Raw genomic sequence first — 57671 nt, forward strand, 5'->3', positions numbered from 1 at the left:
CTCAAATAGAAACGATTTTTAGTGGCTCACTTTCGTCCGGCAAGCTATGCTCAATTTAGACCGGCAAGGGTGGCTCACTTTGCTCCGAAGTTAGTGGTATACTTTGTCCGAATTTTGCATATAATTAACCATATTTGGAACTAAACAAGTATTTCGAAACATTACCATATCGCATATCGCAATATGAAATATAATTAAGTAAAACATTGTTTATTAATTATTTAATATGTAATATTGCATATCGCAATATGAAATACATGCAACAATCCAGAAATAATTTGAAGCCTCAAGACATCGTAATACTCCTGAAAATAATAGCTTTAGGTAAACAATCATGGTTCCATCACACGATTGCCCAAGAATTGGGAATAAGCCAGTCGGAAGTAAGCCAATCCTTAAACCGTTCTAAATATGCGGGCTTAATTGATACTACAAGAAAAAAAGTAAACAAATTAGCATTTAAAGAATTCTTGATGCATGGTATAGCCTATGCTTTTCCACAACACCCAGGCCCCATTGTAAGAGGTATGTTAACGGCACATTCAGCGGAACCTTTAAATAACATAATCCATGCCAATGATAAATATGTTTGGCCCTATGCCAAAGGACAAGAACGAGGTCAAGCCATAGAACCATTATACAATACTGTTGTAGAAGCCTCATTGAAGGATAAAGAGCTGTATGAGTTACTAGCATTGGTTGATGCCATAAGAGTGGGAAGAGCTAGAGAAAAAGAAATAGCAAAAAAAGAACTGGAAAAAAGAATACAAAATGCATAACAAAGCCATCAACCTTGCATTAGTTGCCCAAGTTGCGAAAGGGTTAAAAGAGCTGAACGAAAAAATGGTTTTTATTGGTGGTGCCGTAATCAGTTTATATACTGATGACCCAGCAGCTGAGGAAATTCGTCCAACTACTGACATTGACATGACCATCAATTTGGCAAATTATTCTGAATGGGCTCAAATGCAAGAAAGACTGGCAGAACTTGGGTTTTCTCCTGACCCGCAAGGTCAATCCATATGCTCCTATAAATTCCAAGGTATTGCTATTGACATCATGCCAGCAGAAGACAGTAGTATTGGTGTTTCAAATGTATGGTACAAACCGGGGTTCAAATTCATACAACAAATAGAACTACCTGAAGGTATAACCATAAATCTATTGCCTTCCCCCTATTTCCTGGCAACCAAATTAGAAGCCTTTAAAGACCGGGGTAAAAATGATTTTTATGGCAGTCACGATTTCGAAGATATAATCTATTTATTGGACAATAGAACAACAATAGTGGAGGAAATACTAGCAAACGAAGAAAACGTAAAACTGTACATTAAACAGGAATTGAAAACTATAAAAAACCACCCACAGGCAGATGAAATTTTAGCCATGCACATACATCCATTAATTCGCGAAGAACGTTTTAAAATGTTGATGGAGAAAATAGAGCTCATAATAAATTAAATATATTATGGTCTATCGAGCAAATCTTTTAAGAAAACCAAAAACCATTATAGACTCGGGGTTTTAATGTCTAGAACCATTAATAGCATATATATATATGAAGAATCGGGGACTATCAGAAAGTGAAACTAAATGTAAGAATGGAATTCTGATGAAGTGGACTTAAGTTCAGGCTTCTCAATTAAAGTTGCCATGAGTAAATTTTACATCTTTTTATTAAACGAAGGTAATTTTTAATAATATTTACCCTTGTAGAAACAGCACATGTAATCATTACCCTTATCTAAAATGAACATATTTAATATAAGTACTCCCTATAACTAATTACCTTTATTATCTGGCTCATTACCCCATTTTTGAGTCTATTTTTACTGTTTTTATTACAAATGCTTATTTAACTAGTAAAACGTTATAAGCAAAACAGGAATTTATATTCGGTCATTTTACAAATGATTTCAGTTTGCTTTCTTTAAAGATGACTGTTATTTGTTACCATTAATGTTGTTAACAACAAGAAATATTTCTACCAGAAAAAACGCACACATATTGGAATATTTTTTATTACTTTATTGTTTTTAAGTTTTAAATATTCTAACAAACATGGAAAGTCTTTTCAAAGAAACTATTAGCATTGACCTGAAAATATCTTTAAAAAAGCATGGAAATAAAATCATACACAAATTAGGTGTAAAAACTGGAGAGATTTCTAAATATGAGGATTTAGGATATTTATTTAGAATAAGCCAAAATGAAAAATATTTTTTCACTTTCAATCACAACAAATTTCCTAAAGAAGACTTTAATGCCATTTTTTATTTTAATATCAATAAATGCAAGGGGGATATTTATACTTATTTAAAAACCTGTCCAAAAGAATGCATGTCATACCAATTCCCAAATGATACAAGCGTAATTGATTCTTGGAGGGGAAATTTTAATTATAAGCAAGAAGTTTTGGATAAGAACAAAGAACCAATAATTAAAGGACTGAGACCCCCTCAAATAGGTTCATTGCACTCTATTTTGGCACATTGGAGCATCTCCATTGAGCCAGCAATTGTCGTAATGCCAACTGGAACTGGAAAAACAGAAACGATGCTATCACTAGCTGTAGCGAATCTTTGTAACAAAATCTTAGTTATTGTTCCATCCAATTCATTAAGAACACAGATATCAAATAAATTTATAGAATTAGGAATTTTAAAAAATAAGGATTTTGGAGTAATAAATGAAATTGTTATAAACCCTATCGTTGGTTTAATAAACACATCTTTTCAAGAAAAAAAGGAGGCTGTAGATTTCTATTCTAAATGCAATGTCATAGTCGCCACTACTGATGTAATTACTGCGTGTAGAAAAAAAGATGTAGGGATATTTCTTGAAATTATAAATAATTCAAACTACCTTATTGTAGATGAAGCTCATCATTGTGCGGCAAATACGTGGAACAATATAGCAGTTGAATTTATAAAGAATAAAAAACCAGTATTAAAGTTTACTGCTACTCCTTTTAGAAATGATGACAAGAGATTAAAAGGTAAAATCATATATAACTACCCATTATCATTAGCACAACGTGATGGGTCATTTAGAGAAATAAACTTTATGCCAATTGTCGAATTTGATGACAATAAAGTTCACCATATAATTGCTAAAAAAGCCATTCTACAACTTGAACAAGATATAGAAAATGGGCTAGAGCATCTCTTAATGGCTAGAGTTGATAAGATTGAAGAAGCGAAAAAGGTTTTTGAAATATATAAAAGCTATCAAAAATATAACCCAGTATTAATCACTAGCGAAACTAAAGACAAGGAAAAAAGAGAAATATTATCTAGGTTAAGAAGTGAAAGCAATCCTCATAAGGTAATTGTCTGTGTTAATATGCTAGGAGAAGGATACGATTTGCCTGAATTAAAAATATGTGCTTTACACATAATGCATAAAAACATTACGACTTCAATCCAATTCTTTGGTCGTTTTACAAGAAGCTCTACGAAAAATGTTGGGAATGCAACCATCATAGCAAATATTGGGGATAATAAACTCAAAGATAACTTGCTAAAAAAATTATATGCCAAAGACGCTGATTGGAACAGGATTCTTAAAACTTCAAACGAAAGTATTTTATCCGATTTGAATAAAGAAGAAGCATTTTTTCAAAAATTTGATGAGGATGAAATACCATATAAAATCCCTTTAAGAAATATAGCTCCTGCATTAAGCACCGTTGTTTATCAAATAAATAGTTTATCTCCTAAATGGAAACCTGAAAACCATAAAGATTTTTTTGAAAGCAGGAAACAGCAATCCGTTTTTGCTACTCATCAAGAGAAGAATTTGATTGTAATTATAACCAAATCTGATTCTACTGTTAGATGGGGGAAAATAGATGATTTAATAAATATCAATTATGACCTGTTTATTATTTATTATAATGAAGAGCAAAAGCTACTGTTCATTAATAGTTCCAATAACGGAAGCCTATACGGACAATTAGCAAACGATTTAATAGGAGATGAAATAAATTTAATTAATGAAGCTGACATATATAAATCTTTACATGAAGTCGAAGAATTAGAGCTTTTTAATTTGGGGGTTAAACCCATTTCAGAAGAATCAATTAGTTACACTCAACTTTTCGGAAAAAATGTAGGAGAGGCTTTAGATGAAATTACAAAGCAAACTAAATCTAGTGCTAATTTATTTGGTAAGGGATTTAGTGAAGGGGAAAGAATGACAATTGGTTGCTCTTCTAAAGGAAGGGTTTGGTCAAGAATGGTCAAGACAATTCCTGAATTTTGTGACTGGTGTGATGTTATTGGAGGAAAATTAATTAATACAGATATTGATGTTAAAAATATTTTCGATTTTATCGCTAAACCTGAAAGAGTTCCTCCTTTTCCTGATGATTTTTTATTCACTCCTATATCTATAATATGGAATGATGATATATATTATAGGGAGTCAGAATTATTCATTAATAATGAGTCGTTTTATGACTATAGGATAGATTTAGATATTGATAACTCAAATAAAAGCAAGATAGTTTTTAGTGTTTCTGATTCTTATGATAGAAAAACCCTATATGAATTAACACTAGATTCTAATAAAAAATCAAGAGGGTTTAGTTATCAAAAAATATCTGGAGCAGATTTAGTCTTCAAATATGGAAAAAATGAGTACCAAAGTATTCAAGAGTTTTTTACTGCATACCCACCAATTATACGATTTGCTGATTCTTCTAAAATGTATAATGATATTTTTTTCAAGTTCAAGTATAAACCTAAAGGATATGATGTTTCAAAAATTAAAACAAAAGATTGGAAAGCTTATGGAGTTAACATAACAATTGAATCTCAATATGATAAGACCAAAACAATATTGCGAAAAGATTCAATCCAATATGTAATGATAAATGAATTGAAAAATGATTCTAATTATCAAGTAGTATTTGATGATGATGACAAAAATGAGGTAAGTGATATTATTGCTATCAAATACTATGATGATTATAGTAAACTAGTTGTTGATTTATATCATTGTAAATTTTCTTTGAAGGATAAAGCAGGTGCAAGATTAAAAGACTTGTATGAGGTATGTGGACAAGCGCAAAGAAGCTTTCATTGGAAGCATAATATGCGTAATCTTATTGAACATATAAAGAAGAGAGAAGCTCATAGGCTTAAAAATTCCAAACCATCACGCTTTGAAAAAGGAGGAAATGAAGAGTTGCAAACAATAATTAATATGGTGGAATCAGGTATGTCCAAAATTGTTTTCAATGTTATTATAGTTCAACCTGGTATTTCAAAAAAAATAATTAGTGATGAACAGTTAAGTCTTTTAGGGGCTACAGATATGCTTCTTAAAAATACAGGAAACAATTTTGAAGTATTAATTGATAACTAAATTAAGTTATGAGCAATGCGAAAAAATGGATTGATATTGCTATCAATGATTTAAAAGCTTCCGAAATACTCTATAATAATGAACATTTCAGCCAATCATACTTTTATTTTCAACAAGCGACTGAAAAGGCAAATAAAGCTTACTGGCTTCTAAATGGGGTGTTAAAAGAGGGTGATTTTAAAAAGATAAGTCATAATCAACTTAAACCTTTAAGAAAGAGCATATCTAATCAGATTAGTGATTTTGACCTTTTAGATTCTTTGGATGAGAAATTTAGTTTTATTACTGAAAACCCTCTTTTTGAAAACATAAATTTATTAGAACAAAAGCAAAATTTACAATTTACTTTAAGCCACATAGATAAAATCCATAATCAAAAAGACATGGATTTTGATGAATCAGAAATAAAAGAATTCTTAAATGTACTTGGTGAATTAGAAAGTTTTCGTTTGGAGTTTCCTGAAAACTTCTCTAGTATATTTAGGAAAAACTTAAACCTTTTAATTAAATGGTTCGAGAATTTTGATACTCCTAAAGCTAAAGAATCTATTGAAGCTTTAAATGAAGTTTTAAATGATGATTTTGATAGTTTTATCCTTGTCGTAAAAGATATATGTATTAATATGATTGAATTGGCTTATGCAACATTCGTATTAATTATATGTTCATTTCTAACAAATAAACATAGTAACTCTACAAGATACCCTGAAGAATTAAATGGTCAAAGTCCTTTAGATTTTTATAATAATAACTTGTCAATAGTTAGGTATCAATCTTATTTTATTAAGCATTTAGAAACAGCTTTGAGTAAATTAAAAAGTTTAAAAATCAATGAAAATAATGAAGAGAGCAATTATATAGATTTAAACTCTAAATTAAGAGAGGAATTTAATACGCCAGATACTAGATGGGATATTTTTGGATGCAAAACTAAAAGTGATTTTACGAGTTATTTTATTGTAAAGAAAAATACTCATTCCAAAGTTCCAGAGAACATCATTCAAGAATTAGAAATAGCTGAACAATTACAGTCTTTTAGCTACTATTATTATCCCATATATGGAGATGCATTTTCCAGACTTACTAGGATTTTTGAGATAGCTATAAAGACAAAAGCAAAACAAGAATCAATAAATTTTAGAAAGAATACACCATTAGTGAGATTAATTAAAGATATTTCTAATGAGTATGATGAAGAATTTAAAAATGGGTTAGACTGGGCAAGAAAAATGAGAAATATGAATGCTCATCCAGATTTTAATACATTTTATGGCAATATTCTCGTAATTCCATTAATAAGGATGACAAATATTATCAATGACATTTTTAGGACAAAAAATTATTTTGACATCCAAACTAATAAATTTAATCAAATAAAAAACAGTTACCAATCTTATGAAAATGGTGTTTGGAAATTTGACAAATATTTAATTCATAAAATAGAGATTTTAGCATTTAAAAATGGATTAACATTATGGGCTTTTTACCCTGTAATGAAAACCTACCCCCAAAAAAGAGATGACGTTTATATTTTAGAACCTTTTTATTCAATTCTAAATTCTCACAAAAAAAGTGGAGAAGATTTCATAGGGACATCTTTTGACAACAAAAAATTAGAGTTGAAAAAATCAGATAAATTAGAAGATATTAATTCTATGGAATCGTATTTAAAGCAAATGAATGAAGCTCCAGAAGATGTTGTACAGATTATGAATATGACTGCAAATCAAAAAGTCTTTTTTCAGATTGAAAACTTTAAACATTATGCGAATCTATCAGATGTGTCTTGACAGATACTACCATCAGTTATAAGTACCCATCAGTCTTGATTTTTTTGGGTACACCCTACTGATAAGTCCAGATTTAATGAAACTATTGATTGAATTAAGCTTCACATGGAAGTAAACCAGTTTGAACAAAAATAATGTAGATGCTGACACTAAACAGTTGTTACTAAGGGATTAACTTTGAGAGTTTTTGGCTAGTTAAGTTTTATTTACCTAAATTGTAAGACTTTATTATCGGACTACACAAGAATATTACATGAAACAAGCATTAACTCTATTAATATTTCTAGCATTTCATTTTCAAATAATAAGTCAAGAGTATATCCCAGCAGATAATTTTAAATTTAAACTCATTAAAGCTAAAAAAGCCGTTGGGGGAAATTATTATTACACTATAAAGACAACAAAGGACGTTGAAAAAGTACAGGTCAGATTTAAAATGAAATCAATTTCAGGCGATCATGCCGATTTTGACCCAAATAAATTCTATTTAGTTACAGACCAATATAAAAAACGTGTGAAACCTATAGATGTAAGGCATAACTATGCTGCTGGTTGGATTTTTATTGGATTTGAACATTTAGTTAACTTTCAACCTACTGATAAAAAATTAAAGGAATGGTTATCTTATAAACCACACATAAAAAACACGTTTAATGATTATAAAATTGAGGGATATGAAGATATCTGTCATAATATAAACTTTGGAACTAAGAAAAAACCAAGGGTAGCCTCTCCGTATTTAGGTCATAAAGATTTAAAATCTTGTAAAATCGATTTATACTTTTCTCTTCCAAAGGATTTAAAAGTTTTCAAAATTTATTATGGTAAAGAGATAATTGCAGATACTAGAATTAAATAAAATGTTAAAACCAAATTAACAATGAAAAGAACAACATTTTTACTATTAACAATTTTTCCCATTTTAAATTTCGGGCAAAGTGAATTTTGCAATAAGAGTTTTGGAGAAAGTTATTTTCCTCTTTCAATTGGATTTGAAAAACATATCACTTGGGGAGATGCCTTTTATGTTGAAAAAGTAACTAAAAAAATTGAAATCGATGGTAAAGAATATTACAAATATGAGCAAGATTTTGGAAAAGGAACTATTTATGATTTGCTATTAAGAAACCAAAATGATACTATTTACATGTACAATGAGGTAAAGAAAAAAGATAATATTTTGCTTATAGCAATACCTAAAAAAGGAGCTAGTTGGGATACTGGAAAGATTGCCGAAATCAATGGCTCTTTTGAAACTCCATATTGTAATTATGAAAATCTCATAGTTGTAGAAAATAAATATTCAAACGGAACCAAAGAAAAACGCTATTATAAAAAAGGATTGGGGCTTGTAGCAATAACTAGCAAAAAAGGAATTAAAGGTATTTGTCTACCTAATAAAGAAGAAGCCGAATCACTAGTCCAACCATTATCATTTGTTGGCTGTGAAAATGAATCAGATAAATCGAAAGTTACTGAATGTACAATGAAGTCCATTCATTCATTTATTACAGATAAATTGAAAAACTTAAAAATTAAACCGCCTAAAGAAGTAGGTATATTAAAGTTCAAAGTAAGTATATCAAAGACCGGATATGTTTCAAATGTAGAAACTTTAAATTCTATCTCTGGTGGGAATCAAGCAAGAAAGGAAATTAAAAAAATCATCGAGTCATTACCCAAATTTATTCCTACCAAAACAGCAGACAAAAAAGCCGTTGGGACAAATATCGAATTATCGATTCCAATTAAAACAAATAACTAATAGTTAAACGAAACGTTTCGATGCATCTGAGTATTTTTAATTGTATTAAACTTTTAAGATTAATTTTAATAATATCCTGTTTCATGTCTTATGCACAGAATTCAGAATCCAATAGCAGTAAATTAAAGAATATGGAATTAAATAGTGAATACGGAATTTTGATTGATAAATCAGATGATAAAAAGTTTATCATGAATTTTAAAGAAGTATTTGGACGTTCGTTATCTAAATCTGAAAGTGAATCAATGTTGGAAGCAAGACTTCCTTTTGTATTTAAGTACTTTTATTTCGACTTTGAAAAAGCAAACGGATTATATATTGAACTAGAACCTAATGAGGATGAAAATGGAATTCTGCAATATCCTAAAAGACCTGATTATGGCTGGATTTTAAGGACTAAGATTAGAGATGACTTCAATCACGTGGACAAAGAAAAAGTTATAAATCAGACCAGAACTAATCTAGAATCTCTAAGTTTCAAAATTGAATTCATTAAGCATCAGGAATAAAAAATATTTTTAGATAAAATAGAAGAAATGAAACTTAACTTGATTGATGTAATTGATAGCCCCTTAAGTTATATGAGACAAGCTATTTGGGTGTCCGTAGAACGAGAATCTTTTTTGCTAACAGATATTTTCAAAGTCGCTGAAATTACCTTTAAGCGGAAGACTAATGTTGATATTTTATCTGAAGCAGCCTCTAAAGACGAGGCTTATAAAATGAAGAAAGTATATGAAGACAGATTTGCTTCAGACCTTTATGAAGAAATAAGCCTTACAGGTAAAAGCGGGTTCAAATACCTTTCTGTAAATGATTATAATAAATTAAATGGATTGAGTGCAGGCTCTGACACTTATTTTGACTTAATCAATGTCTTTGGAATTCACAAATATGAACTCCCTGTAAAAACTAACAAAGGTTTAATAATGCAATTTCAAGAAAAACAAATTAATGTTCTTAATCCTGCTGACGAAGCCTTATCAATATTATATTCTTTACCCTTTAAAGCAAAAGAAGTAACAGCAATCCATTCATTCCACAATCACAATTTATTAGTTTATGGAACGAATGATGGTAAAATATACTTACAAAGTCTTTCTGATCAAAATATTAGGCCTATTAAAGTCGATGATTGCAAAACTACTTGTCAAGATATCTATTTGGACGCTAATGATGAGTATGGTTATATCTGCGGAATGGGTTATTTGAAGATTTATAAATTTATTAATTATGAACTCAAATTAGTATCTGAGTTTAAAACATCAGCTCGTTCCGTTAATGTGTTTAACAATTTAATTATTTTAAATAAAGGAATGCACGGTATTGAGTTGCTTAAGTTCTATGGAGATAAAATTGAGAAATTAGATAGCCTTGATATTGGGTTCACAGTGGACTTAATGAGATTTAATAAAGCAAATAAAACTATTCTAATATCTAGTAAACCAATTGGCAAATTAGCCCTTTTAAAGGTTTCTGAACCTGAAAAAAGAACTCTATCATTGAGTAAATTGTTTAAATTCGGCAATTAAAAATGATTCAAAAAATAAAATATAATTTAACCGATTTAAAAAGAGCAACAAATGAAAAGCTAGTTACATTGATTTACAATAAATCAGTAGAATTAGAACTTGGTACATTTGGAGAAAGCCTTAGAAAAGCTGATCCAGCAATGGCGGATTTTCTATCTATGTGGATTTTAGAGGGAGACGTTAATAATGGTGGATTCGACCAATTCTTTAATAATTACGGAATTGAAAAAGGAAGAATTGCAATAAGAGGATTTAGAAGAATAGGTGCAGATGCATTTGCAATTGTTACAGAAAAAGCTATTGATATATTTATAAATCAAGATTCAAAATTTGAAAATAAGCGTAATCCTGATTTTAATGAATTGGACGACGAATTTTATGATTTAGAAGGTTTAGAAATACTTCAAATTCAGTATATTAAAAATAACTATGAGAGGTTTATCGTTGAATGAAAACTAAATTAATAAAACCAGTACACTATAAAAAATAAAAAAGCCCTAGCATCTGCTATGGCTTATTATTACTAGTGTAGAAATGAGATAGGCTACATCATAATTTTTGACAGGCTCTATCTGACTCCTTTTTTGTGTTTAAAAATTGGTTCCTTAACTTTTTCATATCATCGCTGACCTTTCGCTCTATGACCTTGGCATAGATTTGGGTCGTGGATATTTTAGAGTGACCTAACAGCTTTGAAACCGTTTCAATGGGGATACCATTACTAAGTGTCACCGTCGTGGCAAAGGTATGTCTGGCTATATGAAAGGTTAGATTTTTTTTGATGCCACATACATCGGCAATTTCCTTTAAATAGGAATTCAATTTCTGATTCGATATTTTAGGGAATATACTTCCTTGAGCTTTCGATTTATGATTATTTTTATACATTTCAATAATTTGTAAAGCTTTCGGCAATAAGGGAATTCTAATAACCTTGGTTGTTTTTTCTCTTCTATAGTGAATCCACAATTCGCCGTCAATCCCAATATTTATGTTATCTTCTGTTAAGTTAATCACATCGATATAGCTTAAACTAGTATAGCAACTAAACACAAACAGATCCTTTACTAGTTGCAATCGCTCAATTGTAAATTGTTTCCCTTCTATCGCATATAATTCATCAGCACTCAAAAACCCTCTTTCTGTTTTTATAATATGAGCTTTAAAGTTTATAAAAGGGTCTTTTTCAATCCATCCCAATTTGAGTGCTAGATTAATAAGTTTTCGAAAGCGTTCTATATGTTTCATCACAGTATTATTACCCATTTTCCTTTGGTGATCCGTTGGAACATAACCTCTCAGGTATTTTTCAAACTTGAGTATAAAATTATAATCGAGTTCTCGCAAATACATATCGGTGGTTTTATAACGCTTCAACAGAAACTTTGATATATACTTTTCGGTAGTGTAGTAGTTCTTTTGAGTGCCCCACCTCAATTTACCCTCCATGTCCTCATAATGGTAGTTGATGATATCTTTTATGGAATGGTTCTCCTCATCCTCACCTAGGTATCTTGCCTTGATGGCATTTGAGGTTATTAGCTTACGCTCTGTCTTCAGATCTTGGTAGCACTTGAAAAGGTCACTGTTCACCTCTTCTAGATAGTTGTTAAGTGTTCTTGCGTTTTGGTTTGTTCCGCGTGCCCTACCCCTATGGGCATCCCAATCCGTTACGTGAACTTTACGCTTTAAACTCAGCGTTGCTCGCTTGCCGTTTACTGTGATTCTTGCATAAATGGAGGCTTGGTTGTCTTTTGCCCTGGCCAAGTCTGCCCAGAGCAAAATACCTAAAGTGCTTGTTGTTTTCATGATTTCGTCTTTTTGTTAATACATTTTATTACCAGACGAAAGCCAAATCACCTTAAAGATACATTTATTATTCTAACCAACAGATGGATTTTAACAATTCGGTCAACACGTTTCTAAAAATTATTTTTGTTATCCGAATTGTTGACTTTTTTAACATAATTTTTTGTTTTCTTTTGAAATCGTTAAAAATACAAAAACCTGTAAATCATACGATTAACAGGTTTTTGATTTAGATTGATATGCTATTTTGTCGGGATGACAGGATTAAAAACAACCCAGACAATCCATTGTTTTCCAGTATATTAAATCCTAATTCCCTAAACAGGACACTAATTAAGACATCAACGAGAGCACTTTAGGCTTTCTATTTTACAAATGTATCCAAAAACCATCAAGTAAAATCAAATTGACAAATTTTTATTCTCATATAATCAAATATGAGTAATACATTTTAAAGTTTTTGAAAATTTTAGTGAGAACAAAAGAGAGATTACAACTATGCTATACTAAATAGTTATTGGGTCTCGGCAGGATTCAAACCTGTCACGCCATATATACATATTTAAAGGCTCTATACTTTTTCACAAAATCTGTTAACCAATTTGTTGACGGTTAGCTTGATAGCAAATAAATTGATTTAGTTTTCATTGTAAAAATAGCAATTTAATTATTGCTAACTGTTTAAATTTATCATTAAACCATTATTTATTTTCTCTAAACACAATTGCTTTTTAACCTGAGTTCGACGTAAGAAAAGCGATTTTTTGGTATAGAAAAAGCAGAATATTTAGTATATTAAAGTGTTGAAATTAAATATATTAACAAATATTCTGCTTATGATTTCTAAAGATAAAATTACTGAAATTTTTTGTTCTATTGATGATTTTTGCCTTGTTTTTGAGCCCGCTTTAGTAAAACGACAACTTTCCACAGGGAAAAAGACAAGAAAGCGCAAATTTACAATGTCCATTAGTGAGATAGTGACCATTACTGTTCTGTTTCATTTAAGCGGAATAAGAACTTTTAAACACTTCTATATCAACTATGTTCAACAACAGCTCCATGAAGAGTTTCCAAATACGGTTTCCTACAATCGTTTTGTTGAATTGATGCAATCCAATATACTCCCATTGACCCTATATATGAAGACCTGTTGTTTAGGGAAATGCACAGGAATATCTTTTGTGGATTCTACGCCGATACGTGCGTGCAATAAAAAGCGGATAAAGCAAAATAAAGTCTTTAAAGGTATTGCCAATATTGGTAAATCCACCATGGGCTGGTTTTATGGATTTAAGCTTCATATCATTATAAACGATAAAGGGGAACTACTTGATTTCATTATCACTCAAGCTAATGTAGATGACAGGTCTCCTTTAAAACAAGAAAACTTTTTGAAAAAAATATTCGGTAGCCTATATGCCGATAAAGGCTATATATCAAAGCAACTCTCCGCATTATTGTTCGATCAAGGATTGCACCTAATAACAGGCATTAGAAACAATATGAAAAATGTAATGATGACTATGAGAGATAAAATACTCCTTAGAAAACGATCCGTTATAGAAACTATAAATAACCAATTGAAAAACATTGCCCAAGCGGAACATTCTAGACATAGAAGTTTTGGTAACTTTATTACCAATTTAGTAGCTAGCCTTATTGCTTATTCCTTTCAAGAAAAGAAACCAAGCATTAAATTTGAAACAGAAAACACACCGCAACTAGCTCTTTTTTATTAAATCCTTACGTCGAACTCAGGTTTTTAATTACTTAGAGGATGATTCGAGCACAATTTTGATATCTCTTATTTGATCAAAATCTATTTGTAAATTAAAAAGCCCACTAACAGTGGGCTCTTCTTTTTTGGTGTCTACAAAAACTTAATTAAAATCATAATCTTCCAAATTATTACTAAACTTAAATGGATAACTATAACCAATAACACCATCTCGATTTATTGCATAAAACCTAGCATAATAAATAGTATCCAGAACGGTCAACGCTCCTATTTCTGCATATGCAATATTATTACTGAAAGAACCAATAGAGGTGTCGTCAATGTCTTTTTCTGGAAATTGCACTTCACCTTCATCAGAAGTCTTCTTGATTGTCCAACATACACCAACCTCTTCGATGGATGCTCCTCCATCAAGCCATACCCTAGTAGATAGCTTAGCAAAGCTTTCACCAATAATTGGATTATCATTTTCATCCATTTGAAAACCTGGAACAGCCAATTTAGGTGCTTCTGCATCCGTAGAACAACTGCCTAAACAAAAAGAAATAATCATTGTTAACAGTACTGCTTTAAAAATATTTATAGTGAAATTTTTCATATACTTAATGTTTTATTTATAATAATATATTTAATACAAATCTTCTACTTCCTCTGGAGTAAGAACATAATCAAATATCATTGTATTAGCTACTTTGCCTGTAAATGGAACACCATAAGTACCTGTTCCATCTTGACCAATCCTAATAGGCAGGCCACTATTCATGTCGCCAATGCCGGACATATCAACACTAGCAAAGAATTGGGCATCCTGATAGACCGAACAGTTCCCGCTTCTATCAAATGTAATTGTTAACATATGCCAATCACCATCATTAACTACATCTCCGCTGATATCTATACGATTAGATCCATCTCCTGCATTTAATTTCCAGTTACTTCCAAGGAAAGCTAAAACAAATCCTTTATTTGATCCTCCGTTCCAATCTTTATCAGACAGGAAACTTGGATCGCTATTAGTTGCAGAGGTATTAATCCATGTAGAGATAGTAAAGTTGCCATTATGCCTAAAATCTAAATCTGAATCCATCTCTAAACTTGCATAGTTAGATCCGTCGAACTCATAAGTAAAACGTCCTGCTTCACTTGTAGCCAAAGCACCATTATTAGTGACGCTAATATTTTTTGTAAGACCTGATTGTGTTTTTAATACAGCACCACTATATTGTCTAGCAGCTATAGCTGCCTCTGAACCTGTAAGTGCATAGTCATAGAAAGTTACATCACCTACCATGCCGCTATACCAACTACCATAACTTCCTGTGCCGTCTTGACCTATTCTTACAGGCATTCCACTTGACATATCTGCTCCATTCAAAGCAGAAATATCTGCACTAGAAATGGCAACGCCATCTTGGTAAATAGTTACATCGCCTGCCCTATCGATAGTAGCCATTAAATAATGCCATTCACCATCATTAATAGCTGTTCCATTAAGGTCTGCACGATTTGAACCGTCTCCTATATTTAGCTTCCAATTACTGCCCAAATAAGCAAAAACAAATCCCTTGTTTGATCCTCCATTCCAATCCTTATCACCAATGATTGATGGATCACTATTGGTTGCCGTAGTATTTACCCAGATTCCTACTGAGAAATTTCCAGTACCTCTAAAACCTAAATTATTATCATTTATTTCAACTTGATCGTCCACGCCATCAAATTCCAGTATACTACCAACATAAGGATCTTTTACTTTAGAAGTAACCGCATCTGCAGTGTTAATCCTTAATGTTCCTTGGTTTTTTCTTACCAAGAAAACGAACTCGTTACCTGGAACGGAAGGTGCCCTTCCTTCAAGTCTTTGGATAACTATAGACGTTTTGCCCATAGATGGATTTGTGAAACCAGACTGGCCAGAATCCGCATAAGTAACATTAAAAACTATGACTACTTTTTCAAACTCCTCTAACCCCAATTGAGTAACATCAGTAGTAAAAAAACTAGATTTATAGCCTCCTTCAATTTCTGAAAAATTATTAATTTCCATAAGCACTGAATTATCTGCTCCTGAAACTACTTCTATTTTTTGTGGCATTGATTGTGTAATCACAGCCAATTCTATAGGTTGACTTTCTGAGTAAGACTCATAATGCCTTGGATCATATTCTAATTCCGCAAGTTCAGCATTTGTATATTCAAGTCCTGTTTTTGGATTAACATGATAAACGTAAAGTTCTGACTTACCTTCCAGTCTTTCATCTCCATTAAAATCCTCATCACTACACCCTATAATGGCAATTAACATAAGAGCCAAAAGAGGTAGAATTTTATTTATATATATTTTTTTCATTTGTCTTTTCTGATTAGTTAATTATTATATCTCATTTAATATGACCTATTAGCCCTATTAACAATGAAATATTTCTAATTGTACCCAGGGTTTTGATTAATGTTTGGGTTTGAATTTATCTCGCTTTGAGGTATTGGCCATAAATAATCTCTTTGTGGATTAAACGATCTAAAATCAATCACCCTAGTAACGTATTGCCAATCTTCCGTTGTTCCCATACCATCACCAGGATAAGCCATATTCCCCAAATATTCGGGATCATATCCCAAAGCATCGACCATTACGTCTTCCATAATTCTCCAACGGCGAATATCACTTAGTCTATGGCCTTCAAAAACTAACTCAATCCTACGTTCATTTCTAATTACTTCCCTCATTTCAGACTGGCTTAAAGCAGGCATTGCAGCACTTAATGTGGTCATTCCTACTCTGTTTCGTAATTCATCAATAGCTGCATATACCGTAGCATCTGGACCAGAGGCCTCATTTTTAGCCTCGGCATAGTTTAACAATACTTCGGCATAACGAATAAACAGTTTATTGTTCCCTTCTCCGTTATTCCTATCCATTTGCTTACCATCATTTATCCATTTTTTAGGTTTAAACCCAGAACCTCCCAGTATCCAATTTTCTTCAAACCTACCACCAATTCTTCCCCAAAATTCTACAGTCCAGGGAGCACCAGGATAATAAATAGACATCGATAATCGTGGATCACGATTCATATATGGATTGTCAGGATCATAACCAGAACTTGGGTCAGTAATTGGAAGACCATTAGCCATGTAATAAGATTCTGCTAGTTGTAATGTGGGCAGATAAGATGGCCACCATTCCATAAGTGGCATCTGAAAAAATGAAGGGTTGGTTTGTGGCGTGTAAAAAACCTCCAATATAGCTTCAGAATTTGTTACGGCACTTTCATTTTCTTCTAAAAATAGGCCTTCATAATCAGGGAACAGGCTATACACACCTAGATCCATACACTCTTTTGCTGCATCAGCCGCTTCAGCCCACATTTCGTTATATAACAACACTCGTGATTTAAGTGCCAGTGCAGCTCCTTTTGTTATCCGACCTATATTTTTAGCATCTGAATACTTTAAAGGAAGTTCCGGAATAGCTTCGTTTAAATCTTTTATAATTTGAGCAACTGTTTCCGCTTTTGGTGTGTTTTCAGGCTGTCCGTTCTCTAAATCAGCTGTAACAATAATTAACGGTACATTTCCAAAAAAGTTAATCAAATCAGCATAATACCAGGCTCTTAAAAATTTTGCTTCGGCGGTATATCGAGGAATATTATCAGAAGCAAAATTAGGGTTTTCCATAGCATCTAAAAACGAATTGGCTCTAGCAATCCCTAAATAGTTTCTATCCCATTTCCATGCTACCCTAGTTGCTTCTGCGGTTACCGTTCCTCTTGCAAAATCGGTAGCGCCTTCCCAGGGCGAACGGTTAAAGGCATTGTCCGACATCACGTCCAAATAGAAAGATTGCACTTTAGCATATGATGCGTCTGTTTCAAAATAATCTAATTTTTTATATACACCATTTAACATGATTTCCGCTGTTGCCTCTGATTCTATATAGGCATTTGGAGTAGCAAAATCTTTTGGAGAAGTTTCCAAATAGTCACTACATGAAAATATTAACAGGGATGTTAATATAATAGTTGTAATTTTATTTTTTACTTTCATAGCTTAAAAGTTTAAGTTTAATCCTATTGAATAAATCCTTGATTGTGGGTGCTGCAAAGTATTGGTAGTAGTACTTGGCTTTTCTGGGTCAAATCCGTAACGCATTTTTGTCCATGTAAATGCATTCTGTATATTACCATAAACTCTAGCATGAGATAAAGACAATACGTCTAATATTTTTTTGGGTATTTTATAACCTACGGTTATATTCTTTAACCTTAAATAAGAGGCATCTTCCAAATAATAATCAGATACAATATCGAATCTATTAGGTTCACTATATAATCTTTGCACGTTGGTATTTGGATTTTCTGGAGTCCAAGCATTTCTATACCACACCCCAGTCCCTGCAGAACCTCCGTGAAATGGAGCAGTTACCATACCTTGATTTAAGGAATTAACCCCAGAAACACCTTGGAAAAAGAAACTCAGATCAAAGTTTTTCCATTCAAATCCTAAATTTGCAGAGTATATCCAATCTGGATAAGGTTTTCCTATCAAAGTTTTATCATCTGCATTTATTAAACCATCTCCATTTAAATCAGAAAACTTAATATCTCCTGGTTGAGCAACCAATCCTGCGTAGGCATTACCAGCAGTTGATGTTAAATGACTATCGATATCTGCCTGAGATTGATATAAGCCTTCTGTTTTATAGGCGAAAAATGAATTAAATGCTTCTCCTTCCTTCCATATCAAATCACCAAAAATAATAGGGTCTTGTCCTGCTAAATCAGTAATTTTATTTGTTGTATGCGAAGCTGTAATATTGGCATTAATTTTAACATCCTTTATTTGCCCCTTATAGTTTATTAAAACTTCTAATCCTTTATTCTCCATTGCTGCAGCATTTTGAAATGGCAGTGTTGATAGCCCTAATGTGCTTGACAGAGGAAGTTGCATCAGGATATCTGAATTCTTCTTAACAAAATATTCAATAGTACCACTAATTTTATTTTTAAGAATCCCGAAATCAAGACCAAAATTTAATTGCTCCGAGGTTTCCCAAGTGGTTCCTCTATTAGCAAGTTTGGTTACAGCACCAGCAGGATATAATGTATTATTAAAATTGTGCGAAATATTTAAGCTAAGTTCATCCGAGGCGGCATAATATTGCCCGATACTTTCATTTCCAAGTTTACCCCATGACGCTCTTAGTTTTAAATTATTAAAAAGCCCATTACCGTCCTTTATAAAAGGTTCTTCTGAAATTCTCCATCCAATGGATGCAGATGGGAAAGACCCCCACTTGTCTAAAAATCTTGAACTTCCATCTCTTCTTAAAACACCTTCAATTAAATATTTGTCCTTGAAATTAAGCCCAACTCTTCCAAAATAAGATAACCAAGCGCCATCGTATGCCCTTCCGCTATTCTTCTGTGTACTAGCATCTCCAACACTTAAGTTTGGTAGATTAGCCGAAAAATTTTCTCTACTAGCCGATTTCCAGTCATATACATAATCCCTAGCTTCATAAGCAACCATTACATCCATATTAAGGCCCTTAACCAACTCTTTGGAATAGTTTAATTGTGCATTGAACAATCTGGTTAAAGATGTTTCATTTTGAGTTAGCAAACTTGATACAGAAGGAGTTTGTGGATTTAACTCTCCATTTGGCAGAAATCCAAAAAGAGTAACTGAAGGATTCCATGATTCGAATAATCTAGAGGTTCTATATAAATTATAAGAAGCTTTGGCACTAAGTCCTTCCATAATATCTAATGTTGCAGCCATTCTTACATTAACAGGCGATGTATTCGTATTCGTATAACCTCCTATCTCTGCTTTTGCCCATTTATCTCCATATGCATTATAACCTACACCTGGTAAATATCTTCTAGATGTTGAAGGAGCAACATAGATAAAATACATGGCAGAATCGATTCCGCCATCTGGTAAATCTCCCGTACGCTGGTCATATCCAGAGAAATTCAGATCGACCTTCAACCTATCGTTTAAAAAACTAGACGTAAAATTTGTTCGGAAGGTAAGTTTCTTCGTTTTACTGCCATCGGCAATACCATCTTGATCTAAATACCCAATGGCAGCAGAATACTGAAATTTTTCTGAACCACCAGAAACATTAATATGATTATCTATAATGGTTGCCGTCCCAAAGACATCAGAAACCCAATCATAGTCAGTAGGATATAATATTGGATCTACATTATTCCTGAATAAATCCATATATTCATCCGTATACCAGGATGGAAATATTCCACCATTGGAATTCGCTTGGGCTTGTGCCATTAACTCCAAATATTCCACTCCCCTTAAAAGCTCTGGTATTTTGGTAACCTCTTGCACTCCATAATAGCCTTTATAATTCACTTTCATTTGTCCAGTTTTCCCCTTCTTGGTTGTAATAACAATTACCCCATTGGCTGCTCGGTTTCCATAAATAGCAGATGAAGCTGCGTCCTTCAATACCGAAACAGATTCCAGATCGTTAGGATTAACATCATCTAGAGACCCTATCATACCATCAATAATTATTAGGGGATCACTATTACCAAAAGTACTTACCCCTCTAATTAAAATTTTTGCGTCATCACTTCCAGGCTGCCCTGAAGTTTGTGAAATAAATGCACCCGCAACAAGTCCTTGTAATGCCGCACTAGTATTAGTAAGAGGCCTACTTTCGATACTTTCTAATTCTACCGACTCTACAGCTCCTGTTAAGTTTATTTTCTTTTGTGTACCATATCCAACAACCACTACTTCGTCTAGCTCAGCAGCATCATCTTCAAGTTGAATTGAGAAACTGGTTTGGTTTCCAACTGCTACCTCAGTCGTTGCAAAACCAACATAAGAGATCACTAAAACAGCATCCGAACCAGAAACTTTAAGGGAAAATTTCCCATCAAAATCCGATTGTGTTCCATTCGTTGTTCCCTTTTCCAATATGTTCGCCCCTAGTAAAGGAAGTCCAGAACTATCAGTTATTGTTCCATTAATTTCAATTTGTTGTAAACTTTCGTCACCTATATCTGGTGAATTATTTTTTATTAAACCCCCTTCCTTTAGAGGAGTTAGAATTATTTGCTTTTCAATAACCTGAAAAGCTGTCTTACCCTTGCTAAACATTAAATTAAGTACTTTATTAATGTTTCTCTTCTTAACATGGATAGAAATCTTCCTTTCCAATTCCAATTCCTGCTGACTATAAAAGAATTTAAACTCTGTACTTGATTCAATATAGTCTATAACTTCTGAAATAGTTATGTTATCCTCACTTAAACTAATTTTTGTATTCTGGGCATATCCTGAATCAGCCTGTACTTTGATGAGCGTAAGAATAAAAAACAGAATGGAAAACTTCATCTTAAGATTAAAATTTGGATAGTTAATACAAATACATCCTACCCCATTTAATGGTTTTTTCATATTTTTGTTTGATTTTGGTTAATTAAGTTACGTTAGTTAAAATCGATTTTTTGAGTCGGGCGTGTAGCCGCACGCTCGACTTTCATTGTATTATGTTATCATATTTTTGGTTTTAGAATCTCCAAAATAGAGATGGTTAATATTGGTTTTTACTGATAATTATTTCTTTATTATTAATGGTGTATGTAAAACCTGTATGAGCCTTACAAACTTCCAATATTTCTTCTACGGTTTCATCGATAAATGTACCTGTAAAACGCTTTTGGTTCAAGGCTTTATATTCATTGATTATCTTTACATTAAAGTGTCGCTCTAACTTCTTTAAAATAGTTTCGAAGTTATCCTCTATAAAATAAAGCTTATTCTCTGTCCAAGCTATATACTTCTCAATAAACACCTTCTGTACTTTTATGGCATTCTCGTTTAACACTGCGCGTTGTCCAGGAATTACCTTTATGGGCTTTAGTTCGATTGAATCATTTGATTTATATACGCCAACACTTCCTTCCACCAAAACCGTCGCATAAATACCATCGTCCTTATAGCTCGAAACATTGAACTTGGTTCCATATACCTGTGTATTCATTTGATCTGTTATCACCGTAAACAAACGTTCTTTGTCTTCCTCCACGGAAAAAAAAGCCTCACCATCTAGAAACACATCTCTGGGCATCTCTTTGATAAAGGTAGTAGGATATCTAAGTTTGGAACCAGAATTTAAATATACATGTGTCCCATCTGATAAAACCAACTGAAATTTTCTACCCAATGGCACATTTAAAGTATTATATACTAGCTTCGTCGAAGAAGATGCATTGTCAGAATGATACTTTATAACATTCTGTTCTTTTTTTATAAGTTCTTTTCCTGCCAATTCTAAAATGGTTTCAGAAGAACTTTCATCCAGATACTTTATAGTTCCATCATGCAGTTCAAGGGTTATCTGATCAGTATCAATAATTTCTCCTTCTAATTTATTTTGATTAAAAATAGCTATGGAAACCAATAGTCCTACTAAAAATATTGCAGCAACACCAACCAACTTAATATATACCTTATGAAATTCTCTCTTGCTCCTACTTAGTTCACCATATGATGTTCTTCTTTTATGAATAATATCTTGCCACAACGTATCAAATTCATCCAATTCAGTTGCCTCTCCCTCCTTAGACAAAAGCTTAACAAATGCTACTGCGCTTTCAACAGTGTCTTTTTTCTCCGGATTATCTTTCATCCATTCTATCCAAAATTTATTAGACATAGTATCTGGTCTTAGCACCCAATTTTGGAAATACTCATCCATTATAAAATCCTGTTCAGTATAATCCTGATAACCCATGATTAAGTAAAATCTTTTAACCTTTATTATATAGAGAGAGAGTAAACAGAAATTACCCCAAAAAAAAATAAAAAATTTTAATTTAATCAGTAAACTTACATGAAGTAGAGGATAAGTAAGTAAAGTAAGAACTGCAGGTAAGGTTTGTATAATAATCAAGAAAAATATAAATCTATTTAGTATCACCTACAATACAGGAAAAATATGTGCTAATCGAGACGTGATCCTTAGATATTACTTATAAAAATGTCTAAGAGCACCAATGGCTCTACCCATCAATTTGTAAGTCGCTTTAGTAGAAAGGTCCATGATTTCTGCGATCTCTTTATAATTCAATCCTACATAAAACTTTAGATGAATCATCTCTCGCTGTTTCGTAGTAAGCCGATTTACGCACACTTTTAATTTACTAAGTTTATAATCGAACTTTTGTTTTTCTATGAGTCTATGTTCAACCGATTCTGAAAAAACAAGTGTATCACTTTGTTGTATTGAGCTTGTATTAACTAACTTTAATCCTTTCTTCCTTTCATTTAAAACCCTTCTTCTTAATGCCTTGCACAAATACATCCTGATATTAGCAACTTCACCTAATTTATGTTTTCTATCCCAAATGTGAACAAATAAATCTTGAATACTATCTCTAACTAAGGCTTTATCATAGACCAATTTCAAACCATAGGAATATAAAAAATGAAAGTTAGATTTATAAATTAACGCAAATGCATATTCATCCCCCTCCTTTAATCGATGCCATACTTGATGGTCGGATATACCCTCTTGATGTTTGATATATGTGGAGTCGTCACAATTAGGCACATTGTCATTTACAAAAGTATTATTACGTAAATGTTTAGTCCCTTCTATCATGAATCTATTAAGATTAAATACTTTAACAAATATTAAAAAAATTATTCATATATGAAAATTTAATTTATATTCGCAAGCTTTTAACAAAGTGATTTTCATCAAAATAATGGATTTCTTGAAGCGAACTATCCCTAGGCAGAGCCTCGAGGGATTCTTTTCGATTAAATTATCATAAAGGAACAATACCATATAATTATAAAAAGAGATCAAAATTATAAGCAATTAGAAATTAAATTAATTTGTACTGAAGTCATTCGATTTAAAAAATATAGATTCCTTTCTTATTTAATTCAAAAGTCCTTGTTTTATCATTTATTTTCAATTTACCTTTCGCAAGCGGACTACCCTTTATTTGGCCTTTAATTATTTTTCCTTGCTTCCAGATTATGTCAACTTCAAACCCTCCTCGCGTCTTTAATCCTTTTATTTCACCGCTTTGCCATGCGTCTGGTAGAGCCGGTAATAATTCTATAATTCCAGAATGTGATTGTAAAAGCATTTCTACGATACCCGAAACACCTCCCATATTTCCATCTAATTGAATTGGTGGATGCGCACATAACAAATTAGCATACGTTCCTCCTGAATTATCCATAGAGACCGTTTTAGTTTCTACTGCAGTTAAAAGTTGGTTAAGCATTTTATGAGCCCTGTTCCCATCATTAAGCCGTGCCCAAAAGTTAATTTTCCAAGCCCTAGACCAACCACTGCCACCATCTCCACGAGCATTTAAAGATACTCTTGCCGCTTCTGCTAATTTTGGAGTTTCAATAGTTGATATTTGGTTTCCTGGGTGTAAGGCAAAAAGGTGGGATACATGTCTGTGCTTATTATTTGGATCATCTACATCTTCTTTCCACTCTTGTAACTGTCCCCAGCTTCCAATTTGAGGGGGCAATATATTATCTCTTGTCTGTAAAGCCCTTTTAGTAAAGTCATCATCAATCCCTAATACCGCAGCGGCTTTTACGCAATTGTTCAACACATCCCAAGCGATTTGATGATCCATGGAAGCTCCGCTTGAAATTCCTCCGTGTTCTGGAGAATATGATGGCACAGAAACTAGCTTCCCATTTTCATCCTCGGTTAAATAACTTATCCAAAACCGAGCCGATTCTTTCATAATGGGATATGCCTTATCTTGTAAAAACTGTTTGTCATTTGTAAAGTCGTAATGATCCCACAAATGTTGAGAGAACCATCCTGCTCCACCCGGGAAAAAGCCCCAGGGAATCCCCCAACCTGGTGAGGTGTATCCAAAGGCATTACACATAGTATTGACCATCCAGCCATCGGCATTAAAAAATTCCTTTGCTGCCAATTTTCCAGGTTCCACTAAGCTTTCTATATAATCTAAAAAAGGTTCATGACATTCGGAAAGGTTTGTCAACTCAGCAGGCCAGTATATCATTTGTAAATTAATATTACTATGGTAATCTGCTGCCCAAGCTGGATTTGTTGCATTGTTCCATTTCCCTTGTAAATGCATAGACATGGTATTAGGTCTACTTCCAGAAATCATTAAATATCTGCCATATTGAAAATAGAGACTTTCCAACCCTCTATCTTGATTCCCTTTAACATAATTCTTTAAACGCGTATTAGTAGGTACATCACTAAAAGATTGCCCTTTCAAACTAAAAGAAACCCTATTAAATAGGTTGCTATAATCTAAAACATGTTCTTCGATTAAATCATCATAAGATAATTTTGAAACTCCTTCTAGCGCTTCAGTATTTTTTAATTTAAATCTTGGATTCTTGTATTTTGGATAGGATAACTTGAATGATGTAGCTGCTGTATGCTCAAGTGTTATATCCTTAGCTCCTTCAACATAAACTACTCCATTTTTATAAGATACGTTCCCGTCTGTTTTTTTAAGGGAAACTCTTGTTTCAAATGCCATTCCATTATCGGCCACTTTTCCTTGAAAAATATAAACACTATCCTCTAACACTTCTTTAACCGTTGCATGAGGTGTTACAAAACGAATTTCATAATTAGTTGCTACAGAGCTTTCAAAATGATACACCATAACCTTACTCGGATAATTACCAAAATAGGTTCTCTTATAGTCTACACCGCTCACGGTATAGCTTACTTCTGCCAGTCCTGTTTTTAAATCTAGACTTCTTTTATAATTAGAAGCTTCACCAAGGTGATTCACTTTTATATAAAAATCCCCCATGGTTTGTTGTGCTCCATAATCTCCAAATTCACTATTATATCGTGATCCTGTTTCTATGGCTCCCGTAAACTTTGTTTTTACCAATTGGTCTGCTTCTCTGGTTTTCCCCTCTTTCAACAACGCTCTTGCCTCTGGCAAATATTTATATGTCCCTTCCTTTATTCCAAAATTGTAATTGGGGTTGGAATCTGGACCACCAGACCACAAGGTGCCTTCTGAAAACTGGATGTGTTCCTCATTTATTCCACCAAAAACCATCGCTCCTATATAGCCATTACCAATAGGTAAGGCTTCAGTCATCCAATCTGTTGCTGGTTTATTGTACCATAATTTTAAATCATCTTTTTCTTGTGAAAACGCACAAATACTAATTAAAAATACGAAAGCTCTTAATTTCATCTTATTTAATTGTTGTTTTTTATAATAGTTAAAAAATCGATTAACAATTCAAATTCTGTATCTACAAACTTGGTATCATACACCTGAACTTCTGTGCCTGCTGCCATTATTTCTTGCATTACTTTTTCAGGGTTTTTATTTTTGTATTTTGCTTCAACCCATTTTAAATACTGGTTATTCTTTTCGTGTTGCAAGGCCTTATTTAAAAGTTGTTCTGCGTCTTTGGTCATACCAATTTTTCCAAGTGCTATAAGCTGCAAGTACAATTTAGTGCTTTCGTTTAGGTATTTGGGTGTGCGATGCCCTGCAATGGTTTTATAAACCTGTTCTGCTTTAGATTTTTTGTGCATTTGCTCTAAGCCATAGGCAATTATAAAATTATCCAACCGCTCATCAACATCGTAATGTTTACCTACTCCCAAATTTTTTGGCCACAACTTGGCCTGTTTTGCATAGTCTATGGCTTTCTTGTAGTTACCTTTTTGTAAGGCATCGAAGGCTGCTTTAATACAGGCATCGTGATACATCGTTCTTCCTATGGTTGCACCTTCGTATGGCAATACGTTAAACGCATTTAAAAAATCGATACAGGTGTCATATTGCTTGAGTCCCATTACAGCTTTGGCATAATGCATACCGAATAAGGATTTTTCGGGATATAACTTTAAAAATGTTTTAGCTTTTTTAGCTGCCTCCCCAAACTTGTGTTTTGCTAAATAGTCTTCTATAAGCGCCATATTCACTCGCCAATCATTAGGATCAATACTGTAGGCCCTTTGTAAGGCTTCTTCAGCAGCATTTTCTTCATCAACAAATAATTTGGTCTTGGCTAAATAAAATAGGGATGTACCTGGTTCGTCTCCACATTTAGCAAACATACTTTTGGCTTCTTCAATCAATCCTTTGTTCCAGTAAATAAGTGCTACAAAGTACTTTAATTTCCAATGGGAATTTTTGTCTATTAATTCATTTAACATGGTCACGCTTTCCACACGATGCGGAAACACCAAATCTACAGGTAATTTGAGCGCTTCCTGTAAATGGGCTGTGGTGTTTTCAGTATCTAAATGGGCTAACCATAATGCTACGATGGGCTGTTTTGGTGCTAATTTTAATAGCGTAACGGCTTCATCTTGTGCGCCTAATGCCAGATACTTAAGAGCCAATTCGAGATAGGTTTCGTAAGGTAGCTCGTTGGTAATTTGTGCATTAAATTCTGCTTCACTCTTTTGTTTTAAAAACAACAGCTCGGCATCAGCAAATATATTGGTTGCATCTAATTGAGTGATTGTTTCTAACTTGGAGTGTGCAGATACGCTATCTTTTTCTTTCCTATAGATAAAGGCTTGCATTTCAAGGGCGCTCATATTAAAGATGTTAAAATGCAATGCTTTCTCTAGATAGGTTTTGGCTTTATCAAAATTTTTTTCGTTTAAAAACAGTTTCGCCAATTCGGTGTATGCAGACGACCTGTATGCGACATCTTGACTGGCTATAGAAAATCCGCTTTTCGCTTCATTTGTGTTTCCTAAAATAGCATAGATTAAACCGTAATTGTAGTTTGCCAATCCGTCGTAAGTATCAACAGCTAAAGCTTTTTGGGTGTACTCAAGGGCTTTTTGGTACTGCATGATACGGTAATGACTCAATGCCAACCTGTTTATTGTAGGAACAAAACCTGGTTCTTTTTCGTGACTTTTCACATACGCTTGCAGTGCTTCGGGATAACGGCGTTGTTTTTCTAATTCCAAGCCTTCTACATATAAACCATAAGCTGTTTCCATGTTGAAATCTTCGTTTGGTTTTATGGGCCTATCGACGCTATTATTAGGGTTTTTAGAATTGTAGTACAGCTTGTTTTTTCCGAAATTCACTTCAAAAACACTGCCATTATCTATGGTTATTGTTTCTGTAATTAATTGCAATGGGGTCGCTTTCACTTTTTTATTAAAAATGATCTTGCCCTGCGAGGTTACGACCAAATCGTCATCTAAATTCTGTAACGCACTTAAAAATAGGGTGACTTTATTCCCAGATTGTTCTATGTTTAAAACACCATGTTGTGAAGCTGCCACCATCCCTTTTGTTTCTTTTAAAGGAAACCAATATTCGTTCATAACATCGGTATCCTGAGGTGAAAACTCACGGTGCTTAAAAGGTGTATAGGTACTACTGGCTGCTGCTTGGTTGAACAGTTTGCCCGATTGGTATTCTATATATTGTCCGTCGGAATCTGTTAAAAGGTCTTCCCATATCATGCCTTGGTCCGAAAGTCCCCAAATCCATATTTTCTTCCCAGGCTTGTCATCGTAGAGGCTATAATGTCCGAAGCCAAAATCATCATCGTGATAATACCCGCCAAAATAATCGGAATAGGCATTAATAACATGGTAGGATTTATAGACACCAAAATTGTTATTTTCGTAAAAGCTTATTTCCCTTCCGTTGTCTATAGGCCATTCGCCTATTTCTCCCCCATGACCGATACGCTTATTGCCAGGGTATAAAAATTCCAGATTGCCTTTTGCTTTAGCAGCTGCATTCATCCAATGGTAATAGGTAACCGGTACATTGGAATTGTTAAACCATGTTGCTTTGGTTTCAAAATAGGCTTTATCTTTTGGCAATCGTATCTCTACATTCCAATTGGTCCGCGATGGCAAATCTAAGGCGCCCACAATACAGGACACGCTGCCATCTTCATTTTCCTTAATCCTATAATCAACAGGTGTAGCACAGGTTGGAATGTGCCCTATATCGCCAAAATTATACTCCAGCCCACCAGAAGTCCATGCACCCCGCATTGCCACATCCCTAAATTTGACCACGTGGTTATAGTACATAAATTCTTTTCCCGTAGATTTTTCTATGGCACCCCATATTTTACCTCCAATGTCTGGACACACAAATACCTTAATATACTCGTTTTCCAGCACGACCATATTCCATGCTTTATCTTCGCCTTTGGCTGTATAGCCATCGAATCTAAAATAAGGATACAACCGTCCTATTTGTGGCAACGGACTAGGGTCTGAAAACATATAGGTTTTCATAGTGAGCTTTTCTTCTTTTATGGTCGCATTTTGTGAGAATGTAGAAGTGCTCATGGCTATTGAAATTAGTACTACAAAAATTATTCTTTTACTATTCATATATTATGGTTTCTGAATTATAAATCCGAAGGATATGGGATTATTACCGTTTATGGTATATTCTTTATGGGTTCTGGCTCCCCATGAATCGTCACCACCAACACCATGTAGCTTATAGTCTATATTCAAATTAATAAAATCCCTTTGTACGATTTCGTAATCGTGTTTGGTGTTTTCCAAATTATCTTCTGTATATGGCCAAACCCTAAAGGACATTGGTTGCAATCCTTTTATTTTTATCCCATTGCCCAAACCATCACTTAACCTCATCCAACGTACATCGGTTCTGTTCGCATTATCTTGTGGCGATATGTATGGGGTTATAAAGCTACTTAAAAACATTTTATTTTTACCATATAAAGCTCCTGTCTTTCTGTCCGCATAACTTTCATGCGGACCTCTCCCATACCATTCTATCTTTTCAAACGCTTTGGGCAAGGCCATTCTAAATCCGAATTTTGGAATTAATGCTATATTGCCTGCTTTTGGCTTATAATCTGCTTCCACTTTTATCTGGGCATTTCCTGTAATCGTGTATTTTAATTTATATGAAACATCGCCCACGGGTAGTTTAAAATCAAAAGTTAAGGATACTTCATTTTCTTTTGACGATTTTTTGACTTCGGTATCATTAAGCATTCTATTTTTACCGGCCTCTTTCCATGCGCCTAATCGTTTTACATAACCATTTCGTTCTTGGTTATCGTTTGGTGGTTTCCAAAAATAAGGTTCCAATGGGTTAACGATATATTCTTTTCCTTCTGTTTTATAGCTTTCCAATGCCCCGTTAACCTTATTGATTGTAACAGAAAAATCCTTTCCGCTTATCTTATAATGTTCATCTAAAGTTTCAAGAATCAAATTTTCGGAGGAGTTGCTTATGGCGTCTGGATAATGAAAATCCTGTAATATAAATTGTTCCCTAGCGATTGCGAATCCTTTTGGTGCCCAATTAGCGTTATCGTTTACGTGTGCCGATAGGGTTAAAATATATTCTCCCTCTTTTTCTGATAATGGCTGAAATGGAATGCTTACTGTTTTTGATTGATTGGGCGTTACAACCATATCGTTAATGGCACCGCTTTCAATAACATCTCCATTATATTGAATCTCCCATTTGAAACTAAAATCTTTAAGATTTGTAAAACTGTAAAGATTGGTGATTTTAATTGTCCTTTCTTTTAGATTTACGGCTTCAAACCTTATGGATTGATGTACTTTTTGTGCTTCGTAATAATGCGGATTTGGGGTTCTGTCGGGAGCCACTAAACCGTTAATACAAAATTCGCCATCGTTGGGATAATCATTAAAATCGCCTCCAATAGTCCAAAATTCGTCGTCATTGAGTGCTAACTGGTGCGGATTTTCTAAATATTTTAAAGGGCTTCCATCTTTCCTTTTTGCTAGACCTTGATCTACCCAATCCCAAACGGCACCACCAACGGTATAGTTGAAATCATAAAACACATCCCAGTAGTCTTTGAAATTACCTAGCGAGTTCCCCATAGCATGGGCATATTCCCTCATTAGTATGGGACGTAAAGTATCGTTTTCTGCCACTCTTCTTATGGCTTTTGGCGATAGGTAGCCTTTGTCCAGCATATCGGAAACGCTTAAATCACTATCGCAATACACCACAGCTTTAGGTATTATGGTTTTTATGCCTTTGGCCATGGCCATCATATTTTGACCGGCTCCTCCTTCGTTCCCTAATGACCAAATAATTACCGAAGTATGGTTTTTATCGCGTTCTACCATGGAAACCGCCCTATCTACATGTGCTTTTTCCCATATAGGATTATCTCCCAATTCTTTATTTCCAATATTATAACCATGAGATTCTTGATTGGCTTCATCCATAACATATATTCCATAAGCATCACATAGTTTGTACCAATGTGGTGCATCTGGATAGTGGCTTGTACGAACAAAATTAATGTTGCACTGCTTCATTAACTTAATATCCAACAACATGGTTTCTTCATCTACGTACCGCCCTGTTCTTGGGTGATGTTCATGCCTGTTAACGCCTTTTAATTTTACCAACTGGCCATTAATTTTAAACAAATTGCCTTCAATTTCAACTTCCTTAAATCCAAATTTCCAAGGAATGTATTCCAATACATTTTCTTTCGCATCGATAAGCTGTAAGACTAAGGTGTATAAATTAGGGGTTTCTGCGCTCCACAGCAATGGAGAAGATACTTTCATCTTTAAATCGACAGCAGACTCAGTGCCTGCTAAAGTTTTAGATAAATTTGCTAAAAGTACTTCATTGCTTTTTTGTAAAACACCGCCATTACTATCATAAACAACTGCTCGAACCTTATGTTTTTTTACCGTTTTGGTCCCTAGATTTCGAACTTTAACTTTAATGGACAAATCTGCATCTTTATAAGCTTCGTCAAGATCTGTATTTATATGAAAGTCCTTAATGTGGAATTTATTCTTTACCATTAGGGTTACATCCCTAAAAATACCACTAAGGCGCCACATATCTTGGTCTTCTAAATAGCTTCCGTCCGACCATCTATACACCTCAAGGGCTATGGCATTATCGCCTTCTTTTATGTACTTACTTATATTGAACTGGGCAGGGGTCATACTGCCTTGGCTGTAGCCTACTTTTTCACCATTAATCCACAGATAGAAAGCCGATTTAACCCCATCAAATTTCACATATACTGTTTTTTCTAGCCATGAAGCATCTATAGTAAAGTGTCTTTTATAGCTTCCTACCGGATTCCTAAGCTTGTGGCTGGTATATTCCAAAGGCGGCTCCAACATAACATGTGGCTGTTCTTTTTTAAATGGGTAATTAATGTTAGTATAAATTGGAACACCAAATCCTTGCATCTGCCAATTGCCCGGAACAACAATATTTTCCCAAAGTGACACATCAAAATCCGATTTATAAAAATCTACATGTCTTTTATCTGGAGAGGATACCCAATTAAATTTCCATATTCCATTTAAGGATTTTTCAGTTGAAGACACTTCAGACAAGAGCGCTTTATCTTCGGTCGTATAACTTGAGAACGTCGCTACAGCAGGTTCTTTATTTATACCAATAACCTCTGGGTTTTCGTAATCTAATTTAAGTTGTGCCTTTACACCTGTAACCGTAAGCAAAGCCATTAATAACATCTTAAACTTTATGGTGTAAATCCTTGTTTTCATTTTTGGTTTGGTATTACATGAATGATAGATTCCAGCTATTTAAGGTTAAGAACAATCTCTTTTGGCTTGTTTTGAGATAATTTAATTTGCCATTTGTTTTTATATTCCCCTTGAATACGTTCCTCTTCGATTTCGCCTGACTTTACAGTGCTTACCTCATATTTTTCTGGAAGTCGTATAGTGATTGCCTTATCTGCTTTGGAAGTCATTTTCAATTTCAACTCACCTGTTTCCATATTCCATGATAATGCATCGATTTGAATTTGACCTCTTAACAAGATATTATTAATAGATCCTTTAGACCATTCTTTTGGTAAAGCCGGAATAATATCTACAACATCTTCCCAAGCAAATGCCAAAGCGTTGTTTATAACATCTGGTATGGTTCCAATCGGGTCAAAGCCATAGCCTTGTTTCTTGGGCCAGTAAGACATCATAAAACTAGGGTAGATGTATTGCTCTGTGGCCAGTCTAGAGAGGACTTCATAGACGATATCCGATTTTCCAAGACGTGCTGCGGCTTGTGCCTGATTCATCATACCGTGGGTTATATGGTTGCTATCTGCATTTTCTCTGTTGTGTAGCCAGTTTTCTGTTTTGCCTTCTAAGGCTTTTGCCGATGCTTCCCATAATTGGGGATTGGTTTCCATATCGAATTCGCAAAACTGATACAAAGGCAATAAATGGGAATGGTGTCGTTGATTGTACACTTCTTGAGTTCCTGCCGAAGCCCATTCCATAAGTTCTCCTTTTTCATTAATCATATAATCTGGCAATTTATCTGCCATCGTTTGCCATTTTATGATGTTTTCTTCTTCAATATTTAAAAGCTTACACGATTTTATCAAATAGGTTAAAATGGCTTTAGTTACCGCTATATCGAAGGTTGAATTGGCATACAAGTAATGGTCCTGCTCTGGTGAATAGGAAATAAAAAATTGATATTTGCCATTCTCGTCTTCGGTATCCTTTAACAAATCTTCATAAAACAGGGCATTTTCCTTTAACAAGGGTACCACCCTATCTTTTAGAAATGCTTTATCTCCTGTAAATTGGTAGTAATCGTAAAAAAAGTGAAGCATCCACCCCATAGTACCAAAAGATTGCTCCCCTGGCCAATTGCCCCAATGAAGCAATAAATTGGTGTTTGATGCCCTTGGATTTGATGTAATACCCCTGCAACCATAAAACTTTTCGGCATTTAAGCGACTGTCCACCAACCAAGATTCTATAAGTGTGAAATAGTTTTCCATAAGTTCAGGCATATTGCTGCTCATAATGGATTGAACTTCTAGCTGAAGATTGGAATCTAAGGTATAATCCCCACTCCATGCCGGTTGCCATGTGCCAGTCCAAATGCCTTGTAAATTGGGAGGATTCTTCCCGGTGCTGCATATTATTAAATATCTACAGGCATCATACATTTTCTCTACCAATGCAGGAGTGAATTGCCCGCTTTGTGCCGCTTGCTCCAGTAGGGCTTGTGAGGATACGGTTTCGGTTTGATTTCCATTAAGATTAAGCTTTACCCTATTGAATAAATCGCCATGAGCCTGGGCGTGGGGCTTAAACAAAGTCGCATAATCTAAAGTTAAAGCATCCATTTTTTTGGAAATAGCATCCTGTTTATTGGTTGAATAATCACCTAAAAATTTTGGGTTTTTAGGTGAGTAAGCCCATACTTCGCTTTGCGATTCGGGCAATGGAGTTTTCCAGTTATCTACTTGCATGACAACCAATATTTTATCTGCTTGTGAAACTGTAACAGATAACTCGTCGTTTGTCATTTCACCGCCTGTAGGAATGATTCTTACCACATTATCATAACCTCCTTTGCCATGCACATAGGTAGCATGGGTTTTTATTTCTCCGTTTTCGACCTGCATTTCAGTCTCAATCAGTTTATGGGTCAAATCCATAGAAAACGAACCGCCAACTTTACCTTTCGGCCCTTTTATTTCCATAACAATGACATCGTCTGGTCTGGAAATAAATAATTTTCTTTCCCAATGGCCTTCATCGTCATCCCAAGAGGCTTTTAGTTCGCCGGTAGCAAAGTTTTGTGTTAATTGATAGTTTTTATAGGCGTGATCTGCATTTTTGATATGAAACATAAATGCTGGATGAAATGGGTCTGTCCAATCAATTTTCTGACCTGTTTTTTCACGAAACATTTGATGCGCCACGGTTGGTCCATTAACCCCTGCTGCTAAGGCTTTTTCCTTAATTTCTGGCATAAAAGGCGCAACATGTTTAACAAACTCCTTAGTACCCAAGGTTAGGAACATCTCGCAATGATTCACTACAATGGTTTCGTCAAAAGGATTACCGTACATCATAGCCCCCATATTACCGTTTCCAGTTAACATAGCCTCTTCCCATTTAGAGGCAGGTTGGTTACTTTGTGTTCCATTAAAAGGGATTGTTTCGGTAGGGGTCTTGCAGGACAGAAACAGTGAAAATCCTAATAATAGGCATATGAGGTGTCTTGTCATTGATTACTTTATTTGAACTATTTCGCTGTTAAAAATTTTTATTTTTTCCCAAGGTAGCTTCTAAAAAGTGCTTGGGTGCATTGTTTTTATCCCCCTTAAAAATCATTTTTCCATGCTGCTTACTTCCTTTTAAGGCAATGATATAGGCTGTATTCGGTTGCGTCTTAAAATGTATAACGCCATCTTTTTCTTGGTGCTTTATTTTTGTCCTTGACGGGTTATCGACATGGATCTCGACCTTCAATCCATCCCAAGGATTGACCACCTTGCAATGGTTTCCTTTCAAGCTTTTTATCCAAATTCCTGAAACTTGACCATCCTCCTTTTTCTCGGAAGCAACCAAAAAAGCGCCTCTAGCTCTTAATTTAAAAGCAGGTGCCCATCCGTCTGGAATTGCTGGAAAAACCCTGATTTTGCCCTCGTTACTTTGCAACAGCATTTCATTAACCGCAGCGCTGTAATGGCTTAACGTTTCCATTCCCGCTTGAATAAAAGGTTTTGCTGGATGACCTTTTGGGTATTTCGCTCTGGCATCGTAAATATAATCGCGCTGGGTGGTTATATCTGGTTTAGCAACGGAGTCCATATAAATAGATAAATTATACCAATGGTCGATGTTGTAAAACAAACCTTGAGGAAAATGTTGCAACCTACGGATACCATTTCGCATGCGATCCATCACCACATCCCCCAAGCCCAAACGTGCCGCTACTATGGCATCTGGAGAAATGGCATTTATTTCGGGAACGTGGTTTTTTACCACATTGGAAGCTGCTTTAAACTCCCGACTATCCTGATTTCCCAAACCAATGATGTTTGCAGGAAAGACCAGTGAGGTATTACCACTAAAATGATTGGTCCATTTACCATATACTTCGGGTGTAGGGTACACAGAACCATCTGGGTTATATGCCAATTGCATAATTTCGCCTATTTTGGGTTCGCTTCTAAATGGAATTGGCCAAATATGGTCAATGATATGTTGCCACTGTGCTACTTTTTTGTCATCCACACGAAGTGTTTTTGCCGCTTCAACACAGGCTGTCATGGTAGAAATAATCATATTTCTATCGGTAATGGGATTTTTTAAATCGTGTGTTCTCGGACTTTCATAAGGTTGGGACGGATAGATAAAATATTCCTTTTTATCGACATCCCATTGTAGCTTTTTCACGTAAAATTCGGCTGCTTTCTTTAAAAAAGGATACCCTTTTTCTTTTAGGAATTCTTCATCATCCGTAAACTGATAATATTCCCAGAAAATAGCTGCTATTTGTGTAGCTGGTGTAAAATTATTAAGCATATCACCCCTATCCCAATAAGTCATCTTCCCAAAAAAATCATGAGCTTCGCTCCACAGAATGGCATCGTCTGACCCTCTCATTTTGGCATGTTTTTCGGCTTGTGGCATCAAACTGAAATAGGTGTTTATATAGGGCAACATAAGTTCTGTATCATTCTGCGCCGCCAATCCCCAATATTGTTGTTGGGTGTTCCAATGGTGAGGCGTTACCCAGTTTCTCACATCGTGATTCCACGTCCATAAACCGCCATTAAACACAACGGGATATTTTCCTCTGGAGGAACTTGCCATTAAATAACGACGGAAATAATACAGGTTCTCTATATAATCGTTTCCTAAATGGACAAACGATTGATTCCAAAAGTTGTCCCACCATAATGTGTGTTGCTCTTTTTCCTTTGAAACGGTCTCCTTTTCAACAGCATTCAATAATTCAATAGCGGCTGTTGTAGGGTTGTCCGATTCGTTTGATGTTACTAAGGAAATGAGTACTGTAACCTCATGGTTTTTTTCTTGGGATGTTGTTAGTTGTGCTCTTTTTTCGCTTATGATTTGAGCTACAACGTCTGCTCCCAATATTCTGCAAACTACCGAAAACTGAAGGCCTTCAAACGATTCTTCCAATACAATATCCTTATTTAAAGTTGATGCTTGTGTATTTCCCAGTCCTATTTTGGTGTTTTTTGAATACCCACCATACCAGCCTGCAAAGGCACGACTCCCCCAACGCTCTAAATCAACATGTATTTTAGAACCTTTTGCATTAGGGCTTTTCGCATCCGATTTAATGTTTACAACCCAAACATTTTTATTGGGCGACACCCAAGAAGTTATTTTACTCTCTGAAAATGGCGTTTGTGATTGCATGGACACCTCGGCATTCTTTAGCGATAATCTGCTATCAAAATCATCAAGATATAGCCAATCGAATGCGGGTACTCCTAGGTCAATACTTAACCGTGCGCCTCCCCTTAAAGTGGCTTCCGACTCGGCATTGGGCTGATCGAACAAATCATTTTTATTAATTTGGATTTCAACACCGTTCTTGGTATTCCAAACCATGCCGCCCAAATCACCGTTTCCTATGGGAAACCCTTCAAAACCTTCATAAGCAGGAGTTTTATAGACAATGTCGTGTTTGGTCAAATAAGAAGTATCTACTTCAAAAATCGGGCTCTGTGCCAATGCATTTTGAAAGTTGAAAACTGAACAGACTATTGCAATTAATTTAATTTGATTTTTGAACATCTCTATTATCTGTATTATTCTATAATTATTCAACAACTAGTAACCAGCCTTTTGTTGGATCTATTGTTAGGTCGTCATCTACAGAAAATAGCTGTTCTGGCTGATAATTTTCAATCTTAGGGGCGATCATTTTAACTTGGGATTTAGTTAATCCAACGGCATCCCAATCAATATTTAATTTTACACTCACTGGTTCTTTTGCCCAACTAGCAATAGCAACCAAAAGCTTTCCTTCCTTAATATAGGCCGTAGCCTTCACATTTGGATTGCTGGTATTTATCACTGGGCGTTTGTCCCAATAGCCTATCATCCTGGCCTCGTCAATACCAAAACTATCCCAAACTTTCCAAATTTGTCTTGGATCGCAACTTACTCCTTCGGTAAACCACGGATAGCGTACAGTCATACCATACACCATACCACGCCAAGGATTTCCTCCTGCATGTAACATATCACCCATATGTCCGAACGGAATGCCTGAAACTTCAACCAACCAGTTCTCGGGAGGCATTTCGTCATATTTAAATGATTCTCCAAACCATAGTTTATCCAAATATGGAAAAAACTCGGTATATTGTGTTGCCGGTCCTTTTGAAAACCCGGTGTTGGAATGTAAATCCATCATGCATCCAGGTTTTATTCCATCTAAAATCTTTCGCATCCGCTTTAATATGCGTCTGTCGTAAGATACATCGTCTAAATATAACCCATCTATATCATTTTTTTTAACCAACCATGCTAATCCTTCCAAATAATAGTTATACCATCTAGAATCACCTGGTGCATTGACAATTGATGCATCGATACCGTTTTCAAGTGGAGAATACCACTGCGGACGGTAACCGCCCACCAAATGCTCTTGCAACCACGGGTAGCCTCCACCTTTTCCTGTTCCCAAAATTTCATTGCCCAAACTGCGCAAGGCCCATATCTCGGTAGTGTAATTCGTGAGCTCCCTGATGGTGTAATAAATTTTTACCTTTAAGTCCTTGGCATGCATTTGGTCTACAAAGCTTTTCATTTCCTTTGTTGCTACAAAGGGATAGTTAATGTATGGGTTATATTTGCTGGCATGGTGTAGGTTTACGATCTTAACGCCATCGGTAATTTCATCATCTTTGGGCATAGGGTCCAATCCGTTATGGTAGTATCTGTTAACAAATTGTGATTTAGTATCTATCTTTCTCACAGGAGTAATCAAAAACGATACCTCGAAAACCAAAGTTTCTCCCTTTTCAAATTTTCGTTGTCCAGAATAGATTGTTGCGATAGTTTCATTATCGCCCTTCTCTATTGAAAAGCCTCCCTTACCTCCATTATGCCAACTTTCTGGAGGCGCGGGCTTGTAAAGATTGAGCAGTGGTCCATGGTAACTGCCTCCCCTTAATTCTACATGTAGCCCTCCATAGGTATTACCAACCCAAAAACTGTCGTGGGGTCCTTTCCATTTGGCTGAATGGTTTTGAGGGACTAAGGTGCCCGGCAATCCCATACCCATCATATATTCTGCTATGCTGGATTGAAACGGAATTTCCAATTTAAAATCGTTGAGTTCACAATCCTTTTTGGCCACAAGTTTTATTTTATAGTTTAGATGACCATCAAACTCTGTGGTGTTAATGGTTTGGATGTCAAAATTTTCAGAACGGGCTGTATATGTTTTGGTAAAGGTTCCTAAATCATGATCTGTTGATTGAGGGGCTTTAGGTTCAATAGTTTCCCCTTCCAAATTATAACGTATGGGGGCATTCAAAATTTCTGTACTCCAAACATTAATGGTTGACGGTAATCCATATTCATTTAATGCCACCTGTTTACCATACAGATCAAGTTTGTTTTCTTCTTTTAAAGTAATTGGCGTGTAAGGTTTTGTGGGGTGGTTATCCAATCCTATGGTCGAATTCAACCAACGTAATCGGGAGTGTCTCCATGGTTCATTATCACCTCTATCTGCAATAGTTTCTTCTGAAACATTTAAGGCAATTTCAATAGTTTTATCGGGTTGATTATCGGCCTTAATTGTAACATGCCCTTTATACGTCCCCGATTCGGTAGTTGCTAGGATATCAGTACCTATCCAAAGCGGTTGGATTTGTCCTTTTTTAACGTTAACCTGTTTTGTAAATGGTGTTCCATATGGGTCTACACCATGGGTATTAAAACAGGTAAAGGCGCTTGCTGGAATATTGCTGTTATTTGGGGATTTTAAATCGTGAAACACCAGAGTTACATTTTCAAGATTGGTTTTGGAAGCGTAAATGCCAATTTGAAAAGCGTAGTATTCGTTTTTTTGAGCCTTACCTTCAAATTGATGCGTTACACCTTCCTTAATCCATTTCAAGGGCAAATAATTGCGCATCTTAATGGGATACTTCCTGTCTTCTGCAATGGCGATATAATCTGATGCCGTACTGTTTACCAGCTGCTCCTGTTCTGCTTGGGTAGCAGTAACTTCCATGGGATAAAACGAATCGAAATCGGTTCTGGCTTGAATCTCTGTACAGATGGCTCTTGGTAACTTTTTCAACTTTTTGGATCGATCCAATTTGTTCTCTTCCATCCAATGCTTACTAGGTGTATCTTCTTTTTTTAGATATCCGTAACGGTAAAAGCCCCATTCCTTATCTGGCTTAAAGGGTAAATAGTAGAAGTAATAGGTTCCTTCATCAACAGGACCAAAAACCAGTTTACAATATTCGTTATTAACGTCCAACCTATGAATATTGGGTATGGTATCTCCCGTTTTGGCATTAATTATTAAAAGCCTTCGGTCTTCGGGGTTTTTATCGTGTCGCCTCCAGTTCAAGTCTAGTTTTACGGCATCGGCTTTTTTAGCAACCTCAACAACGGCCCTATGGTTGCCAAAGCCTGCTTCCCAAGGTGTGTCGGCTATACCGTAATTTACTTCAGATTGTGCCCCAGTGTTAATCGTAAAAAGGGATAACAATAGGGCAGTAATAATGTTCAATGTGTTTTTCGTTAGGTTCATTTTAATCGTTATTTATTTCTCTATAAATTTGGCAGTTACCCATATTGGAAAATGATCGGATGGATATTTCATCTTATAGCTATCCGTAAGTACCCCATATTTTAAAACTCCAACCATACTATTTACGAAAACATAATCTATTCTGTGTTCTGGAGTTCTATCAAATTGAAATCCGTTATAGGTTCCATCAGGACCGTATGGATTTGACTGGGTAATTGATTTAGAATCATGAAGTCCATATGCTACCATCTTTTGATATGCTTTACTTTCTGGTGAAAAATTAAAATCTCCCAATACAAACACTGGAATATTTCCATCTAATTCATTTATCTTTTCATTAATTAAAGTTGCACTCTTAACTCTGGCTTCCTTTCCTTTACTGTCAAAATGTGTGTTAAACACATAAAACTGCTTTTTTGTTTCTTTGTTCTCAAACAATGCCCATGTACATATACGTGTATATCCTGCATCCCAAGATTTACTTACGCTGTTTGGGGTTTCGGAAAGCCAAAACATCCCTGACTGTAACAATTCAAATCTGTTTGCTTTGTAAAAAATAGGATTGTACTCACCTTCTTCCTTTCCGTCTTCACGTCCATTACCCACCCAACTATAACCATTGGTTTTTTCATGTAAATACTTTACCTGATGTAAATGAGGCTCTTGTAAGCCAATAATATCTGGATCATGAAAATTAATGAGGCCTACTTGATGGACTCTACGGTTTACCCAATAGTTTTCTTTGGGTTCTCCTAAATTATACAATGCTTCATCGTAGCCAACATTATAGCTCATAACACTAATTTGTTCTTGACTAAAAGCGCCAAAAGCAGAAAGCATGAAACAATAAAAAATATTTTTAATAAACATTATTACTTATTTGATTAAGTTGAATGAAAGTTTTCGTTTGACATTTTTACCACTTGTAGGAACAACCAAATGTCCCGCTCTTGAGTTTTCAATTTCCTCAATAATAACCCCTTCTATTTCTGGAGTCAATTGCATGGTATTTTTATTAAGCCTACTTAAATCTGACACATAAATGCGGGTAGGTGCGTTTATTGTTTCTCTTTCTTCCCAAGTACAATTGAAGACTCCAGACTCATAATCAAAACTATAGTGCTCCAAAATCCCCGAAGTTTCAACAGGATATGGTTTCTGTAATACTTCTAGAAAAGAGGCTTCCAATAAAAATTTTCCATAAGCCCAAAAAGCATCGCTAAACCCATGCCTGCTAAACTGGTTGAGCAAAAAGTTTGCCGTTGGAATCAAATCTGGAGATTTTCCGTGCAAGGCTCCCCATTCGCCTATTAACACGGGGACGTCTAACCGCCGACCTGTTTCTGCTATGCGTTCAAAAATGAGTTCCACGCGATCGTTGCTCCCTAGGGTAAGCGCGTCGGAATCGACCACTAAGTCATACCCATGTGCGGCATAGGCCACCAAAGGGTCTTTTTTTCCTTGCCCATCAACAATTTCCCCAAGTGCACCCACCAATCCCATGTTGGTAAAATAACTGTGCTCCGTGAAGATGATATGGTTTTTATTAACCTTACGGATCTCGTCCCTTGCTCTTTGGTAAAATGCCGTTAGTGTCCCGCTTTCAAAATTGGCATTGACCTCATAGATAACGTCCAGCCATTTTTTATAGGTTTCCTTATCCGATAGTGATTCCAAAACCTTCATTTTGTCACTATTCCATAAATGCATAACTTCTTCTAATGAAGGTGGTGCTTCTCCTGATTGTTCTGCCATTACTTTGGCATAAGACTCTAACAGTAAAGGTGTAATTTTATTGGCCTCAGACCCCATAAACGGCTCGTTCATCACATCGAATCCAATCACCTTTGTATGGTCTTTGTAACGTTCTGCCAAAAACTTCCACAAGTTCAAATAATGGTCCTGGATTCCCACGCCATCAGGGGCAGGGGCATTGGCCCAAAAATTATCGAAAGCAGTCTGAACCGCGGGGCTAATTAAATAGGCCTCACTCCAAACATCACCGGTAAGATGCGGCTGATCATTTGTTATTGTTGCCCAGGAGGGTGCACCGTCACTAAAATCGACACTGTACAAATCTTGGTGCATGTCCAGAAAAACATACAGGTCGTTATCGGTTGCCCACTGGACCATTGTATCTATCCCTTTAAGGTACTCTTGATTATAGACACCAGGTTCTGGCTCCAGACCATCCCAGATAATACCCAATCTAATAACGTTAAAGCCCCATTCCTTGAACATCTTAAACGCTTCTGGAGAAATATGCCCAAGGTAATTTGTTTTTGGGTCCTTATTTATCACGCTTATACCATGCAATGTCAAAGTCCTTCCCAAAGCGTCAATAAATTGCCTCCCTTCTATAGAGACATACTTATCATTACGATGTAGAACATCTTTTTCATGATTCTTACACTTTATTGAAAAAGTGATAACAATTAAAAATCCAACTAAGCCTAATATTCTCATTGTATTCATATTTCACTGTTCAAACGATTAACCTTATGGCCGTAAGATTATTATCTAAAATGAGCTTCTAGCTTCCTTCATATTTAATGTTCATCCATCTAACCCCAACTAAAATCCAATTACCGCTGCTAATTTATCCTTAAAAATAGCATAAATTAACTCAAACACTTTATATTACTGACGCTTTGCAATAATTTCTTCAATTACATGAATAGGATTACTGAAAGGTTTTACCGAGTTTTTATAGTCTGATTTAATCCAGTTCTCTTCCCATTCAAGTATTTCAAATGTTTTATTCTCTTTTTGGGCATCTAACCATAATTGCCAGCGCTGTGCATAATAGGCTCCTATTAAACCATTCCAAGTGCGTGCTGCATATTCGTTTACACCACCTCCCCAGGTTGTGTTTAATCGCTTGGCATTACTTTCGTAATAATTTTTCTCTACGTCGGTGTCTCCAAAGCCTCTTGCTAATGCAACCCAACTTTCCAGTTTGTGATTGGGGTGGGACGCCAATAATCTATCCAGTTTCAACATAAGGTCTATGGCTTCCTGATAGGTTTTATACTTTATGTTTTTATCTTTTTCTATTTCGGCTTTGGTAAGCAAGTTATCTATTTTCAACCCTATATACTGTGCTCCGAGTTCTATGGCATCATAGGTATATAAATTACTTTGCTTTATTGATTCGTTAGCCGATAAGAACAATTTAACAGCTTTTTTAAAATCTTCAGATTTATGTACGGATGGATGCGCGGAACCGGGCCTGAACTGGTATTTAAATCTCGGGTGGTCTGTAAATGTACCCAAGGCCGTTTTCCTTAAAAGTTTATATGCTTCCTTTATTTCGTTAGGATAGCTTCCATAACGTGCCAAGCAGTAGTCTTCTATCCACGTATCCAAATCTATGGATGTATCTCTCCAACCCCAATCGGATAAGAGCTCGTAAATAATTTCATTATTCTCTATACCTTCGGGAGCGAAACCGAATCCAACCAAATTCCCTTTGTCTTTATATGCCAATGCCTCCTTTGGTGCCGTTGCATAGAAATCCAACACACCATTTAAGGGCACTTTGCCTCCCATATTTGGAATGAAGGAATAAATCCACTGTTTTCCAAAAAAGCCTTTATACATTTCCCACGAGTAATCTATTTTCCAGAATAGGGCATTGTATTCGTTGGCCATATCAAGGATTAACAATTTATCGTCCGGAATTTTTGACATCATGGCTTGTAACCGCTCTGGAGTCCAAAATAATTTACCGTCCTTATCCCTATGGTAAGGGAATGTCCAGCCTTGCATCACCCAAACGGCATCTGGGTTTGCTTCGGCTATGGGCTTGTAAACAATTTCGCCGTAATCGGCCAATTCTTGTTTTGCTACTTCGGGATCGTCGGATAAAGGCACGTCCATTTCATTAAAACTATCGGCCAAATAAAATTCTCCTTTACCGAATTCTTTTTCCCATTCTTCTATATACAATTTTCCTATTTTGGTAAACAGCTCACTTTTGGGAGATAATATCTGTACTTTTTCATTAAAACCTCCCCATCCCAACTCTCGTAATTCTTCGTTAGGGTACAAACGTTCTATAGCTTTGGGCACAAAGCCTGCAAAGGCATGTATTATAGGGTGCATACCCAACGACTCCATCCTGTCTTGCATTTTATGGGCCAGTTCTATTTGCTTATCGAAAAAGGAGCTTGGCGGTGGGCCATCCCAACTGCCTATGTTGCCCATTCTATTCCAAGGGAAATGTGCGGGGCCAGAAAAATAATCAAGGGCTTCTTTATCTGTCAATCCTAATTTTTTAAATGTTCTTAACAAAATAGCTTCATGTGCTCCTGCTATTAAAGGCATGTTCATGCCGTGCATGGCCATCCAATCAATTTCTTTCTCCCAACGGCGCCAATCCCAATATGGTGTGGTGTAACCATGGGTTACCGTGTTCAAATAGTAACGGTACTTAAAGGGTGTGCTTACTTTTTTTTCGTACTTGGGAAGTTGTGAAGGTATATTAATGCGATTACCCGACCAGCTAATAATTGAATGTGCGGCATTTCTTAAATAATCGTAAGCTCCCCTTGTGAGTGCTATTGCAGAGTTTCCTGTTATTATAGCTTTATTGTCCTTTACAGAGATTTCATAGGTATCCAATGCATCGCTCTCTTCAAATTTTAAAACAAACTTGGATGCATGTTCCTGTCCTAAAGTTCTTTGTAAAACATCATAGGCAGTCGTTTCTTCAAACAATTGAGCATTTGTAGGCTTATTACAAGCTGTTAACAATATTAATAATACCCCTACTTTCGTTATATTCTTTTTAAATGATTTCATCTTTAAAACTTCTTATAAAGTAAAATATTTTCATATATAAATAATCAATTTATTTATAAACAAAAATACAATAATTATTGGTTTGCCATAACAATAAACAATCTATAAAACTATTTTTTAGAGTTATTAATATCTAAATAATAACAGCCTAATTGTAAAAATAAATACAAAAGCCCCGTCATCAAAAAACTACTCAAAACTAACTTTTTGACGCGAGGCTTTTTCAATATATCAATTTATTTTATGGTTCCTAGTATCCTGAATTTTGAGTTAAATTAGGATTGTTAATCAATTCAAAATCAGGTATTGGCCAAGTGTAATCTCTTGGAGCAGTAAATACTCTATTTTCTAGAGAGACAACGGCTTCTGCTGGTTGGTTCATAGTTGTTTCCAATAATCTCCATCTATGATAATCGTAATAAAGAATCCCTTCAGCAGCCAATTCAACAATTCTTTCACGTTTAATAATCTCTCTAAAGCTTTCTTTTGTAAGACCGGATAAGGCTATTGGAGGTACAACAATATCGGATCCATCAGAAGCTGCTCCTAGTCCACCTCTTGTTCTTAAATCATTCACCATATCCAATAGTTCTTGAGATGGGCCGTTAACCTCGTTCATAGCTTCTACATAATTAAGCATCACTTCACCCAACCTAAACACAATCCAATCGTTGTGGCTTTGTTGTTCTTGGGTTTCATCTGGATTGATCCACTTTCTAAAATTAAACCAAGTGCCGTTGTTAACAAACATAGCGCCTTCATAATCTATATCTTCATTCCAATTGAATATGGATTGGTTTAATCTTGGGTCCCTGTTATCGAATGGATTATTCTCGTCATAGATTAAACTTGTTGATATATCCTCTCCATTAATATCTGGATATCTGTCTACAAGAGCTCTAGTTGGTGTAAAAATGGACCATGATGCATGAAAACTAATTGGCCCCAACCATTGTCCTAAAGAATGATATCTTCCAGGAAGATCTGCATTTACTCTTGCCAGAATAATTTCTGAATTGCCTTCACCCTCGGGTCTAAACAGTTCTGTATAATTATCATGAAGGCTAAAACCACCTCCCATAATTTGATTGGCCAGATTTGCACTTTCGGTAAGCATACTGCTATCGGTTGCCAAAGTGCCTTCATATAAAAGGATCCTCGATTTCAATGCCATGGCTGCCCATTTGGTAATTCTGCCATACTCAGGGGTGTAACCAGACGAAGATAACTCTGTTATGGTTTGGTCCAATTCGGATAATACAAAATCCAATACGGTAGCTCTAGAGCTTGGTTCAACCTGACCTTCGTCAACCCCCAATACGCGATCTACCAGTGGTACATTACCAAATTGGTATAATAATTTATAGTGTGCCCAAGCCCTAAAAAAGCGAACCTGTCCTTTATACTTTGCCAATGTTGATTCTGACAGACCGGCTTTGCCTACATTATCCAAAAACCAATTGGCATCTCTTATCGTAGCATATTGTCCTGTCCATAAACTATTTACTAACGAAGAACCTGGATTAATTCCTCCAGTTGATATCTCGATAGACGGGCCACTTTGGCTAAATACAATCTCAGTTAATGCATCCCATTCAATCTGTCCTACATTGTCTAAAGAAAAATAAAGCGCATTTGCAGCCTGACTAACTTCCTCCTCGCTTGTCCAAAATGCATCCTCTGCTAATGCCGTAACAGGAAGTTTTGTAATATCCTCTTCCGAACAACTTTGTAATATGCCTAAAGCAAAAATTACTAAGCAAATTGTTTTTATATATTTTTTCATAATTATTGTCTTTTTAGAAATTAATATTTACTCCCAATGTAAAGGTTTTCAATGGTGGAACTACCAAACCATTACCTCCAGTCTCAGGGTCAAACCCTGGTCTGAAATCAGATATCGTCAACAAATTAGTACCTGTAAAATACAGTCGTGCCTTATCAATGTACTTATTGTCATTAATTGGTAGTGTATACCCTAACTGGAGATTCTTTAATCTGAAGTAATTCGATTTAAAAGTCCAATAACTGGATGTTGTATAAAAGTTTTGGAAATAGGTTTGCTGTGCAAATAGCAACAATCTTGGATAAGTACCATTCGTATTATCTGCACTCCAAGCATCGTTGGCTTCTTCCGGAATCCATCCTGAATTTCCAAATAAATCATTAGCTCTATGTTCTTTAGATTTCCCTGTTCCTTGGAAAAACAATTGTAAGTCGAAACGCTTCCATTCTGCGTTTAAGTTAATACCATAAGTTATTTTTGGTAGCGTTTCTGCAATGGCAACATTGTCTTCAAAATTCAATTTACCATCTCCATTTTGATCTACATATTTAATATCTCCCATAGTGGTATTAGGACTTACACCAGACGTTATTTCTGCTTTATAAGCATCTACCTCTGCTTGTGAAGACAAAATACCATCGGCCACATACCCATAAACGGTACCTAATGCATCTCCTACTCGGTAAGATGTACTAAATTCGGAAAATGCATCTGTTAGTTCTGTTATCTTATTGGTATTATAAGTTCCATTGATTGAGATACCATATTTAAAACCATTGGATAATGTATTGCTATGATTTAATATTAATTCGAACCCTTTATTTTGAACATTACCGGCATTAATGGCTGGCCCTCCTCTAAATGTTCCAACGGTACCTGGAACAGGACTACCCAAAAGGATATCTTTTGTTTCTTTAATATAATAATCTAAAGAGCCAGATAGCAATCCATGATTTAATGAAAAGTCCAGACCAAAATTGGTTGTGTTAGTGGTTTCCCATTTTAAATCCCTAAAAGGCACGCCTCCTTCTGCTGCTGTTGGAACAACGGTATCGCCCATTCCAAAAATATAAGTACCAAAAGCTATATTAGAAAAGTAACTACCTGATACTCTATTGTTACCTGTTGTACCATAAGACGCTCTAAATTTAAGACGGTCAATAATGTTTGAGCTAAAGAAATCCTCTTTGTCGATAGCCCAACCTAATGAAGCTGAAGGAAAAAATCCGTACCTGTTTTCAGGTGCAAATATTGATGATCCGTCATAACGTCCCGTTAGTTCAATAAAGTACTTTTCGTCGTAATTATAGTTTATTCTACCAACAGCTGATTGCAATGCATTTTCAGTAGTATTACTGCTTAATCCTGTGATATCGTCTGTATCCCCTGAGTTAGGTGCGCTAAACTCCGTTAATAAATTGTCAAACTGGAAATTTCTCCGTCCTGCACTGATAAAGGAATCTTCATTAAATTGTAAATCCCATCCTGCCAAAACACCAATATTGTGCTTATCGATAGACTTATCATAACTTAAAAATGTTTGGGCATTGTATTGGTTATTATCACGCCATGTTTGACCAAGGCTGTTGATGTCTGAAAACCATGGTGGCCCACCTGTGGTAGAACGCTTGTAGATACTTGAAACTGATTTACTAGTACCGGAAATTAAAGAATAACGACCAATTAACTTAAGACCATCTATGATCTCCCAAGTTAAATTCGTATTTGCAGTAAACGCTTTGCTTTTGGTATTGGACGTACCAGCTTCCAACTCCCACATCACGTTCCAAAAGCCCCTTCCATAAGATCCTGCCTGATTAAAAAACTCAAATTCGCCATCAGCATTTCTCACCGGTAAAAAAGGTGCGGTAGAGTTCATATGCTGATAAATATTATCAAGACCCGCATTTACATTAGGTGCTGTATTGTTGGACATCACATAGCTTAAATTAACATCCAAATCGATGTTATCCCGCAACTTAGTCTTTAAATTGGATCTTAAACTGTATTGTTTTCTATCTATGCCCGACTTTACAATCCCATCGGCATTTCTATAACCTAAAGAAAAATAATAGGATGATTTTTCACTCCCTCCTGTTGCACTTAAGAAATATCGTTGGGTAATTTCGGTCTTTAGAAACTCCTTCTTCCAATCGGTATCTGGATAGGCCGGATCGCTTCCTGATTCAAACTTGGCAATATCTTCAGCGGTGAATAAGGGTTGTCCGCCAGAATTCACAGAAGCCTCATTCATAATATTGGCCGATTGTATTGAATTGGCTGATTTTTGAGTAGTCGTTAAGTCACTAAAGCTTACAAAGCTTTCAAAATTAAATGTGGGCTTTTTGTTTTTCCCTGATTTTGTCTCTACTATAACTACACCAGCTGCTGCCCTAGATCCATAAATTGCAGAGGCAGCTCCATCTTTTAACACCGAAATTGCTGCAATATCATTAGGATCGACAGAAAGTAAATCCTGCGGAACGCCGTCTACAATAAATAACGGAGAATTGTTACCTATGGTTGTAGCCCCCCTTACCTGAAGAGACAGCCCCTGATTATAACCTGCATCGCGTATATATAAACCTGGTGTACGGCCTTGTAATGCAGCTGCAATATTGGAGGTTGTAACATTTCCCAACTCTTCAATATCTACAGATGTTATGGCTGAAGTCACACTTGTTATTTTTTGTTTACCGTAACCTACCAAAACAACTTCTTGAAGTGCACTTACATCTTCAGCCAATTGGATGTTGATGTTTGTTTGATTGGCAACAGATATCTCCTGGGTTGCAAAACCGACATAAGAAATTACCAATACAGCATCACTTGAAGCAACCTCTATAGAGAACTTTCCATCGAAATCGGTTTGGGTTCCATTGGTTGTTCCTTTTTCTAAGATGGTAGCCCCAGGTAAGGGTTGCCCATTGGTATCTTTGATGGTACCGCTAACTTGAATTTGCTGAAGTTCTATTAATGAATCATCATTGTTGCTTACTTTAGGGTCAACAAGGTGTTCATTTCTCTTAATTATTATTTGTTTTTTTAAAACTTTATATTCAATATTAGAGCCTTCAAACAATCTATCTAAAATAGAGGACACCCTTTCGTTCTTAGCTTTAACAGAAACAACTTTTTTATAGTTTATATGCTCATAGTCGTATAAAAACTTAAACTCTGTTAAAGATTCAATCTTATCTAAGACTTTTTCCAAACTTACACCATTAAGTTCCATAGTAATCTTAGTTCTTTGACTATAGGACTCATTAGCCTGAAGTTGAAATAAAGAAACTATTAAAAAGAGTGTGGTTAGTTTCATTTTTAAGTCAAATTTTAATGGAAAAGAAATATACTTCCTTAACCTAAGTACTTTTTTCATATTTTTGTTTTGTTTAGGTGGTTAATAATTTTAATCACTATAATAAATCGGAAGATGTTCGCTGCATCTTTCGATTTTTCTTTTTCAACTGCCTAAAGCAGTGAATAATTCATTGTTTTTCTATAGAGTATTTTAATTTAAACCATAGGCATATCTATTTTTAATTAATTATTATTTTATTATCTGAAATGGTATAATCTATTCCATAATATTCCCTAAATGCATCAAACACTTCTTGAATGGTTTCAATATCGAAACTAGCCGCAAGGATTCTTTTTCCTAATTCAGAATCGTTATTTACAATTGAAACATTATAATATCGTTCTAATTTTTTTATAACATTATCAAAGCTAATATGTCTAAAAATTATACGGCCATCAATCCATGCCGTATGCATCCCTATGTCTGCTTCTTCCACAACCATGCTCTTTGTTGTTTTATCCCAAGAAGCCAAAAAGCCTGGTTTCAAATTCGTTCTTGAAGAAGATGGTTTATCAAAAATGCTTACAGCCCCTTCTACCAACACCGTATTTATCTTGTCATCTTCTGGAAAAGAGGAAATATTGAATTGTGTACCCAATACTTGTACATCAATATCGTTAGCAGTAACAACAAATGGGTGTTCGCTATCCTTAACCACATTAAAATACATTTCGCCTTCAATAAATACTTGTCGCTTTTGTCCTTTAATAAAATTGATAGGATATTTTAGGGAAGACCCTGCATTAATATTTACAAGAGTACCATCGGACAACTTTACCTGAAATCGCTTTCCGTAGGGCACTTTCAACGTATTATAAACTAATTTTTCTGTTGTAACACTATTGTTGTCGTAGATTAATTGATTTCCCTTTTGAACTCCTATAACGTTACCCTGTTCATCTCTTATTTGCCTTGTACCACCTTCATTTATAACTTCTATCATGCCACTCTCAAGCTGAAGTGTAATTGTCTCTTCCGATATAATAAGTTGTTCGTTAGGTTTTGTAAAAGTACCTTGTCGATATAAATAGGCAAGCCCTAAAAAAACCACAAAAATTGCAGCATACTTAAAATAAGGGTCAAAAGAGTGGCTTCTTTTCTTTTTATTAATCTTAGCATCTATTTTTAACCAGGAGCTTTTCTCGAATGCCTTCTTACTTCCAACAATAGCCTTTGGCCATTTTCCATGTATATCTTGATAAGACTCTAAAAATGCCTCTAACAATTTACGCTCTTTGTCTGAACACTCATTGTTAACATACTTTGCAAAAAGCTTTTTTGCTTGTTTTTTATTCATTTTGGGTTATATTTTATATGTGATACCCATACTTCTCATTATTAAGTAACAAAAAAGACCTAATGGTACACGTCAAAAATGTTTTTTTTCACATGTAGTTACTTTAAAACACTAAATGCAGAACACAATTAACCACCAATATTTTGATAATCAGAATAAAGGAGTACAGATAAAGTATAAAATCACTCCATCTTCGTGAAGGTCTTTTTTTATTAGGGAAAGTGCTTTTGAAATTTGATTTTTAACTGCTTGAATTGATATCTTCAACTCTTCAGAAATTTCCTTATTAGATTTAAATTGAAATCTACTCAACTCAAAAATTAGCTTACACCGCTTGGGCAATTTATTTACCGATGAATGAATGGCTTCTTCCAATTCATGATACTCCATTTTTTGGGAAGCATTAATGGAAATGTCAACAATGTTTAATCTTGTAATATCCTCTTGGTAAATTCTTAGACCTCTGAAATAATTAAATATTTGATATTTTATAGCCTTGAAAAGATATGATTTTATATTTCTTATATTCTTACTTTGTCTTTTGTTCCAAATATCAATAAAGATGTTCTGAACAATGTCTTCACAAACTTGCTTATTCCTAATAATATTAAAAGCATATAAAAACAATTTTGCAGCATACCTATCATGCAAAGCTCTAAACGCCTGTTCATTATTCAGTTCTACAAGTTTATACAATTCCCTATCCTCTTTAATTTTAAGCATAACACTAATTTGTCATTAATTTTACTTTAAAGTTATGAACAAAAACCATTTTTTCAAAAAATATCTGATAAATCCAAAATACGCCCTACCAAACATATAGAAATACTTAAATAGTTAATTCGAGTTCTTTTATTAACAACATTATATCAACATCGCTTTCATTCTTCGAAGACTCATAAGGACTATTTATCCAATGGCCCTCCCACTTTTTTACATCAAATTCCTTTCCTTCCTTTTGAGTATTATACCAAGCCTGCCATCTGGCCAAATAGTAATCCTTTAAAAGTCCGTTCCATAATCTTGACGCATACTCGGTTAAACCACTTCCCCAAACCGTAATAATTCGCTTAGCATCCGATTCATAATAATTACTTTGTCCCTTGTCCACTCCCCAACTTCTTGCTTTAGCAACCCATCTTTCTAAATTATATAAACTATGCTGTGATAACATGTCATCTATTTTAACCACCAAATCGGAAACCTGTTCCATTTGTTTGTCAGATTCCATTACTGTTCGTTGGCTTATATTACCCCTTAAATCCATTATCAAAGCATCTGCAATAGCCATGTATTTGTATGTAGCCAATTCGATAAGATCATTTATATAAAGTTGATTGTTCTTAAATGTCTGGTATTCTTCTAAAAACAAACTTAAAGCTTCATTAACATTCTCATCTGCTTTAGGTAAAACATGATAGGAACTCGCTAAAGTGATCGGGTTAGACTGGATCCTGTTTACGGCATGATCGATTTCTTTATTATAAATAGAATGACATAATAACAACCAGGCTTCATACAATTTTTCTGATTTCATACCATATCGATTATTGCAATATGATACCAACCAATCTTTATAATCCAATGTTGTATCACTCCACATGGCATCTGATGCCAACTCATAAATTACCTCATTGATTTCTGTCCCTTCTGGAGAAAAACCAAAGGCTTTTAGCTTTCCGTCTGCTTTTGTTTTTGCTATCTCTGGAATTAAATGTCCGTATTGTGTTAATAAACCTCCTATTTGAGAAGCTCCACCCCAATTGGGTATTATACTATACATCCAGCTCTTACCAAAAAAATCATCCATGCTTTTATAAAATGGACTTGTCTCTGCATATAGATCCAATACCATCATCCTATCATCTGGAATCGTACTCAATAATGCTTTTGCCCTGTCGTTGGTCCAAAATCCTTTATCCATAAATAACCAGCCCATCATTAGCCATGTTGCATCTTCATCTGCCTCAATAATCGATGCGTATATAGCGTTTCCAAATTCAGCTAATTCTTTTTGTAGGACTTCTTCAGATTCATCACTAACAGGGGGTCTTAACTCATTAAAGGCATCGGCCAAGAAAAAGTCTACCTCTCCAAATTCTTTTTTCCAAGTATCAATAAAATCTTTTCCAATCTTTTTATAGTAAGGCGACAGAGGATGTAAAATATGCGTTGTATTATCCCCTTTAAAACCTACCCATCCATCAACATGCCTAACTTTAGCATCAGGAAATTTCGCTTCAAATTCCTTAGGAACAAACCCAGCAAAAGCAGAAGCGACAGGATGTATCCCAATGGATCGCATCTGCTTTAATATTTTCTTTTGAAGCGTCTTTATTTTTTCAAAATAATCACTCGGAATGGGACCTCCATGCTTATTAATATTTCCCATTCTGTGCCATGGTAAATAAGCTGGTCCCGTAAAGTATTCTTCCAACTCTGCAGTGGTGAACCCATATTTATGCCAAACCTCTTTCCAAATAGCTTCGGTTCCTATTGGAGCCAACATCATATTATAGCCATGTATAGCCATTATATCCAGATATCTTAGCCAATCTTCCCATTGATAATAGGGTGTAGTATAACCAAAACCACAAATATTATCTTGTAAGGTATATTGAAAAGGACACACCTCTCGTTTCTTTGTATAATCAGGCCAAGTTTCGGGGATTTGAATATTATTTCCTCCCCATGAAATCATACTATTACAAGCCTCTTTGAGGTAAGTGTATGCACCTTTACATTGTGCCACTCCAGTGTTTCCTCCAACTTTTAAAATACCGTTGCTAGCTTCTATTTCATAAACCATCTTGTTTGGGTTTAAGCTATCACTAGGTATGGAATAAAATTGTATTGCTTTTGCTCTTTCTCCTATTAACCTATATAAAACTTCACTCGCTGGTGATTTTTCTTCTTTATGGTTTGACTTTTGGGAACACCCCATAGCACATACGATAAGTATGAGAATAAAATTAAATTTACTGATAATGTGTTTCATTTTAAAGCTATTGTAGCATTCTAAGCCGTATCGCTCCATACGGGTTTATAACCTATTCACTATATTTAATATTTAAAAGACCACTAGTTAATGGAGCGTTCAATCTATGGAAACTAATTTGAATCGAGTTTTACTGCTTAACTAAAACTATATCTTTAATGTTTTTTAGATTCAAAAAAATCACACCTTTAAATTCACATCAAGGACTTTACCCCCTTTAAGACGGCTTTTTTCGGCTTGGAATCCTATTAAATGACTTTCCATTGAGGCTTCTATTGTAGACGTTAACTGTGTAGGATCCTGTAGTTTTACGGCTCTTACAAAGTCCCTTGCCAAACGCATATCGCCACCGCCATGACCATGACCAGCGTAAATACCATCATTAATATCTTTAGCCGTCCAGTGTTTTTGCTCCCGAGTTCTAAAATCAAAAACGGTCATACTGTCCATATCGCCAACAATATCACCCATAGTCCCCATGATGCGTGTACGTCTGCCTCCATAACTGGTAAGGCCTTCCATGGAAAATGAAGCCGTAATATCATCTTCAAATTGCATATTGACTACCTGATGGTCTACAACATCATTATCGCAATGGTACACACAGCGACCATAGGGGCTTGTTTTTAGCAACTCCATAGTGGAATCTGTATCGTGATTTTCCAATTTTAAGTGGTGCAAAAATGATTTTCTTTCCGCATATACTTTTATTGCCGAAAATGGACATTCCCGCTCCACCGTGCAACCATCGGTACAACGTTTTGTACTGCCTTTGGGTGCATTCTCAGGCTTAAACAATTTTAAAGAACCAAAAGATGATACTTTTTTACAAGGTTTACCAACCAGCCAGCGTATAATATCGGTGTCATGACAGGATTTTGAAAGAATCATGGGCGTTGATTTTTTTGAATTCCCCCAATTACCACGTACAAACGAATGCGACATGTGGATATGCTCAACAGGTTCAAAGTGTTGCACACTAACAACCTCTCCAATTTTACCGGAATCGATAATTTCCTTCATCTTAACAAAATAGGGAGCATATCGCAACACATGACATATACCTACAATTTTACCATACTTGCGTTGTTGTTTCAAAATATCATAACATTCGTCCCAAGATTGTGCAATGGCTTTTTCCAGTAATACATCATATCCCATTTCAATGGCTTTCATTGCAGGGCCATAATGCAGGGCATCGGGTGTTGTTATAATAACGGCATCTGCAAACTTAGGGCGTTCAAATACATGTTCCCAGGTAGTAAATTGATTGTTTTCTGAAATATTATGGGATTTGGAAAAGTTATCCCTTCTGTATTTAATTGGTTCTGCTACGCCTATAATGTTTAACTCTTTTGGGTTTTCAAGAGCATAACCGGCATATACATTGCCTCGCCCACCAGCTCCAAGGACAATTGCCGTTATGGGTTGATCAAAATTTAGGGGTTGTTTCTCTTCTTCCTCAATATATTGTGTATCAATCCCTTCTTTTGAACTCGCATTCACAACACCTATTGCTCCAACGGTTACTGCTGCCGACCCTAATCCGATTCGCTTTAATGCTTCCCGTCTACTGAAATTACTTTTCATCTTTTTCTTTTTATAATTAATTATGTGATAAAAGTTGCATCATTTATTCTCAAACTCAATTTCTTCCAATGTTTTATTTGTGGTTTCAAATAAAAACGTTTTGAAGAAAAAGAACCCTAAAAGCGTCATTATGGAAAAAAAGGCAAAACTATAGCCAATGCCTTTACCTTCGCTAAAAGCGCCTACTACTATTGGAAACATAAACGTAATGGATCCGTTTATAATCCAATTGGAAAACGAGCCTAAAGCCATCCCCCTAGACCGTATGTTATTTGGGAATATCTCCGCCAACAGTACAAATACAACAGCTCCCATGGAAGATGCAAAAAACGCCACATAGCAAATAAGAATCCCTAATAATAACCAACCTTCTGTATTTCCTGTATAAAATGCCCAAGAGAAAACACCTAGGGATATAGACATTCCTATGGTGCCTACATACAATAGCTTTTTCCTTCCCACCTTATCGATTAAGGTCATGGCCAATATGGTAAAAATCAAATTCGTAGCTCCAAGGATAACGGTTTGACCAATGGCTGAATCTGTAGAAAAACCAGCTGCCCTAAATATATCGGTTGCATAGTAAAAGACAATAGCTACACCTGTAAACTGACTGAACAATCCTATGCAAATCCCTATCAAGGTAAACTTTAAATTGGGCTTCTTAAATAGTTTTTCTTGCTTGCCTTCTTGTTCCAACTTAATTGAGGTTTCTATCTCGTTGATAATACTTTGAATATTGGCCTCGGGGTTTACCTCTACTATGGTCGCCTTAGCTGCTTTTTGGTCTCCAATTTGCATTAACCATCTCGGACTTTTACGTACTTTTAGAAGCAGGAGCAGAAAGGCCAATGCCGGTATGGCCTCTGAAATAAACATATAACGCCAATTGTTTTTGCCTGTATCTATTAAAATATAATCCACAAAAAAGGCAACCAATATACCTACAACCAATGCCAATTGAAAGGTGATTATGAGTCTCCCCCTATGTGTAGCAGGGGCTATTTCTGAAATGTAAATGGGTGAAAGCACCGAAGCCGCACCAACGGCCAAGCCACCAATAAACCTAAACAGAATAAAACTATTGATTTCTGGTGCAAGTCCTGTACCAATAGCAGAAACCAAAAATAACAACGCAGAGAGTTTAAGCATTTCCCTTCTACCATATATATCGCCTGGCTTACCTATACCTATGGCTCCAATTATACAACCTAATAAAGCCG

At 35.2% G+C, this 57671-nt stretch carries 33 protein-coding genes (1 of these 33 running past the window's edge); 10 read left to right on the forward strand and 23 right to left on the reverse strand.

The features are described from left to right. Positions 1-257 precede the first annotated feature (257 nt). From JF259_RS10795 to JF259_RS10835, 9 genes are all read left to right on the forward strand, one after another. Positions 258-779 carry a hypothetical protein gene (locus JF259_RS10795; RefSeq protein ID WP_233164224.1) on the forward strand — a complete coding sequence of 174 codons (522 nt, stop codon included), beginning with the start codon at positions 258-260 and terminating at the stop codon, positions 777-779. Further along, entirely contained in the window at positions 772-1461 is a 690-nt protein-coding gene (locus JF259_RS10800; RefSeq protein WP_199115340.1) for a nucleotidyl transferase AbiEii/AbiGii toxin family protein, read from the forward strand. Before JF259_RS10795 ends, JF259_RS10800 begins: the two co-directional genes overlap by 8 nt. Before the next feature lie 600 nt (positions 1462-2061). Further along, complete coding sequence (locus tag JF259_RS10805; protein WP_199115341.1) at positions 2062-5373, forward strand: DEAD/DEAH box helicase; 3312 nt, start codon at positions 2062-2064, stop codon at positions 5371-5373. Between the two features lie 8 nt (positions 5374-5381). Further along, positions 5382-7163 carry a HEPN domain-containing protein gene (locus JF259_RS10810; protein WP_199115342.1) on the forward strand — a complete coding sequence of 594 codons (1782 nt, stop codon included), beginning with the start codon at positions 5382-5384 and terminating at the stop codon, positions 7161-7163. A 253-nt stretch (positions 7164-7416) separates the two neighbouring features. Next, positions 7417-8022, forward strand: a complete 606-nt coding sequence (locus tag JF259_RS10815; protein ID WP_199115343.1) for a hypothetical protein — start codon at positions 7417-7419, stop codon at positions 8020-8022. A gap of 21 nt (positions 8023-8043) precedes the next feature. After that, complete coding sequence (locus JF259_RS10820; protein WP_199115344.1) at positions 8044-8928, forward strand: hypothetical protein; 885 nt, start codon at positions 8044-8046, stop codon at positions 8926-8928. Positions 8929-9011: 83 nt separating this feature from the next. Further along, the gene (locus JF259_RS10825; RefSeq protein ID WP_199115345.1) at positions 9012-9437 is read left to right on the forward strand and encodes a hypothetical protein; all 426 of its coding nucleotides are present in this window, start codon (positions 9012-9014) and stop codon (positions 9435-9437) included. Between the two features lie 27 nt (positions 9438-9464). Further along, the gene (locus JF259_RS10830; RefSeq protein ID WP_199115346.1) at positions 9465-10460 is read left to right on the forward strand and encodes a hypothetical protein; all 996 of its coding nucleotides are present in this window, start codon (positions 9465-9467) and stop codon (positions 10458-10460) included. A 2-nt stretch (positions 10461-10462) separates the two neighbouring features. Continuing rightward, a complete protein-coding gene (locus JF259_RS10835) occupies positions 10463-10912 on the forward strand; it encodes a DMP19 family protein (RefSeq protein ID WP_199115347.1) in 450 nt (149 codons plus the stop codon). Positions 10913-11009: 97 nt separating this feature from the next. Here JF259_RS10835 and JF259_RS10840 read toward each other — a convergent pair whose 3' ends face one another. Beyond that, complete coding sequence (locus tag JF259_RS10840) at positions 11010-12269, reverse strand: site-specific integrase (protein ID WP_199115348.1); 1260 nt, start codon at positions 12267-12269, stop codon at positions 11010-11012. An 836-nt stretch (positions 12270-13105) separates the two neighbouring features. Between JF259_RS10840 and JF259_RS10845 the strand changes: the two genes are divergently transcribed. Continuing rightward, on the forward strand, positions 13106-14011 hold the full coding sequence (locus JF259_RS10845; protein WP_199115349.1) for an IS982 family transposase: 906 nt from the start codon (positions 13106-13108) through the stop codon (positions 14009-14011). 141 nt (positions 14012-14152) lie between these two features. Here JF259_RS10845 and JF259_RS10850 read toward each other — a convergent pair whose 3' ends face one another. The 22 genes from JF259_RS10850 to JF259_RS10955 all read right to left on the reverse strand — a co-directional run. Further along, a complete protein-coding gene (locus JF259_RS10850) occupies positions 14153-14608 on the reverse strand; it encodes a hypothetical protein (RefSeq protein WP_199115350.1) in 456 nt (151 codons plus the stop codon). Positions 14609-14638: 30 nt separating this feature from the next. Next, positions 14639-16360 (reverse strand): LamG domain-containing protein, encoded by a 1722-nt coding sequence (locus JF259_RS10855; RefSeq protein WP_199115351.1) that lies wholly within the window; start codon positions 16358-16360, stop codon positions 14639-14641. 74 nt (positions 16361-16434) lie between these two features. After that, a complete protein-coding gene (locus tag JF259_RS10860) occupies positions 16435-18057 on the reverse strand; it encodes a RagB/SusD family nutrient uptake outer membrane protein (protein ID WP_199115352.1) in 1623 nt (540 codons plus the stop codon). 3 nt (positions 18058-18060) lie between these two features. Next, positions 18061-21447, reverse strand: a complete 3387-nt coding sequence (locus JF259_RS10865) for a SusC/RagA family TonB-linked outer membrane protein (protein ID WP_199115353.1) — start codon at positions 21445-21447, stop codon at positions 18061-18063. Between the two features lie 136 nt (positions 21448-21583). Then, positions 21584-22786, reverse strand: coding sequence for a FecR family protein (locus JF259_RS10870; RefSeq protein ID WP_199115354.1), 1203 nt, complete (start codon positions 22784-22786; stop codon positions 21584-21586). Positions 22787-23020: 234 nt separating this feature from the next. After that, positions 23021-23656 carry an RNA polymerase sigma factor gene (locus JF259_RS10875; protein WP_199115355.1) on the reverse strand — a complete coding sequence of 212 codons (636 nt, stop codon included), beginning with the start codon at positions 23654-23656 and terminating at the stop codon, positions 23021-23023. A 259-nt stretch (positions 23657-23915) separates the two neighbouring features. Next, on the reverse strand, positions 23916-26243 hold the full coding sequence (locus JF259_RS10880) for a glycoside hydrolase family 95 protein (protein ID WP_199115356.1): 2328 nt from the start codon (positions 26241-26243) through the stop codon (positions 23916-23918). Between the two features lie 5 nt (positions 26244-26248). After that, positions 26249-29395, reverse strand: a complete 3147-nt coding sequence (locus JF259_RS10885) for a DUF5107 domain-containing protein (RefSeq protein WP_199115357.1) — start codon at positions 29393-29395, stop codon at positions 26249-26251. A gap of 3 nt (positions 29396-29398) precedes the next feature. After that, positions 29399-32575 carry a glycoside hydrolase family 2 TIM barrel-domain containing protein gene (locus JF259_RS10890; RefSeq protein ID WP_199115358.1) on the reverse strand — a complete coding sequence of 1059 codons (3177 nt, stop codon included), beginning with the start codon at positions 32573-32575 and terminating at the stop codon, positions 29399-29401. Between the two features lie 35 nt (positions 32576-32610). Further along, positions 32611-35070, reverse strand: a complete 2460-nt coding sequence (locus JF259_RS10895) for a glycosyl hydrolase family 95 catalytic domain-containing protein (RefSeq protein WP_199115359.1) — start codon at positions 35068-35070, stop codon at positions 32611-32613. 28 nt (positions 35071-35098) lie between these two features. Continuing rightward, positions 35099-37558: a glycosyl hydrolase family 95 catalytic domain-containing protein gene (locus JF259_RS10900; protein ID WP_199115360.1), complete on the reverse strand. Its 2460-nt coding sequence runs from the start codon at positions 37556-37558 to the stop codon at positions 35099-35101. Positions 37559-37646: 88 nt separating this feature from the next. After that, the gene (locus JF259_RS10905; RefSeq protein WP_199115361.1) at positions 37647-40610 is read right to left on the reverse strand and encodes a glycoside hydrolase domain-containing protein; all 2964 of its coding nucleotides are present in this window, start codon (positions 40608-40610) and stop codon (positions 37647-37649) included. 12 nt (positions 40611-40622) lie between these two features. Continuing rightward, on the reverse strand, positions 40623-41450 hold the full coding sequence (locus tag JF259_RS10910; RefSeq protein WP_199115362.1) for an endonuclease/exonuclease/phosphatase family protein: 828 nt from the start codon (positions 41448-41450) through the stop codon (positions 40623-40625). A 36-nt stretch (positions 41451-41486) separates the two neighbouring features. Next, the gene (locus JF259_RS10915) at positions 41487-43076 is read right to left on the reverse strand and encodes a cellulase family glycosylhydrolase (RefSeq protein ID WP_199115363.1); all 1590 of its coding nucleotides are present in this window, start codon (positions 43074-43076) and stop codon (positions 41487-41489) included. Between the two features lie 174 nt (positions 43077-43250). After that, positions 43251-45416, reverse strand: a complete 2166-nt coding sequence (locus JF259_RS10920; protein ID WP_199115364.1) for an alpha-N-acetylglucosaminidase — start codon at positions 45414-45416, stop codon at positions 43251-43253. A gap of 250 nt (positions 45417-45666) precedes the next feature. Continuing rightward, positions 45667-47202 carry a RagB/SusD family nutrient uptake outer membrane protein gene (locus tag JF259_RS10925; RefSeq protein ID WP_199115365.1) on the reverse strand — a complete coding sequence of 512 codons (1536 nt, stop codon included), beginning with the start codon at positions 47200-47202 and terminating at the stop codon, positions 45667-45669. A gap of 13 nt (positions 47203-47215) precedes the next feature. Continuing rightward, on the reverse strand, positions 47216-50521 hold the full coding sequence (locus tag JF259_RS10930; protein WP_199115366.1) for a TonB-dependent receptor: 3306 nt from the start codon (positions 50519-50521) through the stop codon (positions 47216-47218). 220 nt (positions 50522-50741) lie between these two features. Then, entirely contained in the window at positions 50742-51860 is a 1119-nt protein-coding gene (locus JF259_RS10935) for a FecR family protein (protein WP_199115367.1), read from the reverse strand. A gap of 150 nt (positions 51861-52010) precedes the next feature. Further along, positions 52011-52583, reverse strand: coding sequence for an RNA polymerase sigma-70 factor (locus JF259_RS10940; RefSeq protein ID WP_199115368.1), 573 nt, complete (start codon positions 52581-52583; stop codon positions 52011-52013). Between the two features lie 106 nt (positions 52584-52689). Beyond that, positions 52690-54858, reverse strand: coding sequence for an alpha-N-acetylglucosaminidase (locus tag JF259_RS10945; protein WP_199115369.1), 2169 nt, complete (start codon positions 54856-54858; stop codon positions 52690-52692). 180 nt (positions 54859-55038) lie between these two features. After that, on the reverse strand, positions 55039-56448 hold the full coding sequence (locus JF259_RS10950) for a Gfo/Idh/MocA family protein (RefSeq protein WP_199115370.1): 1410 nt from the start codon (positions 56446-56448) through the stop codon (positions 55039-55041). 39 nt (positions 56449-56487) lie between these two features. Further along, positions 56488-57671, reverse strand: the 3' portion of a protein-coding gene (locus JF259_RS10955; RefSeq protein WP_199115371.1) for a sugar porter family MFS transporter. Its footprint extends 148 nt past the window's final position; 1184 of the gene's 1332 nt are visible here — the last part of the coding sequence; its start codon lies beyond the right edge, outside the window; it ends in the stop codon at positions 56488-56490.

This window comes from Snuella sedimenti (assembly GCF_016428595.1).
Taxonomy (GTDB): Bacteria; Bacteroidota; Bacteroidia; order Flavobacteriales; family Flavobacteriaceae; genus Snuella; species Snuella sedimenti.

Excerpts from the sequence above, each read along its gene's own strand:
- JF259_RS10795 (WP_233164224.1), top strand. The coding sequence starts at position 258 with ATGCAACAATCCAGAAATAATTTGAAGCCTCAAGACATCGTAATACTC.
- JF259_RS10800 (WP_199115340.1), top strand. The coding sequence starts at position 772 with ATGCATAACAAAGCCATCAACCTTGCATTAGTTGCCCAAGTTGCGAAA.
- JF259_RS10805 (WP_199115341.1), top strand. The coding sequence starts at position 2,062 with ATGGAAAGTCTTTTCAAAGAAACTATTAGCATTGACCTGAAAATATCT.
- JF259_RS10810 (WP_199115342.1), top strand. The coding sequence starts at position 5,382 with ATGAGCAATGCGAAAAAATGGATTGATATTGCTATCAATGATTTAAAA.
- JF259_RS10815 (WP_199115343.1), top strand. The coding sequence starts at position 7,417 with ATGAAACAAGCATTAACTCTATTAATATTTCTAGCATTTCATTTTCAA.
- JF259_RS10820 (WP_199115344.1), top strand. The coding sequence starts at position 8,044 with ATGAAAAGAACAACATTTTTACTATTAACAATTTTTCCCATTTTAAAT.
- JF259_RS10825 (WP_199115345.1), top strand. The coding sequence starts at position 9,012 with ATGTCTTATGCACAGAATTCAGAATCCAATAGCAGTAAATTAAAGAAT.
- JF259_RS10830 (WP_199115346.1), top strand. The coding sequence starts at position 9,465 with ATGAAACTTAACTTGATTGATGTAATTGATAGCCCCTTAAGTTATATG.
- JF259_RS10835 (WP_199115347.1), top strand. The coding sequence starts at position 10,463 with ATGATTCAAAAAATAAAATATAATTTAACCGATTTAAAAAGAGCAACA.
- JF259_RS10840 (WP_199115348.1), bottom strand. The coding sequence starts at position 12,269 with ATGAAAACAACAAGCACTTTAGGTATTTTGCTCTGGGCAGACTTGGCC.
- JF259_RS10845 (WP_199115349.1), top strand. The coding sequence starts at position 13,106 with ATGATTTCTAAAGATAAAATTACTGAAATTTTTTGTTCTATTGATGAT.
- JF259_RS10850 (WP_199115350.1), bottom strand. The coding sequence starts at position 14,608 with ATGAAAAATTTCACTATAAATATTTTTAAAGCAGTACTGTTAACAATG.
- JF259_RS10855 (WP_199115351.1), bottom strand. The coding sequence starts at position 16,360 with ATGAAAAAAATATATATAAATAAAATTCTACCTCTTTTGGCTCTTATG.
- JF259_RS10860 (WP_199115352.1), bottom strand. The coding sequence starts at position 18,057 with ATGAAAGTAAAAAATAAAATTACAACTATTATATTAACATCCCTGTTA.
- JF259_RS10865 (WP_199115353.1), bottom strand. The coding sequence starts at position 21,447 with ATGAAAAAACCATTAAATGGGGTAGGATGTATTTGTATTAACTATCCA.
- JF259_RS10870 (WP_199115354.1), bottom strand. The coding sequence starts at position 22,786 with ATGGGTTATCAGGATTATACTGAACAGGATTTTATAATGGATGAGTAT.
- JF259_RS10875 (WP_199115355.1), bottom strand. The coding sequence starts at position 23,656 with ATGATAGAAGGGACTAAACATTTACGTAATAATACTTTTGTAAATGAC.
- JF259_RS10880 (WP_199115356.1), bottom strand. The coding sequence starts at position 26,243 with ATGAAATTAAGAGCTTTCGTATTTTTAATTAGTATTTGTGCGTTTTCA.
- JF259_RS10885 (WP_199115357.1), bottom strand. The coding sequence starts at position 29,395 with ATGAATAGTAAAAGAATAATTTTTGTAGTACTAATTTCAATAGCCATG.
- JF259_RS10890 (WP_199115358.1), bottom strand. The coding sequence starts at position 32,575 with ATGAAAACAAGGATTTACACCATAAAGTTTAAGATGTTATTAATGGCT.
- JF259_RS10895 (WP_199115359.1), bottom strand. The coding sequence starts at position 35,070 with ATGACAAGACACCTCATATGCCTATTATTAGGATTTTCACTGTTTCTG.
- JF259_RS10905 (WP_199115361.1), bottom strand. The coding sequence starts at position 40,610 with ATGAACCTAACGAAAAACACATTGAACATTATTACTGCCCTATTGTTA.
- JF259_RS10910 (WP_199115362.1), bottom strand. The coding sequence starts at position 41,450 with ATGCTTTCTGCTTTTGGCGCTTTTAGTCAAGAACAAATTAGTGTTATG.
- JF259_RS10915 (WP_199115363.1), bottom strand. The coding sequence starts at position 43,076 with ATGAGAATATTAGGCTTAGTTGGATTTTTAATTGTTATCACTTTTTCA.
- JF259_RS10920 (WP_199115364.1), bottom strand. The coding sequence starts at position 45,416 with ATGAAATCATTTAAAAAGAATATAACGAAAGTAGGGGTATTATTAATA.
- JF259_RS10925 (WP_199115365.1), bottom strand. The coding sequence starts at position 47,202 with ATGAAAAAATATATAAAAACAATTTGCTTAGTAATTTTTGCTTTAGGC.
- JF259_RS10930 (WP_199115366.1), bottom strand. The coding sequence starts at position 50,521 with ATGAAACTAACCACACTCTTTTTAATAGTTTCTTTATTTCAACTTCAG.
- JF259_RS10935 (WP_199115367.1), bottom strand. The coding sequence starts at position 51,860 with ATGAATAAAAAACAAGCAAAAAAGCTTTTTGCAAAGTATGTTAACAAT.
- JF259_RS10940 (WP_199115368.1), bottom strand. The coding sequence starts at position 52,583 with ATGCTTAAAATTAAAGAGGATAGGGAATTGTATAAACTTGTAGAACTG.
- JF259_RS10945 (WP_199115369.1), bottom strand. The coding sequence starts at position 54,858 with ATGAAACACATTATCAGTAAATTTAATTTTATTCTCATACTTATCGTA.
- JF259_RS10950 (WP_199115370.1), bottom strand. The coding sequence starts at position 56,448 with ATGAAAAGTAATTTCAGTAGACGGGAAGCATTAAAGCGAATCGGATTA.